This window comes from Flavobacterium nitrogenifigens (assembly GCF_003254565.1).
In the GTDB taxonomy this organism is placed as follows: Bacteria; Bacteroidota; Bacteroidia; order Flavobacteriales; family Flavobacteriaceae; genus Flavobacterium; species Flavobacterium nitrogenifigens.
The window spans coordinates 115343-173013 of record NZ_QJRI01000175.1 but is presented as its reverse complement, the minus strand read 5'-3'; the positions used below and the strand labels follow the sequence as shown (position 1 = coordinate 173013).

The window sequence follows — 57671 nt, the reverse complement described above, 5'->3', positions numbered from 1 at the left end:
TACGCCTTTTGTTTTTATATTAAAACTCACTCAATTATCTAGAATAATTTGGAGCTTCTTTTGTAATCGTTACGTTGTGGGGATGACTTTCAGTAATTCCGCTTGACGTGATTCTAACAAAACGTCCAGATTCTTGTAAAGTTGGAATATCTTTTGAACCGCAGTATCCCATACCTGCACGAAGTCCTCCAATAAACTGAAGCATACTTTCGTTTAATTCACCTTTGTAAGGAACACGACCAACGATTCCTTCTGGAACTAATTTTTTAACGTCGTCTTCAACATCTTGGAAATAACGATCTTTTGATCCTGTTTGCATTGCTTCAACAGATCCCATTCCGCGGTAAGATTTGAATTTTCTTCCTTCAAAAATGATAGTTTCTCCTGGAGATTCTTTTGTTCCTGCTAATAATGAACCTAACATTACACAGTCAGCACCTGCAGCGATTGCTTTAGGAATATCTCCTGTATAACGAATTCCACCATCTGCAATTACTGGAACTCCAGTTCCTTTGATTGCCGCAGCCACTTCTAAAACTGCTGAAAATTGTGGAAATCCAACACCGGCAACAATACGAGTAGTACAGATAGAACCAGGTCCGATTCCAACTTTTACTCCATCAGCTCCATTTTCTACCAAATATTTAGCAGCTTCTGGCGTTGCGATGTTTCCAACAATTACATCTATTTGAGGGAATTTTGCTTTTACTTCTTTTAATGTATTCACCACACCTTCTGTGTGTCCGTGAGCTGTATCGATAATAATCGCATCTACACCAGCAGCAACCAAAGCTTCTGCTCTTTGAACTGCGTCTCCAGTAACGCCAATTGCAGCAGCAACTCTTAAACGACCAAAAGAATCTTTGTTCGCGATTGGCTTCTGAGTAAGTTTTGTAATGTCTCTGAAAGTAATTAAACCAACTAATTCATTTTTATCGTTTACAACTGGTAATTTTTCGATTTTATGACCTTGTAAAACTACTTCTGCCTGCTCTAATGAAGTTCCTTCAGAAACCGTCACTAAGTTTTGGCTTGTCATAACCTCAGCGATTGGTCTTGCTCCGTTTTTTTCGAAACGTAAGTCACGGTTGGTAACGATACCTTTAAGGATTTTGTTTTCGTCTACGATTGGAATACCACCGATTCCGAATTCTTTCATGGCATTTTTAGCGTCAGCAATTGTAGAGTTCATTGGTAAAGTTACCGGATCGATAATCATACCTGCTTCAGCACGTTTTACTTTTCGAACTTTTCCTGCTTGCTGTTCGATGGTCATATTTTTATGTAAAACACCAATTCCGCCTTCTTGAGCCATAGCAATTGCCATTGCGCTTTCTGTAACTGTGTCCATAGCAGCAGATACAATTGGAACGTTTAATGTAATGTTTCTTGAGAATCTTGATTTAATGCTCACTTCGCGAGGAAGCACATTCGAGTAGTTAGGTACTAATAATACATCGTCGTAAGTTAAACCTTCGCCGATAATCTTGGAGTTGTGTGCTATCATGGTGCAATTTCTAGTTGAATTGCGTGCAAATATAGTGAATAAATTGGTAACTTGAATACTAACTTATTCATAAATTTATATTTACAGGAAAAGTCTTTCAAATTAAATTCCAATTTTTTAAATTCCAAATTCCAAGTTAGATTGAAAAAAAGCTTCACTTTTTTTTTGGGGGAGTTTTGAATTTGGAATTTGGAATTTATCTATTTTCATTCTTTATCTTGAAAAACAAAGTTGATTCCGAGCTGAAAGGCTGCACTACTGGCTTTGGAAATATCTTTATATTCTAAAACATTATTAACTAAAGCATAGATATTAACTGAACCAAGTGTTCCTGCAAGTCCTAAACCGATATTTTTATTTGAAAAAGTATCTAGAGTATAAGTTGCTTTAAGATCTAGTTTTTTAAAAATATTTCTTCTGTAAAAAGCTGTTATAGCAAATAAAGGCACTCGAGGAGCAGACATTGCAAAAACCTGTGCTCCTACCGCATTTTTATAATATTTATCGGTTTTTCCATGACAATTGCATTCGTCGTCAGGACGTGCTTCTCCAAACGAATATTGTATAGATGAATAAAATTTTGTGGGACGCCAGGTTGTATACTTATTGTATAATGTATCTCTTGGTATTGCTTTGTCAAATTCATCAAAGACATTTTCTGGATCATCTGAGCCTAAAAAATCTGGATTGGCACCATTGTAGCGATAAGTTCCTTTATACGTTAAGGTTTCAATGTCTTTTGATTGCCTTACAAAACCTAAATCTACAATACTTGCTGTAAACTGCAAATTCTCTTTTATATAATAAGTAATTCCTGCATCTACTCCTAAACCAAGACTTCCGTTAAAAAAGGTATTGTTCGCAAGATCACGAACTACATTTCCTTCATATTCATCTTTAGTAAAACGAGCTAATCCTGATGTTTTTAATTCTAAATTGGAAGAAATAACCTGATTATATAGGTTTGGAGTTCCCGACTCTTTTCCTGTATAAATGTAACCCGAATTTTTTGTTGAAGTAGCATTTGCACCACTTGAGTAAATTTTGGCACGTCCTCCGTAAACAAACTTATCATTTACTTTTTTATGAAAACCAACGTGAAAAACAGAAAGCACTTCGGCTTTCATACTCAAATCGGCTAGATCAAATGATTTACCAATATAATTTCGGTTTCCATCTAAGGCTAATAAGGCTAGATCTTTCGGGACAAACATAAAGAAATCAAATTCCTGATACAAACCAAACGTAATATAAGAACGGCTTTCTCTTCCTCCAATTCTAAAACCACCAGAAAATATTTCAAGCTGCTGATTGGTCACAACTTTATCATTGCGAGAAGATTTATTGACTACATCTCTCACTTTTTGATTGAAATCGACTCCATCTTTTGAAAATAAATCATAGGCCGAAAAACTGCTGGAACCCACATTTGCAGAAATTCCAGATAAAACCGGAAATCCAAAATAATATTTATAGGAGACATCGGCTCCCGGATTTACAAGTGAAGACTGCGGAATTGAAGTAAAATTATATAACAACTCCCTGTTTTGAGCAAAACAAGAAAGATGAAAAAACAAGCAAAGAATTAGCGTTTTTCTCATTCAATTTCTAAATAAGCAGTTGCACTTGATCTTAATTTTAAATTCCCTAGACTCTCACTATTCAATGGAGGTCCGGCAGCAATTATTATAACAAAGCCAATTTTTTGGGTTTGCTTTAAAAGATCTAATCGCGCGTTTTCAAAAACTTCTGTAGGGTATTTTATAACATTTGGCGTTCCATTATAAGATGGAACCGTAAAAGATATGGTCTGCAAAACCTGATTCTCTGCATTAAGCAAAAGCATGTTTATAACAAAAGAACGGTTTATATTATTCTCGATTTCAAAATCAAACTCAGCTTTTTTAAGACGTTCATTAAAAAACTTATCTTTAAAAATATCAAAGTCTCTTACGTCGGGATAAACATTTGTACTTCCATCGTCTTCGAGTTTATTTGCTGGAATATCAAAATAAGCAAGATTTGCTACAAATACAGGCTCTAGCTTAAAATCATTTACCTGATCAAAATCCAAATCGCTTGAACAAGACAGAAAAAAAACTGCAGCAAACAATAGCATTGAGATTCTTTGTATTAGATTTCGTTTCATTTTAGTTTTATTAGAATAAATAAAAACGCATTTAACTGTAAGATATTACTTATGTTTAAAAATATTTTTTAATGAAACTTTCCAAACAATTTTGAAGCTTCAATCAGTATTTTTAGAAATTACACTTGGATTTAAGACTTCTTCTAGATTTCCTATCTTTAATAGATCACTAATTGTTTTTTCAATACAATCTCTAGTTAATTCTTCAACAAATAAATCTGGCGGAATTAAATATAATCCATTAAGATTATTTCTAGCTTGTTTATTTGATTGAAGCGCAACAGTTAAAAAATTATAAGTCCAAACATTTATTCCGTAGTGTCTTCCATCCTCCATTGTTACGTGTATATTGCAAAAATCATTGTCTTTTTGCCATTTATCTGGATCAACTTCTTCAAATTCTAACCAAAGTTTAAATTTATCCATATAAAACAATATTTAATTTTAATGGAACTTTCCAAACAATTTTGAAGCTTCATTATAAGCACTTTCAAAACTAAGAGAATTAAGTCCTGTTATTTTTTTATTGGCTGTAAAATAAGAAACCAGTTTTTCTGTTGGCATATTTCCTGTGAGTTTATCGGTTGCCATTGGGCAGCCTCCAAAGCCTTGAATAGCACCATCAAAGCGAGTACAGCCAGCTTTTGCAGCCGCATCTATTTTTTCAAACCAGCTTTCTGGCGTTGTATGCAAATGAGCACCAAACTCAATTTCAGGATATTTCGGAATTAAATCTGAAAACAAATACGTGATTACTTCTGGTGTAGAAGTTCCAACAGTATCAGAAAGTGATAAGATTTTCACGCCCATTCCAGCCAATTTTTCGGTCCACTCCCCTACAATTTCAACATTCCACGGGTCTCCATACGGATTTCCGAAACCCATTGAAAGATATGTTACTACTTCTTTATTTTTCTTATCGGCCACTTCAAGAATTTCTTCAAGCGTAACTAGAGATTCTGCAATAGTTTTATGTGTATTACGCATCTGAAAGTTCTCAGAAATAGAAAATGGAAAACCTAGATACTGAATCGGTTCATAGTTTGCAGCAGTTATCGCGCCTTGCGTGTTGGCAATAATAGAAAGCAGTTTGCTTGTTGTTTGCGAAAGGTCTAATTGTGCCAAAACCTCAGCAGTATCCTGCATTTGCGGAATAGCTTTTGGAGAAACAAAACTTCCAAAATCAATTGTATCAAAGCCTACTCGCAGCAAAGCTTGTATGTAGGTAACTTTATTTTTGGTTGGAATAAAATCCTTAATGCCTTGCATGGCATCTCGAGGACATTCGATAATTTTGATTTCTTTACTCAAAGCTTATTCTTTTGTTAAGGCTAAGTTAGTTCCTTTTTTAATGAAATAAAAGATAATTTTAGCACAAACAAATTTATTAATGAATATTGTAATAATCACTTTTATTACCAAAAAACGTAATAACTTAAAATATTACAAAAAAACGTAATAATTATTTTCATTCCTTATATTTGTAATATAAAATTTATAATTTTTTAATTATATTTGAGTTATGACTAGTGTAATTACAGGTGACATAATTGGTTCAAGACAGCAATCTGAACATTGGGTTGAAGATTTAAAGAAAATCTTAGCTCCCTTCGGCCATACTCCAAGTCAATGGGAGGTGTATCGTGGAGACGAATTTCAAATTGAAATTAGCAATCCCGAAGATGCGCTATTAGCTGCTATTTTGGTAAAAGCACATTTAAGAGCCATAAAGTCTGATGCCCGAATGAGCATTGGTTTTGGAGATAAAACGCACAATGCTGAAAGAATATCTGAAAGCAATGGTTCTGCTTTTATACACTCGGGTGAACTTTTTGAAACTTTAAAAAAACAGAAAGTTACTCTGGCTATGCGAACAGGAGATACTGATTTGGATGAAAAACTGAATTTAATGCTCCAATTAGCATTGACCTTTATGGACAGCTGGCTGGTGCAATCGGCAGAATTTGTAGCTATTGCCATTGAAAATCCAACTTTGTCACAAGAAGAATTAGGAAAAAAATTAGGCATTAATCAAGCTGCCGTCAGCCGAAGACAAAAACGCGCTCAGTTTGATTTGATAATGAATTTAGATCGATATTTTAGAAAACAAATAAAACAACTTACAACCCCATGATTTTATTTACAAAACTGTTTCTCGCTCATTTATTTGGTGATTTTATCTGGCAGCCCAATTCTTGGGTCGCCAATAAAGAACTCAAAAAACACAAAAGTGTTTATTTGTATATTCATATTTTACTGCACGGAGTTTTAGCAGCAGTTTTAGTGGGTGAAATCAATTTTATCCCTTATGCCGCTTTAATCACTGTTACGCACGGCATTATCGATTTAATCAAACTGCATTTTCAGAAAGACAAAACCAAACGTACTTGGTTTGTTCTAGATCAGATTGCACATATTCTTGTTTTAATTGGCATAGTGTTGCTTTATGAAAACAAAACCATAATCAACTTTTGGCAAAACAATACCTTCTGGATTCTCATTACCGCAATTTTACTGCTAACTAAACCTACCTCAATTTTTATAAAAACCATAATTTCAATATGGGCTCCTGAAAGCAAAAACAGCCATCAGGATAATTCTCTGATAGCTGCTGGAAATTATATTGGTATTTTAGAACGCTTATTTGTTTTCGGTTTTATTTTAACCGGACATTTTGAGGCAATAGGTTTTTTGCTGGCCGCTAAATCTATTTTTAGATTCGGAGATTTAAAAGAAGCCAAAGACAGAAAATTGACCGAATATGTAATGATTGGAACCTTAATCAGTTTTGGAATTGCAATACTTGTCGGATTAACTGTTCAAGCATTGCTTTTATAATTGCTCTAAAACTTTCTTGTTGATTGCTTTTATCAAAGCTGGCCCTTCATAGATAAAACCGGTGTACAATTGCACTAAGCTTGCACCTGCATTTAGTTTTTCAATTGCATCATCGGCAGAATGAATTCCTCCTACTCCAATAATTGGGAATGCTTTATTGCTTTTTTCTGAAAGAAAACGAATTACTTCTGTAGAACGTTTCGTAAGCGGTTTTCCAGACAAACCTCCCATTTCTGTTTGGTTAGTAGATTGCAAACCTTCTCTAGAAATAGTGGTGTTTGTAGCGATTACACCTGCTATTTGAGTTGTTTTTACAATGTCAATAATATCCAACAATTGCTCATCTGTTAAATCTGGAGCAATTTTTAAAAGAATTGGTTTTACTTTCTGGGTGCTTGTTTTTTGCTTCTCAACATTTCTGTTTTGCAAAGTCTGTAATAAAGCTGTTAGAGGTTCTTTGTCTTGTAAAGCTCTTAAATTTGGTGTATTTGGCGAGCTCACATTCACTACAAAATAATCTACATGATTAAAAAGTGCATCAAAACAAATGATATAATCTTTTACGGCATCATCGTTATCGGTTACTTTATTCTTTCCGATATTTCCACCAATCAAAACTCCTGAGTTCTTTTTTAAACGTTCAACAGCTTCTAGTACACCGCCATTATTAAATCCCATTCGGTTAATAATCGCTTGATCTTCTTTTAAACGGAATAAACGTTTTTTTGGATTTCCTTCTTGTCCCACTGGCGTTACAGTTCCGATTTCGATAAAACCAAAACCAAAATCGCCTAGTTCTTTATACAGCTTAGCATCTTTATCAAAACCAGCCGCAAGTCCAACTGGATTTTTAAATTTAATTCCGAAAACTTCTCTTTCTAGTCGAGTGTCTTTTACTTCATAAATTGATCTTATAATTGCCGAAACTCCAGGGATTTTTGAAATGAATTTTACAAATGAGAAAGTAAAGTAATGTACTTTTTCAGGATCAAAACAAAAAAGTATCGGACGAATTATCAATTTATACATAAGAGTTGTGTTGTTGTTATTTTGGCTGCAAATTTAAATATTATAGTTTAAAAAGGTGTCTTTTTGCGAAAACAAATCATTTTCTTTTTGTTTGATTTTTCCGCTCATAAATAAAACTATTCTTAAAACATAGACCGTCCATTGTTCTAAAACTTGCTTTTTATGTTGCAAATTATAAAATGAAACCACTTAAATCTGTTGAAAATATCCTTCCAAGCTTATAATATTTAAATTTGAGTGATTACATTTCAAAATTTTAAAAACTATAAGCCAGTAAAAATATTTCAATTCAGAGAAGACTAAAAATTCCATTTTTTTCAGATTATTTTTTATACCCAAAAGTTCAACAAAGTGCCCCGCACAAGATCAATAATAATTAATAACTTAAATCATGAAAGTCAGCAAACAATTCATTCTGAAAAGTATTTTCACACTACTATTTTGCCTTTCATTAGGCTTAACCTCGAAATTAGCCGCTCAGGCAGACCCTCAGAAAGTAACTAAAGAAAATTTCCATGGTGTCATCGAACTTGATATTAGAAATTCAAAACCAGACTGGAAACCCTACACTAAAAAATCAGCTCCAGAAGGTGCGCCAAACGTATTGTTTATCTTATACGATGACACAGGACAGGCTGCCTGGTCTCCTTATGGAGGAGCCATAAACATGCCAACACTACAAAAATTAGCGGACAATGGTATTACCTACACCCAATGGCATACTACAGCATTATGTTCGCCAACTCGTTCTACTTTATTAACTGGTCGTAACCACCACTTAAACGGTATGGCATCCATCACCGAAACTACAGATGGTTATCCCGGAGCAAACGGACAAATCCCAGCTCAGTGTGCTACTATTGGTCAAGTATTACAACAAGCAGGATGGAGTACTTTCTGGATTGGAAAAAACCACAACGTACCGGAACAAGACGTTTCTTCTGGAGGTTCCAAAGCACAATGGCCAACCCAAATGGGCTTTGACCGCTATTACGGATTCATAGGAGGCGAAACCAACCAATGGTACCCTGATTTAATAGAAGACAACCACTTTATTGAGGCACCTTATACTCCTGAAGAGGGCTATCACTTATCTAAAGATTTAGCCGATAAAGCCATTGAATACATCAAAGACCAAAAAGCCACCAACCCTTCTAAACCATGGTATATGTGGTATTGCCCTGGAGCGAACCATGCACCACACCATGCACCAGAAGAGTACATTGCTAAATACAAAGGGAAATTTGATGCTGGTTACGATGCTTATCGCGAATGGGTATTACCTCGCATGATTGCTAAAGGAATTGTACCTAAAGGAACTAAAAACACCGATTTCAATTTCTTACCTCCTAACATTGCTAATCCTGGTGATTATGTAAAACCTTGGAATACACTAAGTGCTGATGAGAAAAAATTATTCTCAAAACTAGCCGAAGTATATGCCGGTTTCTCTGAATACACTGATGCTCAAGTAGGACGTGTTATTGAGTATTTAGAAAAAACAGGTCAGTTAGAAAATACTGTGGTTCTTTATGCTGCCGATAATGGTGCTTCGGGTGAAGGTTCTCCATCTGGATCTGTAAACGAAAACAAATTCTTTAACGGTTATCCTGATGAATTATCTGAAAATTTAAAATATTTAGATAAACTAGGAGGCCCAGATACTTACGAGCATTATCCTACTGGTTGGGCGGCGGCTTTCTCTGCTCCTTACAAAATGTTTAAACGCTACAGTAATTATGCAGGAGGAACTTGTGATGCATTAGTAATTTCATGGCCAAAAGGAATTAAAGCCAGAGGCGAAATCCGTAATCAATACCACCATTCTACTGACATCGTACCAACAATTTTAGACATCTGTGGTTTAGAAATGCCTACTAAATATAATGGCGTAGATCAATATCCATTATCTGGAGTTTCAATGAAATACTCGTTTGATGCTAAACCAGATGCTCCTACTCAAAAACACATACAGTACTATACAATGTTGGGGACTCGTGCCATTTGGAAAGACGGTTGGAAAGCAGTTGCTGTACACGTACCACTTACGGGTAAAAGTAACTTTGACAAAGACGAATGGGAATTGTACAATGTAGATGTGGACAGAGCTGAGTCAAACAATTTGGCTAAAAAGTACCCTGAAAAATTAAAAGAACTTAAAGATGCTTGGTTTGACGAAGCTGCTAAAAATTTAGTTTTACCTCTAGACGACCGTTCTCCTATGGAATTATTAAGCACGGAACGTCCTTCTCAAGAAAAACCAAAAACTCGTTACATTTACTACCCTGGAACTGCTGCTGTACCAGAAGGTGTAGCAGTAAACGTACGTGGTCGTTCATACAAAATTGTAGGTGATGTAGATATTAAATCGGGAGCTTCAGGAGTAGTTTTTGCTCACGGATCTCGCTTTGGAGGACACTCTTTATTCATCAAAGACAATAAATTATACTATGTTTATAATTTCTTAGGAATTCAGCCAGAACAAACTTTTGTTTCATCGGCTACCTTAACTCCTGGTAAACATGCCTTAGGATTTGAGTTTGTAAGAGAAAGTACTGGTAAAAACGGAGAACAAATTGGTACAGGTCATTTATACATTGACGGCAAAGAAGTAGCCAAAGGCCCTATGAAAACGCAACCAGGTAAATTCACACTTTCTGGTGATGGTCTTTGTGTAGGATTCGATAGTGGGGACGCCGTAAGTCATCAATACAAATCACCAGGTACTTTTAAAGGTGGAGAAATCTTAGGTGTTGGTGTTGATATTAGCGAACAAAGCTATGAAGATCTTAATAAAGAAGCTTTAAGAATTATGAAAAGCGAGTAGTCTTATAGAAAAATAAAATTAAAGAGGTATTTATATACTAAAAAAAGTAAATAAAATACCTCTTTTTTATTAAAGATTAAAAACTAAATCACAATGACTAGTACAAGCCATCTTAAAAAAACACTTTTTCTAACAGCTCTTTTGTACTTAATCATTCAAAACAAAATTTCAGCTCAGGAAAACGAAGAAAAAAAATTCAAACCGCACCATCAAATAGGCATTTCCATCAATCATGTTCATGTTTTTGAAGGCCGTGATGACGAAGGAAATCGTGAAACTTTAACTCTTCCTGCTTGGGGGATAGATTATACATTTCAGTTTCATGAAAAATGGGCTATTGGTCTTCATACTGATTTTATTATGGAAAAATATAAAGTCGAAAAAGTATACGCTAGTGAAGAAGATAAAGAAACCGTAGAAAGAAGTTATCCTATTGCTCCTGCCCTTATGGGAATTTACAAACCAAATGAGCATTGGAGTTTTCTTCTAGGTTTTGGAGGTGAATTTGCCAAAGAAGAAGATTTTTTCTTAACCCGAGCTGGTGTAGAATATGGCTACGAACTCCCTAAAGGATGGGAAGTTTTTGGCACTGTGAGTTACGACTTTAAATGGAATGCCTATGACAGCTGGGGAATCGGTTTAGGAATTGCAAAAAACTTTGGAGGAAAATAATTTATAAACCTATTGATCTTATGCGCAGCTCAAATAAATCAAATCGTATTTCTAGACACCTACTCTTTATTTTCCTTTTGTTGGTTGGTTTTAAAGGATTTTCGCAACAAGAAAAAGACACTACCAAACTAATGAATGTTCGTTATGGCAGTAAAGGAATTGAGCTCGAAACCCGAGACAAAAAATTTCTGTTTCAACTAGCAAGCCGTCTTCAGTTTCGCTTTTCAACACCAAATGATACAGATCCATTGACTTACGATGATTATAGCCAAGATGCCAAAACGACTTTCAAAATAAACCGTGCCAGATTAAAAATTGGCGGTCATGCTTTTGAACCTTGGCTTAAATATTATTGGGAATACGAATTAAGTCAGTCCAATTTACTTGACTTTAGATTAATGATCGAAAAATGGGACTTTCTAAGTTTTAAAGTGGGACAATGGAAAACAGAATTTACCCGCGAACGCTTTATTAGCAGCGGGGAACAGCAAATGGTAGATCGATCCTTAATCAACCGCCCTTTTACCGTTGACCGACAATTAGGAGCCGAAGTTTATGGTCATTTAAAAGGAGCCGGAATTGCCGATTTTAATTATTGGTTTGCAGCTCTTACTGGAACCGGAAGAGGAAGCACTTCAAACGATGATAATCACTTAATGTATTTTGGAAGAGCACAATGGAATTTCCTCGGCAGATCGCTTGAATTTGAAGGTTGCGATTTAGAATTTCATGAAAAACCAACTCCAATTATTGCCTTTTCTGCTGTGACAAACCGAAGCCCTTACACGCGATTTTCTCAAGCTGGAGGAGGTTCTTTAGATGGGTTTGAAGATGGATTACCGGGTCAATATAGAGTTAATCAATGGAACTTAGAGAGTGCTTTTATGTATCGAGGTTTTTCTTGGCAAAGTGAATGGCATACCAAAGAAATCATTGACAAATACAATAATAATGATATGACAGTAATGAAAGGCTATTATGTTCAAGCTGGATATTTCTTCCATAATATTTTTCATTGGTGGCCTAAACAATTAGAAATGGCGGGACGTCATGCAGGTTATAGACCCGACAATTCTATAAAAGAAAATAGACAAGAAGAATCTACACTGGCTTTTAACTGGTTTTTTAAAGGTCATAAAAACAAGCTAACTTCAGAGGTGACTTATTTCAGTTTTCAAGACAAAACGCTTCCATTAGAACAAGGGTGGCGATTTAGAATACAATGGGATATATCATTATAATTCAAACTTTTAAATCATTAACACAAATCGAACCTTTTTTTTCATAACTTTAAATCACATAAATTTCCGAATATGAAAAACATATCCAAAACAGTAAAAAAACTGGCACTTTTAATGTGTTTAACCGGAGCTTTTTTGTTTATTTCTGTTGACAGCTTAGCGCAGCGTCATCGAGGTGGCGGAGGTGGCGGTGGATTTAACAGAGGCGGTGGCGGAGCAGCTACACATACTCGTCAAGCTAGACCTGCTACACAATCTAGACCAAATGTGTCAAGACCAAGTACAGCTAGACCTGCTGCAGCGACTAGACCAGGAGCCAACAATTCTGGCACTCAAATAGCCAGACCTGCAAACAATTCTAACAGAAACAACACTGTAAATAGAAACAATACTGGCAATCGAAATAATACTGTCAATCGAAACAATGTAGGCAATAGAAACACCAACATAAGCGGCAATACCGTAAACAGAAATAGAAATAATGTCAATATTAATGTTAACAATAGTGTTCATGTTCGCAACAATCGAAATACAGTAGTTCGTCCAGGATATAGACCATATACACGTCCACCTTATGTGTATGGCGGTTACAGATATAATTGCTATCATCCCTATTATCCACGTCCTTATGTACCTTTTTACTGGGGACCAGTTTGGCATCCATGGGGATTTTTCGTAGCAACTCTAGCAACTACAGCAATTATTGTAAGCGTGCAGAACGAAAAGTATCACTACGATCAGGGAGTTTGGTATACCTCGACCAATGACGGTTATACAGCAGTTCCTGCACCAGTTGGAGGTACTGTAAATAATATTCCGAGTGGAGCAGAAACGGTAAATACCGGAACGGTAAACAATTACTATTATGGCGGAACCTATTATGAAAAAGATGGCGGGAAATACACTGTAGTTGCTCCTACAGCAGGAACAATAGTAGATAATTTACCTGAAGGCGGAGAAGAAGTGACGATTGGTGATGCTAAATATGTAAAATTTGGAGAAACCTATTATCAGCCCGTACAGATTGATGGAAAAAACAAGTACGAAGTAGTTTCGGTTGAGAAAGAATAATTTAATTTTATTAATTCTATAAAATTACTATAGTTATAAAAGTAATTTTGCTAATTTTATGCCCGCTATTGATAACCATTATAAGCTCAAATAAATAAACCATGAAAAACAAAACCTTTTGGATTTTTGCGTTACTCACATTATCCATTATTTCAATCGCTTACAGCTATACTAGATTTACAAATAAGGAAGAAAAAGCAGAAAAAACAGTTGCAGAATGTCATGAAATTCCAAGCAATGCAGAATCTGAATTCAAGCCAACTGTTGAAAATAAATTTAAACCAGCAGAAAAAGCCCCTAAAGGCATGGTTTGGATTCCTGGTGGCGAATTTTCTATGGGAACTAATGTTGAAGATGAAAGTCTATGCAGCATTAAAGGCGTGACAAAAGATGCAGCTCCAATTCATAGAGTTTATGTAGATGGATATTATATGGATGAAACTGAAGTAACTAATGAAGAATTTGAAAAATTTGTAAAAGCTACAGGTTATGTTACGGTTGCTGAACAAAAACCAACTAAAGAGGAATTTCCAACAGCAAACGAGGAAGATTTAGTAACAGGTTCTGTAGTCTTCACTCCTACACCATCAGCAGTTAATTTGAACAATTTCTTGCAATGGTGGCGTTACGAACCAGGTGCAGATTGGAGACATCCAGAAGGCCCACAAAGTACCATTATAGGAAAAGAAAAATATCCTGTTGTACATGTTGTTTACGAAGATGCTGCGGCTTATGCAAAATGGGCTGGAAAAAGACTTCCAACTGAAGCTGAATGGGAATTTGCTGCAAGAGGTGGAAAAACTGGAAATTTATACGCTTGGGGAAATGATTTAAAACCAAAAGGAAAATTTCAAGCTAACATCTACCAAGGCCATTTTCCAATTAAAGACGGTGATACTGGAGAAGACGGATTTAAAGGAATTGCCCCAACCAAACAATACGCTCCAAATGCATACGGATTATATGATATCGCTGGAAATGTATGGGAATGGGTAAACGATTGGTACAGCGTAGATTATTACAAATCATTAGCAGAAAGCGGTAAAGTGACAAAAAATCCGCAGGGACCGAGTGCTTATTATGATCCTAGCGATCCATCTGAAATAAAACGAGTTCACCGTGGCGGTTCGTTCTTATGCACCGATCAATACTGTACTCGTTATATGGTCGGAACAAGAGGAAAAGGCGAAATCAGATCTGCTGCAAACCATGTTGGTTTTAGATGCGTAAAAAGTAAATAACAAACTTAAAATACCAGAAAGGGATTCTACAACGAATCCCTTTTTTTATTAATTCACATATTGAAAGCTAAATTTCGCAGCAGATTTTTTTTTCTATATTTGCTAAAAATCTAAAAAAATGCAACATATCATAGATCGTTTTATCAGTTATGTAACAATTGATACTGAATCGGATCCAAATTCACAAACAACTCCAAGTACACAAAAACAATGGAATCTTGCCAATAAATTAGTTGACGAACTAAAAGCAATTGGCCTTGAAGATGTAACTATAGATGACAAAGCGTATATCATGGCAACGCTTCCGAGCAATGTTGATCACGAAGTGCCAACAATTGGTTTTGTATCTCACTTTGATACTTCTCCAGATTTTAGCGGAGCTAATGTTAAACCTCAAATCGTTGAAAATTACGACGGAAAAGATATCGTACTAAACGCTGAAAAAAACATTGTTTTATCTCCTGATTATTTTAAAGATTTACTGCAATATAAAGGACAAACCATCATTACAACTGACGGAACAACACTGCTAGGTGCTGATGATAAAGCTGGAATTACAGAAATTGTTTCGGCAATGGAATACCTAATCCAACATCCAGAAATTAAACACGGAAAAATCAGAATCGGTTTTACTCCAGATGAAGAAATTGGTCGTGGCGCACATCATTTTGATGTAGAAAAATTTGGAGCACAATGGGCTTATACCATGGATGGAAGTCAGATTGGAGAATTAGAATACGAAAATTTCAATGCTGCTGGAGCAAAAATCACTTTTAAAGGAAAAAGCGTGCACCCAGGTTATGCTAAAGGAAAAATGATCAATTCTATGCTTTTGGCAAATGATTTCATCAACGAACTTCCAAAAGGCGAAACTCCTCAAGAAACTAGAGGTTATGAGGGGTTCTTTCATGTACATCACATCAAAGGAAATATCGAAGAAACAGTTTTAGAACTAATTATTCGCGATCACAACAGAAAGAAATTCGAAAAACGTAAAGAATTGATTCATAAACTGACAAAACAATTCAACAAGAAATTCGCAAAGAAATTTGGCGAAGATATTGTAACTGCTCAAGTTAAAGATCAATATTACAATATGAAAGAAAAGGTGCTACCTGTAAAATATATTGTAGACATTGCCGAAAAAGCAATGAGAGAATTAAACATCAAACCAATCATAAAACCTATTCGCGGCGGAACTGACGGTTCTCAATTATCGTTTATGGGATTACCTTGTCCGAACATTTTTGCGGGCGGACATAATTTCCACGGAAAATATGAATATGTTCCAGCTGAAAGCATTCAAAAAGCAACTGATGTTATTGTAAAAATTGCTGAATTAACCGCAATTCCTGGAATTTTTGACGCACCAGAAAAATCTAAGAAAAGAAAATAATGGAATCAAAATCCGAAAATAAAGGCATTTGGAAATACGGTGATCAATGGGAAGAAGAATTGCTTTTCCTAAAATCGATCATTGATAAAACCGAATTGACGGAAACCACAAAATGGGGCGGTCCAGTTTATGTTTACGAGAAGAAAAACGTAATTGGCCTTGGCGGATTTAAAGATTATTTTGCAATATGGTTTTTTAATGGTGTTTTCTTAAAAGATGAGAAAAAGAAACTTATTAACGCTCAAGAAGAAGTCACAAAATCTTTGCGTCAATGGCGTTTTACTTCTAAAGATCAAGTAAACGAAAAAGAAGTTTTAGAATATATTTACGAAGCGATTGAAAACGAAAAACAAGGTAAAGTCATAAAACCTACAAAAAAAGAAGCGATAGTTTCAGAACTTCTAAATGCAGAAATGGCTAAAAACCCAGATTTGAAATCAGCGTTCGAAAAATTCTCACCATATAAACAATATGAGTTTTTAGAATATATAGAAACGGCTAAACAGGAAAAAACCAAACTTTCTAGAATCGAAAAAGTGATTCCGATGATTTTGGCTAATGTTGGGTTGAATGATAAATATAGGTAAATTAAATTCCAATATTTAAAATCCAAATTCCAAAACTATACGAAAACCTTTGTCAAAGTTTTAAACTTTGACAAAGGTTTTTCTTTTTTTTGTCATCCTGACGAAGGAAGGATCACACGCGGAAATCGACAAAGATTTTCTGCCATACTTTGCGGAGTTTCTAGTGTGATCCTTCCTTCGTCAGGATGACAAAACAAGGCATAAAAAAAATCCCAAACTCCATTTGGTTTGGGATTTTCAATATTGTAATTTAAAATTTATGCTTTCTTATTCAAAGCAGCGCTCAATTCTAAAGAGATAGCAGAACGCTCTAATTTTAATTTTCCAGACATCGTTTCGATTACAACAGTAGTTTCTGCTAATTCAGCGATTTTACCGTGGAAACCACTTTTTGTTACTATTTTGTCACCTACTTTTAGGCTGCTTTCAAATTCTTTTTCGTTTTTAGCTCTTTTTTGTTGTGGTCTAATCATGAAGAAATAGATTACCACAAACATTAAAAGAAATGGCGCAAATTGAGTTAATTGTCCCATAATTTAAATTTGTTTTTGATTTATATTTAATATTTTTTTAGCTCTTCGACTTCGCTCAGAGAGACAAAGCAGTTGGAATTTGTAATTTTAAAAATTGAAAATTCAAATTTTTACATTAACCCTCTTCCTACTTTTACCATCTTTTTATTGGCAGTCAGTTCCTTAACCAAATTATCTAAAATTCCGTTGATAAAAATACTACTTTTTGGTGTAGAATACTCTTTTGCAATTTCTAAATATTCGTTAAGAGTTACTTTTACTGGAATTGAAGGAAATTTAATAAACTCACAAATTGCCATTTTTAAGACAATGGTATCAATTTCAGCAATACGATCACTGTCCCAGTTTGGCGTTTTATCTTCGTATTCTTTTGCAAAAGCCGTTTCGTTTAGAATTGTTCTTCTAAACAAATCTTTAGCAAAATCTTTATCTTCAACATCTTTATACAATTTAGGCACTCTAAAATCGTCTGGATCTTCTGTTTTAATTGCTTTCAATTGTTTAACGATATGAGTATTTACAACCGGAATATCATCAACCCAAGTTAATTTATCATCCTCTAAATACTCGTATAATTTTTCATTTGGCACAATAACATTTTCAAACAAATCAATAATAAATTGTCTGTCTTCTTCAAACGTATTGACGTTATTGCTCATGTATTTTTTGTAGATATCGCTTGCTTTAACATCATTTAAAAGCAAAATAATATAATCATCGTTTAAAGACCAGTTATTGATCTTACGATTTTCTAAAGCAATGCTAAGAGAATTACTTTCCGCTAAAAGTTGGAAGATTTTGTTTTTGATGAACTTTTCGTTCGGATTACGTTCTGCTGCAGTAGCAAGGTGTTTTTTACTTGACAGATGCAAATAGACAGCTTCTTTTTTGCAAATTTCTATCAATGAAGAAAGCATTATAAGATATAAGTCCTGAATATTGTCAATGCTGTAGAAAAGAAATTTCTCTTCTTTTTCCATGTTATCAGAACCGCTTTGGTGCATTGCATAAATGGATTGCATTACTTTAACGCGTATGTGTCTTCTATTTACCACCTTGTAAGAACATTTAAAAATTAGTCTGCAAAAGTATAACTTTAAAGGCGTATTTTAAAATTAATTCGTAAAAAAGTCGTCATTTTAGTGGTCAGTTTTCAGAATTTAGTGGTCAGTCTCTATTTATAGTGGTTAATGATCAGTGTTTAGTGAGCAGTACCAAACATGCGCAAAAAAAAATCTCAGTTACAGAATAAACTGCAAACTGAGACTTTAAGACTGAACACTTAAGAAAGTGAACACTGAACACTTAATTACTTCTTAGCGTTCTCGATTCTTCTTTGATCGATACGGTTTTGAGCAATTGTAAGTGCCGCTTTATGAGTTGTAATATTATTTTTAGCAGCAAAATCTATAATTTCTAAAGTTGTGTTATAGATATTTTCAGTTTTGCTCATGATTTCAGCTTTACCGTAGTTAGCTAATTCAGCATAAACATTGATGATTCCACCAGCGTTGATCAAGAAATCTGGAGCATATAAAATACCTCTTTCTTGCAATCTTGCTCCGTGAACATTCTCATCTGCCAATTGATTGTTTGCTGCACCAGCAATAACTTTAGCTTTAATTTTATCTACTGTATTATCGTTGATTGTTGCTCCCATTGCACATGGTGCATAGATATCAACATCTGCAATATATAAATCTTCGCCAGTATAAATTGTTGCATTGTATTTTGAAGCAACTTGGAATAATTTTTCTTCGTTAATATCAGAAATAGTTACCTGAGCTCCTTCTTTAGTTAAATATTCAACCAAAGTTTCACCTACGTGCCCAATTCCTTGTACCAAAACTTTTTTACCGTCTAAAACATCAGTACCAAACTGACTTTTAGCAGCCGCTTTCATACCTAAATAAACTCCATAAGCAGTAATTGGAGAAGGGTTTCCAGAACCACCTCTTTCTTCAGAAATACCCGTAACATAAGGCGTTACGTCTCTTACTGTATCCATGTCTTTAGTTTCCATTCCGACATCTTCTGCAGTAATATATCTTCCGCTAAGTGAGTGAACAAATTCACCAAACTTACGCATTAATTCAGGTGTTTTTTGAGTTTTAGCATCACCGATAATTACAGCTTTACCTCCACCAATATTTAGTCCAGTAATAGCAGATTTAAACGTCATACCTCTAGAAAGGCGTAAAACATCGTTTAAAGCTTCCCATTCTGTGTTATAATTCCACATTCTGGTTCCTCCCAAAGCTGGCCCCATAACCGAATTATGAATACCAATAATTGCTTTTAAACCTGTATCTTTGTCATTGCAAAATACAATTTGTTCGTGATCGTCAAAAGATAATTGACCAAAAACAGGATCCATTTTTTGAAGTTCCTTTCCAGTTGCGAAAGTTGCATCCATAGCGCTAGTATTAATTAGGTTAAAATTATGAATTTGTCAAAAAGACATCTCAAACATAATTAAAAAATACACATGCGCTAATTTTTTGTCTTTAAAATAACAATTTTACAATATAATTGTTTTGATTAAATCGCAAATTATTATAATTTTATTTAATAATAATTCTTAAATTCAAATCAATTCAACATCATATTTCTTAAAAAAATGAAAGAATTAAGCTATTTAAACAAATATTTCATTAAATATAAATACAGTTTTTCACTCGGTATTTTAATCACCATAATCGCACAAATATTTTCTTTATTTACTCCAAAACTGATTAGCAAGTCGTTAAACGCTATTGAGAATTTTGATAAATTATCTGCTGCAGAACAAAAATCAGAAATAGTAATTGCAACTTTTCGTCAGGATCTCATTCATAACGTGCTACTTATCATCGGAACTACTATCGTTGCTGGTTTTTTAACATTTTTAATGCGCCAGACTTTAATTGTAATGTCACGCCATATTGAATTTGATTTAAAAAATGAAGTTTTCAGACAATATGAGAATCTTTCGCAGAATTTCTACAAACAAAACAGAACTGGAGATTTAATGAACCGTATTAGCGAAGATGTTTCAAAAGTACGCATGTATGTCGGGCCAGCAGTAATGTATACTATAAATACAGCTATCCGTTTTGCTATCGTTATATTATATATGTATAATGTATCGCCGTTGCTTACCTTATATACTATACTGCCTTTACCTATTCTTTCGTATTGTATTTTTAAATTAAGTTCAGAAATTAATAAACGAAGCACCACATTCCAGCAATACCTTTCTAAAGTGTCGAGTTTTACTCAGGAAATCTTTTCTGGAATTCGAGTAATAAAAGCGTATTCTTTAGAAAATCAGCATCAAAATAATATGGTTGATTTGGCAGAAGAGAGCAAACGCAAGAGTTTAAGTCTTGCTAGAGTACAATCTTTATTTGGACCTTTAATGATTGCTCTTATCGGAATCAGTAATTTAGTCGTAATATATTTTGGAGGTGTAATGTACATTAACGGAAGCATTCCTAATATCGGAACCATTGCTGAGTTTATATTATATGTAAACATGCTGACTTGGCCGGTTGCTTCTTTAGGATGGGTTTCTTCTATGGTTCAGGAAGCAGAAGCTTCTCAAAAACGTTTGAATGAATTCTTGAAAATCGAACCAGAAATTAAAAACAACAACGAAAACACTTCAGAAATTCAAGGAAATATCTCTTTCGAAAATGTTTCTTTCACTTATGATGATACTAATATAGAAGCGTTAAAAAATGTTTCTTTTACAGTAAAAAAAGGAGAAACATTGGCCATCCTCGGAAAAACTGGCTCAGGGAAATCGACTATTCTTTCTTTGATTTCAAGATTGTATGATGTTACAGAAGGTGAAGTTAAAATTGACGGAAACGAAATCAGCACTTTAAATTTAAATGATCTCCGTAATAATATCGGAATTGTGCCTCAGGATGCTTTCTTATTTTCTGATACCATTAAAAACAATATCAAATTCGGAAATCAGAATGCAACTGACGAAGAAGTAATCAAAGCTGCTAAAAACGCTGTGGTTCATGATAACATTATTGCATTTAACAAACAGTATGACACCGTTTTAGGAGAAAGAGGAATTACACTTTCAGGCGGACAAAAACAGCGTGTTTCTATTGCACGAGCAATTATTAAAAACCCTGCAATTTTACTTTTTGACGATTGTTTGTCTGCTGTTGATACCGAAACTGAAGAAATGATTTTGAATAATTTGTTCGAAATTTCTAAAGACAAAACAACTATAATTGTGAGCCATCGAGTATCATCTGCCAAGAATGCAGATAAAATTATTATACTCGAAGATGGTAAGATAATTCAACAAGGTTCTCATAATCAATTAATAAATCAAGAAGGTTATTATGCATCGTTATATTTAAAACAACTTTCGGAAAAAGAATTACTTTAATTGTTGCGTAATAGATAATTTTTTATGATTTTTGAGTACTATTAATTCCAAAAATGATAGAACGTATTATGAGAGAAAATGACATGTTAGAAAAAGAAGAGATTTTTTCTAAAGTATTACGCGCAGGAAGAAGAACTTATTTCTTTGATGTGAGAGCTACCAAAGCTGATGATTATTATATCACGATTACAGAAAGCAAAAAATTTACTGAAGAAGATGGTTCTTTTCACTTCAAAAAACACAAAATCTATTTATACAAAGAAGATTTTAGTGCTTTCTCCGAAATATTAGAAGAAATGACTTCTTATGTTTTAAACCACAAAGGCGAAGAAGTAATCTCTGAAAGACACCAAAAAGATTTTAAAAAAGAATACAGCTCTGAAAAGACTGAAAGCCAAAGATCTAGTTTTACAGATATTGATTTTGACGATATTTAATCTAAAATCATCTACATAAAGTAGAAGTCCAATTTGTTATGCATTTTGGACTTTTTTTATATATTTATGTTTCGAGATGTGAATTGTAAAATGTGAGACGTACGATTCATGCACTTTTTACTTCAAATAATTTTACAAATTACATTTTACTTCTAATGAAAAAATTAATTATTCTCCTTAGTTTCTTCTTCTTTGGAATTTCTCTTTCTGCACAGAATATAGAATATGAAACGAAAAACAATATCCAATATTATAGTGCGGCTGTAAATAAATCTGATAAATACATCAACGAAAGATGTGTTTTGGATATTTACTATCCGAAAAACAAAACCGGATTCGCAACAATCGTTTGGTTTCACGGTGGTGGATTAACCGGCGGAAACAAAGAAATTCCAGAAGCTTTAAAAAACAAGGGTTTTGCCATTATTGGAGTAAATTACAGATTGTCGCCAAAAGCAAAAGCTGAGAAAGCTATTGAAGACGCTGCAGTAGCTGTTGCTTGGACTTTCAACAACATTACAAATTACGGAGGTGATAAATCCCTAATCTTCGTTTCTGGACATTCTGCTGGAGGATATTTAGGAATGATGATTGGTTTGGATAAAAAATATCTTCAAAAAGAAAACATTGACTCAAATCAGATTGCTGGACTTATTCCGTTTAGCGGTCAATGCATTACGCATTTTGAAATTAGAAGAGAAAACGGAATTCCCGAAAAACAGCCAACAATTGACCAATTTGCTCCTTTATACCACGTTCGTGCTGATGCTCCGCCAATGCTACTAATTACTGGAGATCGTGAACTAGAAATGCTTGGGCGTTACGAAGAAAACGCGTACATGGCCAGAATGATGAAACTGGTTGGACATACACAGACTAAATTGTACGAATTAGACGGTTACGGTCACGGAATGACAGAACCTGGTTTTCCGCTCTTAGTTAATGAAGTAAACCGAATTTTAAAAGAACACAATAAAAAACTATAAGTTTAATATAAATTAAAAAATAAAACACATCGAAACATAGTTTTAAAAAATAAGCAAAGAACAAAAAGAGAAACACATTTCTCACGCATAGCTAATGTTTACTAAACAAAGCATAGCGCCTTTTTTAGTCTATAAAATCTATATTTCTATGTGTTAAATTAATTGCGCTGAGTAAATAAAATAAATCACTAAATAAAAATTCCACGGCAATGGAGACACAACTATTAATTATACCAGGACTTGGAGATTCTGGAGAGAAACACTGGCAAACCTTTTGGCATAAAAAATTCGAAAACTCAATTCGCGTTGTCCAAGACAATTGGGACGAACCAATTCGTGAAGAATGGCTTGAGAGATTAAATGAAAACATCTTAAAACTTGACAAACCCACTATTTTAGTGGCACACAGTTTGGCAGTTTCATTGGTTTTGCATTGGGCAGAAAAATACAATAATCCGAATATTATTGGGGCTTTTTTAGTCGCTCCTGCAGATGTTGATTCACCTCAGCATACACCTGAATGCATAAGAAATTTTTCTCCAATTCCGCTTTATAAATTACCTTTTCCTTCGGTAGTAGTAGCGAGCGAAAATGATCCTTATGCTTCTTTTGAAAGAAAAAAACTCTTCGCTGAAAAATGGGGAAGCGATTTTGTAAATATTGGTCAACAAGGACACATTAACTCTGATTCTGATTTAAAGTATTGGGAAGAGGGACAGGAGATATTACAGAAGTTAATTGAAAAGATAAACCTTTAATTTAACCGCAAAGACCACAAAGAGTTACGCAAAGAGCGCAAAGCTTTATGCGAAGTTTTTACCAGTTAAAGTTCGCAAAGCTTTGCGCTATTAATTTTGTGAACTTTGCGTAAACCTTTGCGTTCTTTGCGGTTAAAACTAAGAATAAAAACTATCCAATCCTCAGTCCATTAGGAATCTTAAAATCAGGAGCCAATAAAATTACGTCTCCCTCCTCTCCTACCGCTCCTAAAACAAGGCATTCACTCATAAATTTTCCGATTTGCTTTCTTGGGAAATTTACAACTGCCACAATCTGACGATTAACTAAATCTTCTTTCTGATATCTTTTAGTAATTTGTGCAGATGATTTTCTAATTCCGATTTCTGAACCAAAATCAATTGTTAGTTGATAAGCTGGTTTTCTTGCTTCAGGAAAATCATTCACTTCTATAATTGTTCCAACGCGCATATCAGTGCGTTCAAATTCGTTCCAGGTTAAATCCATTTTTAAATTGCATTATTTACAAACCTATAAATTTTGTAATTAATGCGCCTAATTCTATAACCTTTTTCTTTTTCTTAAATCTAATTTTACGAGAAGAAAACGAAAAACACTCACGAAAAAAGATATAACATGGAACATATTGAACCAAATGCATGCATGTCAATTAAAGATTTTGAATCTAATTTAAAACAGGTTCACACAGATAAATACATAGAAACTGCTCAAAATGTAAGGCTTTATGTGAAGGATTACGGTCAAGGAAAACCAGTAATTCTAATTCACGGCTGGCCACTTTCGAATGAAATGTGGGAATATCAGATTGATCATCTAGTGCAAAACAATTGTCGTGTAATTGCCTACGACCGACGAGGCTTCGGAAAATCTTCTCAGCCTTGGGATGGTTACGATTATGATACTTTGACAGATGACCTTAAAGAAATTATCGAACAATTAGAATTAGAAGACGTAACTCTTGTCGGTTTTTCAATGGGCGGTGGCGAAGTAGTTCGTTATTTCAGTCGTCATGGCGGAAAAAATGTTATTAAAGCAGCTTTGATTTCATCAATTATTCCGTTTCTTTTAAAGACTCACGACAATCCTGACGGGCATCCGAAAGAGAAAAGCGAAAATACAGCAACGGCAATCAAAGAAGACAGAATTGGGTTTGTAGATAATTTTGGAAAAACATTTTTTGGCATCAATATTATTAACAAACCAATCAGCACTCCATTATTAGAATATTACAGAAACTTATGTTCTGTGGCTTCTCCAAGAGCTACTTTAAAATGTGCAGAATCTTTTTCTTATACTGATTTCAGGGACGAATTGGATTTCATAAAAGTTCCAACCTTGATTATTCATGGCGACGACGACAAAATTGTACCTATTGATCTTACTTCTAGAAAAGCAGCAAAATCTATTGCAAACAATACTTATATCGAATATGAAGGAGCACCACATGGTTTATTTTATACCGATAGAGAAAAACTAAATGAAGACTTATTGGAGTTTTTGAATTCATAAAAATTTAAAAAAATATCCAAAGAAGCAAGCTGAATAGGCTAACTGCTTTCTTTGGGTATTTTTTATTCTTGTGCGCTTTTATTTACAGATTTTTAAAGCTATTTTTGAGAATCAAATTTCAGATAAAATGGCACGAACAGAATCAACAATGCTTCCTTTAGGAACAATTGCTCCTGATTTTTATTTAAAAGACACCAACTCGAACAATACTTTTTCTTTTGAAGATTTAAAAGGTTCGAAAGGCACTTTGGTTATGTTCATATGCAACCATTGTCCGTTTGTGCATCATGTTATTAAAGAAATTGTAATGATTGCAAATGATTATCGCGTTCAAGGATTAGGAGTAATCTCGATTTCCAGCAATGACGTTGTTAAATACCCTGAAGACAGTCCAGAATTAATGACTGACTTTGCAATGGAAAACAAAATTGATTTTCCTTATCTGTACGATGAAAGTCAGGAAACCGCAAAAGCTTATCAGGCAGCTTGCACTCCAGACTTTTATTTATTTGATAATCAAGACAAATTATTCTATCGTGGTCAGCTAGACGATTCTCGTCCTGGCAACGGAATTCCTCTTAGCGGAAGCGATCTTAGAGGCGCAATTGATGCCTTAATCTACAACAGAAGTTTAAAAGAACCACAGAAACCAAGTTTAGGCTGTGGCATTAAATGGAAGTAAAACCTCACTAAATTCAAAAAGATTACGTATCTTTGCAACTCAATTTAATCCTCCTTATGGGAAATAAAACACCATTTACAGCTTCTATAAAGTCGTTTTGCCTAGCAAAACCGCTACCTGCTGTAATTATTTCGCATAATAAGGCCTTTATTTTTTAGGCCTCCGTCTACTTCACTTTTCTTCTTTTTGACGGAGGATTTACATCAGCTTAAACATTTCTATTATTTGACAAAAATCAGTTTTTGATCAGATATTTTTTTGTTTTTCAGATTAAACATTTCGATTCTGCCGCTTTTGAGATTCTGAAATTTTTCGTTTGTAAATTATTCTAAGGAGAAAAAAAACATTTAAAATTTTATAACAATAAATTCAATATAGATATGAAACCAACACCCACTTTCTGTAAATCAGATTATCAATTTTTAAGAGAATTGATTTTAAAAAGTAAAAACTCAACAAATACTAAAGAAGCCAATCAGCTTTCGCAAGAATTAGATCGCGCTGTAATTAGTAAAGAAAGCGAATTGGACAGTTCGGTAATTCGAATCAATTCATTTGTAACGATAGAAGATGTAAAAGCTAAGAAACAAATGAAAATTCAAATCGTTTTACCTTCTGCAGCAGATGTAAAACAATCTAAAATTTCAATTTTAGCACCTTTAAGTGTTGCTATTATTGGTTTTAAAGAAAATGACGAAGTTGATTGGGAATTACCTGCTGGAATCAAAACTTTAAAAGTAATCGCTGTAGATAATTCGGCGGTACATCATTCTTAAATTTTAAAACACCTCATTCTGTGACGGTGTTTTTTTTATATCTATTTGAAAATAAAAAAACTGTTCGATTGAACAGTTTTTTTATGCTTTTTCTCAAACTCAAAATTACAATTGCGAATCAATATAGCTGGTAATTGAAGCCATTTGAGTTTCGTCTAATTTTGCTTTTTTACCCATTTTTACTAAAATCGGTGTCCATTCTGTTTTTGTATATGCTTTCGGTTCATAAAGCTTATGACATCTAGCACAGCTGTTCTCATAGAGGCTTTTACCTGCTGCCAATTCAGGTGTTAATTCTTTTGCTTTAATTTCCTTCTCAGCAGGAGCAGTTTCTGCAACAGCCGTTTTTTTTGTGCCACATGCCGCTGCAAACAACATGATAGCCATTAAACTTAAAATCGTTTTTTTCATTTCTTGGTTTTGTATTTTTTTAATTCAAGTAAATATAAAAAAATCCCATACGCCACGGCGCATGGGATTATTATTTAAAACAATACTAAATTGCTTTTAAACTCTTATTTTACGTCCATTAATTCAACGTCGAAAATTAAAACAGCGTTTGGTGGAATAACTCCTCCAGCACCAGACGGACCGTAAGCTAAATCAGATGGAATTACAAAACGAGCTTTGTCTCCAACTTGCAATAAAGCAATACCTTCGTCCCATCCTTCGATAACTTGTCCAATTCCTAATTTGAATTCGATTGGTTTTTTACGTGGGTAAGAAGAATCAAATACTTTTCCGTTTTCTAAAGATCCTTCGTAATGAACAGAAACTGTTTTTCCAGCTTCAGCTTTTTTACCTTCACCTTTTTGAATCATTTTATAACGTAAACCGCTTTCTGTTCTATCAAAACCAGCAGCTAATTGTTCCATTTTTGCTTCAGATTCCGCTTTTAAAGCTGCTTCTCTTTTAAGACGAGCACCTTTTAAACCAATGAACGCTTCAATTGCATTCCATTTTTGAGCTTCTTCTCCAACTCTGATAATTTCAACAGACTCTAAATTGTCACCTTGAGCAACAGCATCAACAACGTCTTGTCCTTCAACAACGTGTCCAAAAACACTGTGTTTGTTATCTAACCAAGGAGTTGGAACGTGAGTAATGAAAAATTGAGAACCATTACTTCCAGGACCAGAGTTTGCCATAGACAAAACTCCTGGACGATCGTGTTTTAAGCTTGGGTGAAATTCGTCATCAAATTTGTAACCTGGATCTCCAGTTCCAGTTCCTTTTGGACAACCACCTTGAATCATGAAATCTGCAATTACTCTATGGAAAGTTAATCCGTCATAGAATTTTTGTCCTTGAGGTTTCACTTTATTTTCCATATTTCCTTCTGCAAGAGCAACAAAGTTTCCTACAGTTCCCGGTGTTAAATCATGTGTCAATTTTACTAAAATTGAACCTTTGCTAGTATTGAATTTAGCGTATATTCCGTTTTCCATTGTTGTTATTTTTTTATTGAACGCAAATTTACAATTAATTTCTTAATCAATTTGTGCTTTCTGTCTTTTAGATTTTGATTTATAAGTAAGCCCATAAATGGTTAATGATAGCAACGATAAGACCATACAGCCAATTGTTACTGCCGGCCATCCGCCCATTTTCCATAATAACAAACCATATGCAGATCCCCCTGCTGTTCCTAAAAATGTCAGCGACATAAATACGGTATTCAATCTGTTTCTTGCTTCTGGCAATAACGAATAAACTCTAGTTTGATTAGAAATGTGAACCCCTTGAATTCCGATATCAATAAACACAATTCCGATTGCGATTCCGATTACACTTTCTATTGAAAAATAAAAAATCAAAAAGCTGATTAAAACCAATAAAATACCATAACCAACTGCAATTCTAGAGTTCCCTTTATCTCCCAATTTCCCTACTAAAGGTGCTGCTAAAGCTCCAGATGCACCAACAATTCCGAATAAACCAATTGTTGCACTATTAAAATCGAATGGCTTGCCAGAAAGCAAAAGCACCATTGTGGTCCAAAAAGCTCCAAACTGAGCAAAACTGAAAACATTGATTGCTGTTGCTTCGCGCAAAACGGGTTGTGTTTTTATAAGCGTAAACAGTGACTGGATCAGTTGTCCGTAAGTTCCTTGAAATTGTGGTTTGTTCTGTGGAAATTTGCTCTGAATTACAAAAAAGATCAAAAGACAGATTCCGGCAGCGATATAAAACATGGATCTCCAACCTAACACTTGACCAATAAAACCGCTTAAAGTTCGCGAAAGCAAAATTCCGACTAAAAGTCCGCTCATAATAGTTCCAACAACTTTCCCTCTTTGTTCGGGCGCGCTCAAAGAAGCGGCCAAAGGCAATATAAGCTGCGGTACTATTGAAGTGATTCCGATAAGTAGGGAAGCAATTTGTAAAACAAGAAAACTTTTGGCTGTTGCCGCAATTAATAAGGCAATTACAGTAGCAAAAGTAGTCATCAAAATTTGCCTTTTTCGTTCTATTTTATCGCCAAGCGGCACCATAAAAAACAATCCGATAGCGTAACCCGCCTGAGTAAGATAGGTTATCGTTCCGGCACTCTCTTCTGGAATTTTAAATTCGTTGGCAATTAAAACAATCAAAGGCTGGCAGTAATAAAGATTTGCGACTATAAGACCAGTGCAAACTGCCATAAACAGTACATTAGTTTTAGATAAATTCATGCTGCAAAAATACCACCTATATTTAAGCTAAACTATAATTTAAGTTTTTTTTAAAATTAAATCTACGTAGATCCGCGTTTTCGCGATAGCAAATCCGTCTAATCCGTGTCTGTTTTTAGAACGTGGATAATGCAGATTCGCTATCGCGAAAACGCAGATTTTTACTGATTTTTTATTTTTAATATTGTAAAAAATCTTCTCGTGCAGGACTGAAAACATCTGTCAACATACCTGTTTCCAAACATACAACTCCATGAACAGCGTGAGGCGGAATATAAAAACTATCGCCTTCTTTTAGAGTCTGGGTTACACCACTGATTGTGACATCAAATTTTCCGCTTGCAATGTATGTAACTTGAGAATGATAATGGTCGTGTAAAGTACCGATTCCACCTTTCTCAAAATGAACGTTTACCAACATTACTCTTTCGTCAAAAGCTAAAATTTTGCGTTTTATTCCTTCTCCTACCACTTCCCACTCGATTTCATCTCCTTTTATAAATTCTTTACTTGTTGCCATTTTCCACTTTATTCTTTAATTGATTTAAAATCTTTTTCCATTAGCATTAATCCTTCATCCAGATTATTTTCTTTAAAGTATTCTTTAAGTTCTTTCAATCGTTTTACGTTATCATAATTAAATCCCGAATTTAATTTTCTTTGACAGAGAGAACACAATCTAATAGAATGCGAATCTGTTTCTATCATACTATTGGTTCCATTCATAACGCAACTGGCTTCAATACAATGATACAAACCAAACATGTGACCTATTTCGTGAGAACAAATTTTCAGCAATCGTTCTAAACCTAAATTAAAATCGGCTTCTTTTTGCATTCTATACATCGAACTGACTGCAATTTTATCTCTATATGATGCCAATCCAAAAACATAATTCCATTCGGGTTTTGGATACAGATCTTTTTCAGTTATTGCCATTAAAGCAATTCTTTTACTAGGATTTTCTTCTTTTAAAACATCGGTTAAAATACATCCCGCTAAAAACTGTTCTTGCCCAACGTCTCCCATTCGTCTGGCATGATTCGGAATAATATCATTTGAAACACTCCCTAAAACCTTGGTTTCCAACTGGAAAAATATTTGCAGATACTGACGTACTAATTCAATTTGTTTTATTTGCATTAAATTAAATTTTCCAATAGGCTGCAAATAAATAATATTTTCTTCTTTGGTCGGAACAACATGTTTAGTTCTAACAAATTGTTCGAAACTTTGTCCTTTTTCTTTATGAGAGAACAACCAATCGCCATAGGCGGGTTTCCCAAGTTTAACATCATTAACTTTAATATCTACAAAATAAGGTTGAGGCGGTAAAATTTGCTGTGGAACCGACTGTATCTTTAAATTTGTCTTTTCTTTTTTATCAGATTGACAAGACAAAAGAATTATAAATACCAATAAAAGAAGTTTCTTCATAAACAGAAATTAGACTAAACTTTTCGAAATAAAATCATAGCTCATTTTTATCGATTCAAAAGAATTTGAAGCAAAATTATTTTCTTGTTCTACAAAAAAATGAACCATTCCTGATTGTTTTGCTGCCACGAAGAAAGGTTTAAAATCGATTATTCCAGAACCCACTTCAGTATTTAAATCATTATTTTTCTTGTCTTTATCTTTTACATGCCACATTTTGAAACGGCCTGGATTTTCTTTGAAAAGTTTTAATGGATCGTTTCCAGAATGAATTACCCAATACAAATCCAATTCAAAATAAACCAAATCTTTGTCGGTTTCCTTTAATAAAATTTCGTAGCCCGTAACGCCATCATGTTTTTTAAACTCAAAATCATGATTATGATAAGCCAATTTCAAACCTGCTTTTTTACACATTTTTGCAGCTTCGTTTACTCGGGAAGCAATCTTTTTATAATCTTCTATATTTCTTCTAAAAGGTTCATCGACCCACGGAATAGTCAAAAATTCACTTTTAAGAATCTTTGCGGCTTCAATAGAAGCGACTAATTCTGTAGTATTTCCGTCATATAAGAAACTTCCAAGATTGTAATGCCCGCTAACTGCTTTTAGTCCATTATCATCTAAAATCTTTTTTAATTCTTGAGGCGTTAATCCCCAAAACTGATCTTTGATTGAAAAACCGTATGTCTCGACAGTGGTATAACCTGCTTTTGCTACTTTTTCTAAAGTTCCTTTTACATCTTTAGGAAGTTCATCGCGAAGCGTATACAGCTGTAAACCTATTTCTTTTTTATTCATAGAAAGTGCAAATGATGGTGAAGCCAAAACTGCAGTTGCAGCAAGACCTGTGGTTACGATAAAGTTTCTTCTGCTAATCATTTTAATGATTTAAATTTCAGAAAGTAAATATATTATAAAAATTGATTCTTAAAGTTTTCTGCAAAATTTTGAAGTGCTTTTGTAGTTTCTTCCGAAACGATTTCTCCTTCAGCGTTAACTTTTCCGCGCACTCCTTGAATCAGAAGCTGCGTTGTGTCATCAAACTTAGCCTCGATTGTTTTCATTACCAATAAAAGTTGTTCGTGTCCCATTTCGCCAGACGCGGAAGCTGTAATAAGACCCGTTTTTTTGTTTGAAAAGATAGTTGTTGAAACGCACCACTCTAATGCATTTTTTAAACTTCCGGGAAGACTGAACACATATTCAGGTGTGCAGATGATAATGCCATCGGCATTTATAATTTTATTTCTAAATGAAGTGATTTCTTGCGGAGGATTATCTGTATCTAAATCTGGATTAAAATGCGGAAGACGCTCTAAATCTTCAAAAATTTCCACTTCAAAAGCGGGGTTCAAGTAATTTGAAATGTATTTTAGAATTTTGAAGTTACTGGAGTTATTTCTGGTGCTGCCAGATATAGCAAGGATTTTTATTTTAGATGAAGTCATTAAAATTTAGGATAAATAGTATTTTTAAATGGATACTTAAAAATACTATTTATTTTAGAGATAAAAATCTCACCTAAAAAAATAAAGTTAATTTATTTTACCCTCTGAGCATTCAAACCTACAACTTTTTCAAAATCAACTTCTTGAGGCGGAAACTTTTGATTTTCATTACGCCATGAAAAAATTTTCCCTTCTTTATTTACATACATATAACTGTATCTCCAGTAATATGGGCCTGCAATACCAGAATCATCTTTATCAGTAAAAATCTGATCTGCGTAAAGAAACACTTCGTTATCTTGATCATATTTGAATATTCTAACTGGAAATCCCCAGTCCTTCACAAGTTTTTGCTTAGATTCGCCTATCCATTTATCATGAGCTTTACTTGCATTTGAACAAGAGCTCATCAATGCAAAAAATGCCATTAAAAGCAAAGTTTTTTTCATAAGTTGATACTTTATATTTTTTTTGGGTTTAAGTCGCTGCAAACTTAATTGAATTTCAACAAAATGACCTTTCCGAAATCTTAACATTACATTAATTTTGATCAAATCATTATATTTAATTAGGATAAATCATACGTATTAAAATAGTACATAGACAAATCTTTAGAAATTGACAAGTTTTAACTTCGTATCTTTGTCAGCAAGAAAACTCATTGAATAGAAATGCGAATTGACATTATTACTCTTTTACCTGAATTATTAAAAAGTCCGTTTGAGGCTTCCATTATGAAACGCGCCATCGATAAAGGTTTGGTCGAAGTGCATTTTCACAACCTTCGCGATTATAGCACCAACAGACAGAAAAGTGTAGATGATTATCCTTTTGGCGGAGGTGCGGGAATGGTAATGACAATTCAGCCTATAGATGACTGCATTACACATTTGAAAAGCCAACGCGAATACGATGAAGTAATTTATATGTCGCCTGACGGTGAAACTTTAAACCAAAAAATGGCTAATAAAATGTCGATGTATGAAAACATTATCATTTTATGCGGACATTATAAAGGTGTTGATCAAAGAGTTAGAGATCATTTCATCACAAAAGAAATCTCAATTGGAGATTATGTTTTATCAGGAGGAGAATTGGGAGCCATAGTCTTATCTGATGCCTTAATCCGATTAATTCCAGGTGTTTTAAGTGACGAAACCTCAGCATTAACAGATAGTTTTCAGGACAATTTATTATCAGGTCCAATTTACACAAGGCCTGCAGACTATAAAGGATGGAAAGTTCCTGAAGTTCTAACAAGTGGACATGCGGCCAAAATAGACAAATGGCGTGAAGATAAAGCGTACGAACATACTAAAAATAGACGTCCAGATTTACTAGAAGGACACTAAAAAAGTGGTCAGTTTTCAGTCGCAGTATTCAGCCCGATAAAACTGAGACTGAAAACTAAAAAAAATGAATCTAAAACGAATTTATAATACTCGCAATTATATTGAGACAAATTACAATCAAATTATCTCAATAAATGCTCTTGAAGATATCTCTAGCTATTCTTATAGAAATTTACAACGTGTTTTTTATTCTTTGTTTCAAGAAACTATTGGCGCTTATCAGACTCGTCTGAAAGTCGAAAATGGACATAAAAAGCTTTTATATTCTAATAAACAAATTTCTGATATTGCACTTGAAGTGGGCTTTGCAGATGTACAATCTTTTTCTAAAGCTTTCAAAAAACACTTTAATTGTCCGCCTTCTGCGGCACGAAATCAAAAAGAATTTCTGTTAAATGATTTTCATCCAAAAGAATTTATTGCTTGCATTTCAGAACCAGAAATTGTTTTTGTTCCCGAAATAACGGCATATTATTCCAGTTGCAAAACCTCATACATTAATCCCGAAATAGAAACGCTTTGGGATTCTTTATTGGAAAATGAAATTACCGAACCCATTTCAGATTACTTTGGCATTATTACAGACGATATTATAATTACCGAAAAATCAAAATGCACGTATGAAGCCTGCATCGTTACCGAAGCTATTATCAAAAATCTTCCAATAAAAAAGCTTTTTGGAAGCAAATATGCCCGTTTTTTTCATCACGGAAGTTACGAAACGCTGGAAGACACTTATCAGCAAATTTTTGGCGGATGGTTTCTTCGTAATGATTTTGAAATATCTCATTTACCAGTTATTGAACAATACATAAAAAACGATTCAAATAGCAATACACCAGCAGATTATCTTACCGCTATTTATATTCCTCTTATTTAAATTGTCCATTTTGGACAACTTCTCAATTACTATTTAGAAATAAATTTGTCCCGTCAAGTTATCGGTACAAAAAGGCACTAAATATTTAAAAACAAATCAACTAAGATGAAAAAACTTTTTTTTACATTATTATTAATTCCTCTAATCTCTTCTTGTCAAGGGGATGAAATGAATACAATTATAGATAAAATAGAAAATACCGAAGTTATGTATACTATGCCAGAAGAATCGGCTCCACATGAAGGAACTTGGCTTCAATGGCCACATCAATATCAATATGGAACTGATTACAGAAACGATTTAGACGCAACTTGGATTGCCATGACTAAATCACTAATAACAAGTGAAAAAGTTTTTATTGTCGCTTATGACTCTACTGAAAAAAACAGAATTGAAGCTTTATTGCAAGAATCAGGAATTTCACTATCTTCTATTGAATTTAAAATTTATAAAACCGATGATGTTTGGGTAAGAGATAATGGGCCAATTTATGTAAAAGACAAAAACAATCAATTGGTTATTCAAGATTGGGGATTTAATGGTTGGGGCAAAAAAGCAGCTTTTCAAAATTGCGACATGATTCCTTCCCAAATCGCTTCAGATCAAAAAATTTCGATTGTAGATTTAAACAAAACAATGATTAATGAAGGAGGAGCTGTAGAAATAGACGGAAACGGTACTTTAATGGCTACCAAAAGTTCAATATTAAATTCCAATCGAAACCCTTCAATGACGCAAGAGCAAGCCGAAGCAAATTTTAAAAAATACCTTGGAACGACTCATTTTATTTGGCTAGACGGCAAAGCAGGAAGGGAAATTACCGATATGCATATTGATGGTTTTGCCCGTTTTGGCAATAAAAACACCATTGTAACCATGAATGAAAATGATTTATTGTATTGGGAAGTTCCTCAAAATGATATTAGTACTTTATACAATTCGAAAGATAAAAACGGCAAAAATTATACTTTCTTAAAATTGCCATTGTCTAAAAATAATGTTGTAACAACTTACGGTAAAAACTTAGGCTATAAAGGTCCTTATGTAAACTTTTATATTGGAAACACTGTTGTTCTGGTTCCAAATTATAATGATCCCAATGACGTTGTGGCCAATCAGCTGATTCAAAGTTTGTACCCTACCCGAAAAGTAATTGGCATTGATGTTCGTAATTTATATGCAAACGGAGGGATGATTCATTGCGTTACACAGCAACAGCCGAAGTAAGATTTTAGTTTTCAGTCTCAGTGTTCAGTAACTGAGACTGAGACTGAAAACTGAGACTATTACTTAACCTAAACCACAATATAAAAACCTTTTTATCAACAAGTTAAAATAATTTACAATTTATAATTCATAATTTATAATTATTTTTTACATTTGCACCCGAATTTGACCAACCTCTGGCGAGATCCGTGAATGTTGTTCTAATATAAAACCATAATTTAAATTATCATGGCAGATTTATTAAAATTCGTTCAAGACGAATTCGTTGCTAAAAAAGATTTCCCAGATTTCGGAGCTGGAGACACAATCACTGTTTTCTACGAAATTAAAGAGGGTGAAAAAACAAGAACTCAGTTCTTTAAAGGAGTTGTGATTCAAAGAAGAGGTTCTGGTGTTACAGAAACTTTTACTATCCGTAAAATGTCTGGATCTGTTGGTGTAGAGCGTATCTTCCCAGTAAACTTACCAGCTTTACAAAAAATCGAAGTTAACAAGAAAGGTGCTGTACGTAGAGCTAGAATTTTCTACTTCAGACAACTTACTGGTAAAAAAGCTAAGATTAAAGATAAAAGAAGATAATCATTTATCAAAATGTTATAAAAAACTCGTTTCATACTGCTTGAAACGAGTTTTTTTTATGTTCTATTTTCATCACTATCAAAACTGTAATTTTTTAATACCAAAATCATCGATTTAGCAATTTAAAGAGCTCGAAATAACAATCTGTTAATTTCATCATTTCTCTTCAAAACTCAACCGATTTCGTTGTGATTTTATTATATTTGCTCCGCTCATTTTGAGCCGAATATATCTTTTACATCGTTAACTCCTGACGATACGATTATAAAAAAAAAAGAAAATGAATAAATCAAAAATTTTTTACACCTTAACTGATGAGGCGCCTCTATTGGCAACGTACTCTTTGTTACCAATTGTTCAAGCTTTTACAGCAACAGCTGGAATTGAAATCGAAACCAGAGATATTTCGCTGGCAGGAAGAATTTTATCAAACTTCCCAGATTCTTTGACAGATGCTCAAAAAACTGGAGATGCATTGGCAGAATTAGGCCAATTAGCAACTCAGCCAGAAGCAAACATTATCAAATTACCAAACATTTCAGCATCTGTACCGCAATTAAAAGCGGCTATTGCTGAATTACAATCGCACGGATACAACGTACCAAATTTCCCAGAAGATCCACAAAACGATGCTGAAAAGGAAATTAAAGCAAAATATGCAAAAGTTTTAGGTTCTGCTGTAAACCCAGTTTTACGTGAAGGAAACTCTGACCGTAGAGCTCCAAGAGCAGTTAAAAACTTTGCAAAAGCAAATCCGCACTCAATGGGTGCTTGGTCTGCTGACTCAAAAACTAAAGTGGCTTCTATGTCAAGCGGTGATTTTTACGGAAGTGAAAAATCATTAACTGTAAACGAAGCAAACGATGTAAAAATCGAATTTGTTGCTAAAGACGGAACTACAACTGTTCTTAAAGCAAGCACTCCTTTAAAAGCTGGTGAAATTATTGATAGCTCTGTTTTAAGCGTAAGCAAATTGAAAGCTTTTGCTGCTGATGTTATCGCTGAAGCTAAAGCTGCAGGAGTTTTACTTTCTGTGCACTTAAAAGCTACAATGATGAAAGTTTCTGACCCAATTATCTTTGGTGCTATCGTTGAAGTATATTTTGCAGATGTTTTCAAAAAATACGCTTCTTTATTTGCTGAATTAAACGTTGACACAAGAAACGGTTTAGGTGATATCTACGCTAAAATTGCTGGAAGACCTGAGCAGGCAGAAGTTGAAGCTGCTATCGATCAGGCAATCGCAAACGGACCAGCTCTTGCAATGGTTAATTCTGATAAAGGAATTACAAACTTACATGTTCCATCTGACGTAATTGTTGATGCTTCTATGCCAGCAATGATCCGTACTTCTGGACAAATGTGGAACAAAAAAGGAAAAGCACAAGATACATTTGCTGTTATTCCAGACCGTTCTTACGCTGGAGTTTATACTGCAACTATCGATTTCTGTAAAAAACACGGTGCTTTTGATCCAAAAACAATGGGAAGTGTTCCTAACGTTGGATTAATGGCTCAAAAAGCTGAAGAATACGGATCTCACGACAAAACTTTCCAAATTAAAGGTGATGGTGTTGTTCGTGTTGTTGATGCAAACGGAAATGTTTTAATGGAGCAAAACGTTGAAGCTAATGACATTTTCAGAATGTGTCAGGCAAAAGACGCTCCTATTCAGGACTGGGTTAAATTGGCTGTAAACAGAGCTCGTTTATCTAGTACTCCTGCTGTTTTCTGGTTAGACGAAAATAGAGCACACGATAGAGAATTGATCGTAAAAGTTCAAAAATACCTTAAAGACTACGATACTACAAACTTAGATATCCGTATTTTAAACCCAGTTGCTGCAACTGAATTTACTCTAGACAGAATCATCAAAGGTTTAGATACTATTTCTGTAACTGGAAACGTTTTACGTGACTACTTAACAGATTTATTCCCAATCTTAGAATTAGGAACTTCTGCAAAAATGCTTTCTATCGTTCCTTTAATGAATGGTGGTGGATTGTTCGAAACTGGTGCTGGAGGTTCTGCGCCTAAACATGTTGAGCAATTTACAGAAGAAGGATACTTACGTTGGGATTCATTAGGAGAGTTTTTAGCTCTTGGCGCTTCTTTAGAGCATTTAGGACAAACTTTAGACAATTCTAAAGCAATTGTTTTATCTGAAACTTTAGACCAAGCAAACGATAAATTCTTAGCAAATGATAAATCTCCAGCTCGTAAAGTTGGTCAGATTGACAACAGAGGTTCTCACTTCTATTTAGCATTCTATTGGGCTCAAGCTTTGGCTGCTCAAACTAAAGATGCTGAATTAAAAGCTATCTTTACTCCAATTGCTGCTGAATTTGAAGCTAACGAAGCTAAAATTGATGCAGAATTAATTGGTGCTCAAGGTAAACCTCAGAACATTGGAGGCTACTACCAGCCAACACCAGAATTGGTAAGCAAAGCAATGCGTCCAAGTGAAACATTCAACGCTATTGTTGCTAAAATCAAATAATTCAAAATACATCTGTATTTTTAGATAATCAAAAAGGACAACTCGCAAGGTTGTCCTTTTTTTATCTTAACTTATGTTTAACAAAAATTCCGTAAGAATATGTAGTAAGAATTTGTTAACTATGTAAATCAAAATCAATATAATGATTACAAAAAATACCTGCACATTTTTTCTTTTTATTCTTACGATTTTAACCTCATTTGCGCAGGAAAAATTCACTCTAAGCGGAACTATTACTGACAGCCGAAATAACGAAACTCTAATTGGAGTTGCTATTTATATTCCATCACTAAAAATTGGAACCACAACAAACGAATACGGATTTTACTCGCTTTCTGTTCCTAAAGGAGAATATGAAATTGAAATCAGTTATACCGGTTATCAAACCATTCAAAAAACCATTATTTTAAATCAGAATTCAAAAAGCAATTTCTCGATTAAAGAAGGTGGCGAAGAGCTTCAAGAAGTCATTATTACAGAAAACAAAGGTAAGACAAACATCAAATCGCCAGAAATGAGCGTAAATAAACTCTCTATTTCAACCATAAAAAAAATGCCTGTGGTTCTAGGAGAAGTCGATGTTATAAAATCGATTTTATTGCTCCCGGGCGTAACCAATGCAGGCGAAGGTGCTTCAGGATTTAATGTCCGAGGAGGCGGTGCCGATCAGAATTTGATTCTTTTGGACGAAGCCACAATTTTTAATTCTTCTCACGTCTTCGGATTCTTTTCTGTTTTTAATCCCGATGCCATTAAAGATCTTAAATTGTATAAAGGTGGAATTCCTGCACGCTACGGTGGCAGAGCGTCTTCGGTTTTAGAAATCTATCAAAAAGACGGAAGCAGTAAAGGTTTTCATATGAATGGCGGAATTGGCTTAATATCAAGCCGTCTGCTTGCTGAAGGTCCGATTGCAAAAGACAAAGGTTCTTTTTTAATTGGAGGAAGAGCTTCTTACGCACACCTTTTTTTAAAACTCTCAGAAGATAATAAAAATAATTCAGCCTATTTTTACGACTTAAACACCAAATTAAGCTATAAACTCAACGATAATAACAGTCTTTATTTATCAGGTTATTTTGGGCGCGATGTTTTCAGATTAAATAAAAGCTTCACTAACACTTACGGAAATTCTACTTTAAATTTCAGATGGAACCATTTGTATTCTGATAAATTATTCTCCAATCTTTCTTTAATTTACAGCGATTATTATTATGGTTTAGACCTTGATTTTGTTGGATTCAACTGGGATTCTGGCATTAAAAACTATAATATCAAATATGATTTCAAACATTATCTTTCAGATAAATTAAAACTGAATTATGGCGTAAACGGAATCTATTATCAATTTAACCCTGGAACAATTAAACCAACTGGCGAAGATTCAGGAATCAATCCGGATCAATTGGATAAAAAGTATGCTTTTGAACCTTCGGTTTATTTGGATGCAGAAAGTCGGCTTTCTAAAAAAATTACTGTCGCATACGGATTACGATACAGCTTATTTTATAGATTAGGCGCTTCTACTATTAATTATTATGATAATAATCAAGCAGTTGTTTTCAATAGTAATATGCAGATTTACGAAAAAGGAACACCAACTTCAACGCAGTATTTTGGTAAAAATAAAGTCATTCAAAGTTATGGTAATCTTGAGCCTCGTTTTTCTATTTCTTATCAATTAAATGATGATCAATCTATAAAAGCGAGTTATAATAGAATGGCTCAATATCTTCAGTTAATTTCAAACACTTCCTCTCCTACCCCTTTAGATGTTTGGATGCCGAGTGACAATTATATAAAACCTCAGCTTGCAGATCAGGTGGCTTTGGGTTATTTTAGAAATATGTATAATAATGCCTATTCCGTAGAAGTAGAAACGTACTATAAGAAAATACAAAATAGGTTAGATTATATAGATGGAGCCGATTTAATAGCTAACAACGCAATCGAACAAGTCATTCTAAATGGCCATATGCGTTCGTATGGTTTAGAGCTAATGATTAAGAAAAACAAGGGCAAATTCAACGGATGGATTTCGTACACGATTTCCAAATCAGAACAACAGACACCCGGAAGAACTCCCGAAGAAACAGGAATTAATAATGGTCAGTGGTATGCTTCTGCTTATGATAAGACACATAATCTTGCCATTACATCTGCTTACAACTTAAACGAGAAATGGTCTTTTGGTGCTAACTTTACTTTACAATCAGGACAGCCAGTTAGTTATCCTAATGGCCAATATGAATATTTAGGAATTACGGTGCCAAGTTATGGTTTAAGAAATGAAAATAGACTTCCTGCCTATCATCATTTAGATATTTCTGCAACCTTAACTCCGAGCAAAAACAAAGATCGAAATTGGAAAGGCGAATGGGTTTTCAGCATTTACAATTTGTACAATCGTATGAATGCTGCCTCAATTAATTTTCGCCAAAATACAGATACAGGTATGAATGAAGCCATTAAAACTTCTATCTTCGGGATTGTCCCTGCAGTGAGTTATAATTTCAAATTCTAAAAAATCAGTTTAAAAACTAGAAATATAGCTATGAAAAAATTAGTTTTTGCAATCATGTTTTTCACACCTCTAATCTTTGCAAGCTGTGAAGAGGTCGTTGATGTTGATTTGGATACAGCGCCTCCAAAATTAGTAATTGAGGCTGCTATTAATTGGGAAAAGGGAACAGCAGGAAATGAACAGACAATTAAGCTAACCACAACTACTGGTTATTTTGAAAACGTAATCCCAACTGTATCTAATGCAATTATTTATATAGAAAATAGTCAAAAAGAGAAATTTAATTTTATCGAAATTAAAAAGACAGGACAATACGAATGCACTAATTTTAAGCCAGTCATTGATGAACAATATACGCTAACCGTAATTAGCAGAGGAAATAGATATATCGGAACCGAAACTTTAAAATCAATAGCACCCATTACCCGAATAGATCAAAATAACGAAGGTGGTTTTACAGGGAAAGATATCGAAATTAAAGCCTTTTATAATGATCCTGCTGATGCAAATAATTTTTATTTATACAAATATTTATACCCTAATAAAGTCAAATCAATCTATTATGTAGATGAGGATAAATTTTTTAATGGCAACGAATTTTTCAGCCTTTCTGATGATGAAGATTTACAAATTGGAAATGAAATCGAGATAACACATTATGGCATCTCAAAACAATACTACAATTATATGAATATTCTGGTCAGTATTGCCGGAAGCAATATTGGAGGACCATTTCAGTCCCCTCCTGCAACTGTAAAAGGAAACATGATCAATGTAACTAATAAAGACAATTATCCACTAGGTTATTTCTCATTAAGTGAAACCAGTACAAAAAAGTACAAAATCGAATAATTATGAAACCCATAATCAGAACCTTAAACGAAAAAAAACTCGTTGGCCATTTTTTAGAAATGTCTTTTATCGAGAATAAAACTTTTCAATTATGGAATGGTTTTATGCCAAATCGAAAAGAAATTAAAAATACCATTAATGCCAATTTATATTCTTTAGAAGTTTATGGAGAAAACCATTTTGATGATTTTGATCCTAATGACAGTTTTCAAAAATGGGCTGCTGTAGAAGTCACAGATCATTCAACTATTCCTGAAGGAATGCAAACCCTAATTGTTCCTGAAGGCCTTTATGCCGTTTTCCTTCACTTGGGACCTGCTTCAGAAGGACATAAAACCTACCATTATATTTTTGCAGACTGGCTTCCAAATTCCGACTATACGGTAGACAACAGACCCCATTTTGCTGTAATGAATGAAAAATATAAAAAAGAGGATCCAACTTCTGAAGAAGAAATTTGGATTCCGATAAAAAACAGACATTAATTATGATACTAGAAACGCTAAAAACACTTTTTAATCGAGATTTAAACAAACTAAAAAGCGAAATTGAATCTTATCAAAATGAAAATTCAATTTGGACAATCGATAAAAATATTTCTAATTCTGCTGGAAATCTCTGTCTTCATTTAATTGGAAATCTAAACACTTATATTGGAGCAGAAATTGGCAAAACTGGATATATTAGAAATCGTCCTTTAGAATTTTCTTTAAAAGACATTCCGAAATCAGAATTAATTCAGAAAATCGAAGCTACAATTTCAGTTGTAAACAATACTCTTGATAATTTGACAGAAACTGATTTAGAAGCTATTTATCCACAGATCGTTTTCGAAAAAGAAATGACAACTGGATTTTTCTTAATTCATCTTTCAACACATTTAGCATATCATCTAGGACAAATCATTTACCACAGAAGACTGCTAGATTTCTGATTCTAGATTGTAAACATTACCTTTGCAACACATTCAAAAAAACATACATGTCATCACATCATATAGTTCGCGACGATCAAGAACCTGCTTTAATAATTGCAAATGGCGCAGCCTGCGATCCAGAATTATTAGGACAATTGTTAGAATGGTCTCCGTTGGTTGTCGTTTTAGATTCGGCTATTGAAAGAGTGATTGAACTAGGCATAAAAGTTGACGTTTTATTAGGTGATTTTGACCGTGGGTTCGATCCTGAAATTTACAAATCACAATTCCCGATAGAAATTGTTCATACTCCTGATCAAGACAAAACCGATTTGGAGAAAGCTTTTGATTATCTTATCGAAAGAAAAATTCCCGCCGTAAATGTCGTTTGGGCAACTGGAAGACGTGCCGATCATACCATTACGAATTTAACACAAATTGTTCGTTACCGAGATTTGCTCAAAATTGTAATTCTCGACGATCATTCCAAAATATTCCTGCTGCCGACAAAATTTGAAAAATGGTATACCGCAAAAACACCTATTTCGTTAATTCCGATTGGTGCTGTAAACGGAATTTCTTCAACAAATTTAAAATACGAATTAAACAACGATACGCTCACAATGGGCTACAGAACCGGAAGTAGTAATTCGGTCGAAAAAGATGGAATCGTAACCATTACACATCGTGAAGGCGATTTGCTTTTAATGGAATGTTTTGACTAATTTGTCTTCTTAAATTTCTTAATGTCGAAGCCTCGTAAATAGTTTTTTTGTCATAAATCAATATTAATTTACTCCAAACAAGATCAAAAAAATTAAAACAAGCAAAAGATTTCTTTTAAAAATTTGTAATAAAAAGATTGTTTATATATTTGATTTAATTAAAACATTACCAATAATCATACATATATGCGTGACGTTGGGTGGCTTTGTATGTTTTTGTCATATATATACTAGTTATGCGATATTTTTGACTGACCGAACACAAAACTCACGTTAGGCGACATTTTAACACACCATTGTAAATGGCAAGTATCGACAGAATAGATTGGCATCAAACAGAAGATTTCCCTGAAAATGTTCCTCTTGAAAATGGAGGAACTCATATTGGAATGTATTTAAATTGGATAATTGAGAACAATTTAATTGGCGATATCCACATGACGGAATCAGCTATCTTATTAGAAAATGTAAAAGCCAAAAAAATTACTGGTCGTGATTTCCTGATTAAATGTTGTGATGGAAAGTTTTGGGCAGAAGATTTGAATGAAATAGGACTAAAATTCACCGAGGATTATTATTCATCAGACAAATATTTTGAAGATTACGTAAACACATTAGATTCAAATCATGATAGCATTTATGAATATAAAAACAGTTGGGAAAACTACGAAAAAGTGAGGCTTGTAATAGATAAACGCTTTAAAGATTGGCAGAAAAAGAATAACAAAAAACCTTGGCAATTCTGGAAATAAAAGCGTCTCCTAACAGCTATACTACAACGCATTGCGCAATAGACTTAATTTTAGTCTCAAACCCGCTGTATTAACGGGATGTTTAGCAACTATTACAATTAAACAAACGATTCATTATAAAAGCAAAAAAAAAAACACTAACTAACCAAAAAAATATCAAAAAAAATGACCTTAATTAAAATGACCTTTTCAGCCATTATAATACTTTTTACATTGCAAAGTTCTGCACAGAGCGAATATTTAAAAGATGTCGAAAATGCAAAATTAATTTCGAAAGAAGTTGCTCAACTTTTCAAAGAAAATAAAATCAATGAAGCTTTTATAAAAATTAAGACTTATTGGCCTTTACCAGAGAATGAAATTGATAATTTAGAATCCAAAACAATTCAATCGCTGAATTTAGTTGCAGAACGATTTGGTAAATCTGAACAAATAGTTAAGGTTTCAGAACAAAATATTAAAGAAACTGCATTCAGAGAAACTTATCTGGTTAAGTATGAGACTACAGCATTAAGATTAATTTTCACATATTATAAAAATAATAATGGCTGGGTAATAAATGGTTTTAAATGGGATGATAGTTTTACAGAGGAATTTAAGTAACTGTTACTAACAGCTACTACAACGGATTTGGGCAATCGGATTAATGGGAATTTCCTAAAATCATTTCCAAAAAAGGAATACCTATCTTTGCACACGAAATCAATGAAAATGAAAACAAACGACAATTCCGAAAAAAGCAATTTACACCCAAGAAATCTTCATCGAGACCGATATGATTTCGAAAAACTGATTTCAAATTGTCCAGAATTAAAAGCTTTTGTTTCCATCAATAAACACGGAATCGAAACCATTGATTTCAGTAATCCGCTTGCTGTAAAAACTTTAAACAAAGCTTTATTACAAACCTATTACAATATTCAAAACTGGGATATTCCTAAAAACTATCTTTGCCCGCCAATTCCAGGACGTGCCGATTATATTCATTACATAGCCGATTTATTGGCTGAAAGCAATAACAATCAAATTCCAGAAACCAGCACTGTTTTAGGATTAGATATCGGAACAGGTTCAAATTTAATCTATCCGATATTAGGGAATTCTATCTATAATTGGAGTTTTGTTGGAACAGATATTGAACAAAAATCTATTGAAAATTGTGCGAAAATTATTGAAGCCAATCCAGAATTAATCGATTCAATAAGTTTACAACAGCAAACCGAACCTCGATTTATCTTTAAAAACATTATCACGCCCGAAGATCGTTTTACATTCACGATGTGTAATCCGCCTTTTCATGCATCTGCCGAAGAAGCGAATAAAAGCACTTCTAGAAAAGTTTCGAATTTAAATCCCAAAGAAAAAAGAAATACAAATCCAGTTTTAAACTTTGGCGGACAAAATGCAGAATTATGGTGTAACGGCGGCGAAATCGGATTCATCACACAAATGATTTACGAAAGTGCCAAATATCCTTCTCAGGTTTTATGGTTTACAACTTTAGTTTCTAAAAAAGAAAATCTTCCATCAATTTATAAAACTTTGAAAAAAGTAAATGCCCTTTCGGTTAAAACAATTGAAATGTCTCAAGGACAAAAAACGAGTCGTATTGTGGCTTGGAGCTTTTTAGAAAATCCGCAATCTCAAAAACAATTCTTTTAAAACACTGATTTCCAATGCTAAAACCTTGATTTTATAATTTACTTTAAGTACATTTATTGTAAACTATTTAAAATCAACATCATGGCAGAATATATTGGTTATCTCGCATCTGTATTTATTGTTGGAGGATTTTTGCTGAAAAACCTCAGAGCAATCCGATTTATTAATATGTTTGGCTGCATCTGTTTTGTTATTTACGGTATCTTTTTAAACGATTACCGAGATTTCAATCAATGGCTTTGGCCGGTAATAATTCCGAATGCTATTTTAGCGTTTGTTCAGATTTATTATCTGACTTCCAAAAACGACAAATCTTAAAATTATGATAGTTTAAAATAAAATTCTGATACACTTTTCGCCCACTCTACTCGTAACTTTAAGCTGAAAATTGAATTTTATTGCCATGTTAAAACTATATTCCCGATTAGTCGTTATACTTTTTTTAGTGACAAGTTGTGCTTCAAAAAAAGTAAAATTTGAAGACTACGTTTTTAAAACCAAAAGTGAAGAAGTAAATTATCAAACTGCTTATGATAAAGCGTTGAAACTTTGGAACATACCTTACACCGAAGAAGATGTAAAAACAAGTTTCGGAACAGCACATGTAATAATGACTGGGCCAAAAAACGGAAAAGATCTGGTTTTACTTCACGGAATGGATGCCAGCTCGACTATGTGGTATCCCAACATTCAAGCTTTTGCTAAAAATCATCGTATTTACGCTATCGATTTTATAATGGAACCCAATAAATCCAACTTAACTGCAAAACCGCTTTCATCAGATGATATTGTTGCTTTTTACAACGAAGTTTTTGCGTACTATAAATTAAAGAAATTTGATATTATTGGCGCTTCACGAGGCGGTTGGATAGCGACATTATTAGCTGTTCAAAAACCAAATTCAATTGATAAAATTGTTTTATTAAGTCCTGCGCAGACTTTCAAATTTCTTGATAAACCCAGAAAAACAACTTCGGCATTAATGCTGAAACTTTTTCCAAGTGAAAAGAAATTCAGCAAAACATTAAATACTTTTTCAACTCATCCAGAAAATATAAGCCGTATTTACAAAAGACAATTTTATTTGGCCAATAAATATGCAAAATCAAATTCCAGCATGCTCAAAATGATACCTTTTTCAGATAAAGAATTAGAATCTATTCAAAATCCTGTTTTGGTTTTAATTGGCGATAAAGACGTTATTAATTCCGAAGAAAGTTTAGAAAGAGCACAGAAACTTTTATCAAAAAGCGAAACTAAAATCATCAAAGATGCAGGTCATTTTCTAACTATCGATCAGCCAAAGATTGTAAACGATGCGGTAACTAATTTTTTAGAATAAGATTTTTTACGCCACGAATTACACGAATTTCCACGAATTTGTATTTGACTAGGAAACTAAAAATTAGTGCAAATTAGTACAATTCGGAACAGACTTTAAACTACTTACTTACACAAACTTCGTATCTTTACAAAACCAAATTTTCAGTATACGCAAATGAAATTTCAAGTTTCCTCAGAATATAGTCCAAAAGGAGATCAGCCTCAAGCCATACAAAAATTGGCACAAGGCGTGGTTGACGGAGATAAATATCAAACTTTATTGGGAGTTACGGGTTCGGGAAAAACTTTTACCGTGGCCAATGTAATTCAGGAAGTGCAAAGACCGACTTTAGTTCTGGCGCACAATAAAACTTTGGCAGCGCAATTGTATTCAGAATTCAAGCAGTTTTTTCCAAACAATGCTGTTGAATATTTCGTTTCATACTACGACTATTATCAGCCAGAAGCTTTTATGCCTGTAACGGGAGTTTTCATTGAGAAAGATTTATCTATCAATGAAGAACTGGAAAAAATGCGTTTGAGCACTACTTCTTCTCTACTTTCTGGTCGTCGCGACGTTTTGGTTGTTGCTTCTGTTTCTTGCCTTTATGGTATTGGAAATCCTGTCGAATTTCAGAAAAACGTAATTGAAATTAAAAGAGACCAAGTTATTTCACGAACTAAATTATTGCATAGTTTAGTTCAGAGTTTATATGCCAGAACAGAAGCCGATTTTAACCCAGGAACTTTTAGAATTAAAGGAGACACGGTTGAAGTTTATCCAAGTTATGCCGATGATGCGTATCGCATTCATTTCTTTGGAGATGAAATCGAAGAAATCGAATCATTTGATGCTAAAACTTCTCATGTAATTGAGAAATTCCAAAGACTAACCATTTACCCAGCCAACATGTTTGTGACTTCTCCAGAAGTTTTACAAGGCGCCATTTGGCAGATTCAGCAGGATTTGGTGAAACAGGTTGATTATTTTAAAGAAATAGGAAAACATCTCGAAGCCAAACGTCTGGAAGAAAGAACCAATTTTGATTTAGAAATGATACGCGAATTGGGATATTGTTCTGGAATTGAAAATTACTCAAGATATCTTGACGGACGTGAAGCTGGAACAAGGCCTTTCTGCCTTTTAGATTATTTTCCAAGCGATTATTTAATGGTTGTAGACGAAAGTCACGTAACCGTTTCCCAAGTTCATGCTATGTATGGAGGTGACCGAAGCCGTAAAGAAAACTTGGTTGAATATGGTTTCCGTTTGCCAGCCGCAATGGACAACCGTCCGTTGAAATTTGAAGAATTTGAAGCGTTGCAAAATCAGGTGATTTATGTTTCAGCAACTCCTGCCGATTACGAATTGCAAAAATCAGATGGTATTTATGTTGAGCAAATCATTCGTCCAACCGGATTATTAGATCCAGAAATTGAAGTTCGCCCAAGTTTAAATCAGATTGATGATTTGATCGAGGAAATTCAGATTCGATGTGAATTGGATGAAAGAGTTTTGGTTACTACTTTAACTAAAAGAATGGCTGAAGAATTGGCCAAATATTTGACCAAAGTTAGCATCAGATGCCGTTATATTCATTCTGAAGTAGACACTTTAGAGCGTATCGAAATCATGCAAGATTTACGAAAAGGTATTTTTGATGTTCTTATTGGTGTAAACTTACTTCGTGAAGGTTTGGATTTACCAGAAGTTTCGCTTGTTGCCATTTTAGATGCCGACAAAGAAGGTTTCTTGAGAAATCACAGATCTTTGACACAAACTATTGGTCGTGCGGCCCGAAACTTAAATGGTAAAGCCATTATGTATGCTGATAAAATCACGGCGAGCATGCAAAGAACAATTGACGAAACCAATTACAGAAGAACAAAACAGATTAATTTCAACGTAGAAAACAATATTGTTCCGCAGGCACTAAACAAAAAAATCGAAAGCGCGTTTACTAAAAATCCGTTGGTTGAATACGAATTAGGACATCAGATTCCTGTTGCGGCTGAGCCTGAAACGGCTTATTTGTCTAAAACAGAATTAGAGAAAATGATTCGCGAAAAGCGCAAAACAATGGAAAAAGCGGCTAAAGAGTTAGACTTTTTGCAAGCTGCCAAACTTCGTGACGAAATTAAAAAACTACAGGAACAGCTGGCTTAGTTATGCTGTTCCTTAAAAATTTCCAACAATACTATTGGATTAATTACTGTATTGGGAGATTTTTTCATCATTTCTAAAACACGTTTTACCGCAGAAAGATTTAATCCCATTTGTAAAGCAATTTGCTGAATGGCTTGAAATTCTCTTTCGTGCAAAACACCATCACAATGCATTAATAAAGCCAATCTGTAAAACTGATTGATACGCTGAATTTCAGATGGTATTGGCAGTGATTTTGTTTCCTGATGAAATAAATCTTGAAATTCTTCTTCGCTAATACTCAATTCCAAAGCTACAAGCCTTAAAAATTCAAGCTCACGTTTGTGCAAATGTCCGTCTACAGTGGCGAGGGTAATCATTTCTAAAAGTAAACTTCTTTTTTCTGCTTCTGTATTCATCAATTTATTATTTTTAGCTAAATTATTGCTTTTAAATAAAAATACAAAACACGGATAATGAAGAGGATTTTCTTGGCAATTTTACTTCTGTTTACTCTTATCGGAAAAGCACAAAGCACTGCTTCAAAAAATGTATCCACTTTTACGATTGAGGCACCTCAACTGAATACTTCAAAAAAAATCTGGATTTATCTTCCAGAAAATTATTCTAAAGACATTAAAAAGAAATACAGCGTTATTTATATGCACGATGCTCAAAATCTGTTTGATTCTAAAACTTCATATTCTGGAGAATGGAATGTTGACGAAAAACTGGACAGTTTAAGGGCTCAAGTAATTGTTGTGGGAATCGAACACGGAAATGAAAAGCGCATCGATGAATTGACTCCTTTTAAAAATGAAAAATACGGCGGTGGAAATGCTGATAATTACTTAGAATTTATTGTAAAAACATTAAAACCGTATATTGATACAAATTACAGAACCAAGACAAAAGCCAAAAACACTATTCTTTTCGGAAGCTCTCTTGGCGGTTTGGTTTCTTACTACGGAGCACTAAAATATCCTGATATTTTTGGGAAAGCAGGCGTTTTTTCGCCTTCATTCTGGTTTTCTCCCGAGATTTATACTTTTACAGAAAAACAATCTAAAATCAAGACGAAAATTTACTTTCTGTGCGGAGATAAAGAAAGTGATGACATGGTAAACGATTTAACTAAGATGAAACGTTTATTAGATACTAAACGCTGTTATTGCCTTCACCTTGATAAAACCAAAATTGTAAAAGGCGGAGAACACAATGAAAAACTTTGGCGTGATCATTTTGCAGAAGCATTACTTTGGCTAGGCTATTAATTTAGAAATAAAAAAACACCCCAATAAATGAAACTAATTTTAAGAGAATATAATCTCAAACTAAAACACACTTTTACCATTTCGAGAGAGTCTATCGATTTTCAACCTTCATTAATTGTCGAGTTGCAAAGCGAAGGTTTTTCAGGTTTTGGAGAAGCCACTTCAAATCCGTATTACAACACAACTGTGCCGATGATGATGCAGGATTTGGAAAAAATAAGAAGCATTATTGAGAATACTGAAAATGAAACTCCAGAAGTGTTTTGGGCAAAAATTCATCCCTATTTAAAAGATGATATGTTTGCTTTGTGCGCTTTAGATTTGGCTTATAATGATTTGTATGCTCGTAAAAAAGGCAAAAAGCTTTACGAATTATGGAATTACACGACAGAAAGAAATCCAATGACGGATTATACAATCGGAATTGCTTCTATTGACAAAATGGTTTCTAAAATGCAGGAACTTCCGTGGCCTATTTATAAAATTAAATTGGGAACCAAAGAAGATATCGAAATTGTAAAAGAACTTCGTAAACACACCAATGCTGTTTTTAGAATAGATGCCAATTGCGGCTGGGGAGTTGAAGAAACCATCAACAATGCTGTTGAATTAAAAAAACTTGGAGTTGAATTTCTGGAACAACCCATGAAAGCTGATAATTGGGAAGGCCATAAAGAAGTTTTTAAACATTCTGTTCTTCCTGTAATTGCCGACGAAAGCTGTATTATTGAAGAAGATGTAGCAAAATGCCACAATCATTTTCATGGTGTTAATGTAAAACTGGTAAAATGCGGTGGTTTAACTCCTGGAAAACGCATGATCGAAGAAGCTAAAAAACTAGGATTAAGAACAATGGTGGGCTGTATGACTGAATCTACTGTTGGAATTTCTGCAATTGCCCATTTATTGCCTCAACTAGATTATGTAGATATGGACGGCGCACTTCTTTTGGCAGAAGATATTGCAACTGGAGTAACCATAAAAGATGGTGTTGTAAGTTATCCTAATTTGAACGGAACTGGAGTTACATTGCTATAAAATGAAAGTCGAAAAATTTCCAGACAGAGTTATCGAAATTGACCAAGAACAATATTTGTATTTTGGTGGAACTGCGTATTTGGGACTTCCAACAAATGTAGCATTTCAGGAATTAGTGGTTCAGAATATTTTAAAATGGGGAACGACTTACGGAAGCTCAAGAACTGCGAATATTCAACTAACGGCTTATGATACAGGTGAAAGCTTTTTAGCGTCTCATATTGGTTCCGAAAAAGCCGTAACTGTTTCTTCTGGAATGCTGGCAGGAAAATTAGTTATCGATTTAATGAAAAAACAAACCGATTGTTTTTCCATTTGAATGATACACACAACGCAATCCAAACCGAAAACAGTTTTCCTATATTCTTAAACGGGGAATTAAATAATCGCTTATTAGATTCAAAACCTGAAAAAATAACGATTTTAACTGATGGTGTCCCTTCATTTGAAACAAAACCTGCCGATTTATCCTTTTTAGAAAAAATTTCAAAAACCAAAGAAATCACACTAATTATCGATGAATCTCATTCTTTAGGAATTACGGGTAAAAATGGCTGTGGAATTTATTCTTCAATCTCTTTTCCGCTTAAAAGAAAAATCATGGTTTCTTCATTAGGAAAAGCTTTCGGATTAACAGGCGGAGTGATTGCATCTGATTCTGAATTTATAAATCAAATCAAAGAATTGGAAACTTTTACTAGCGCGGCAGGAATGAATCCTTCTTTTGTACAAACGCTTTATGATGCTAAAGAAATTTATAAAAAGCAACATCAAAAACTGCTAGATAATTTAAATTATATTGATTCGATTTTAATTAAAAATGGTAATGTCAAATTTGACAAAAACTACCCTTTGATTTATTTATTATCAAACGAATTAGTAGAGAAACTAAAACAAGAAAAAATCATCATTGCCAGTTTCAGATATACTAAAGAAGCAGAACCATTAAATCGAATTGTAGTTACAGCAAATCATTTAAAAGAAGATTTGGATAAATTAGTTAGCGTTTTAAATAAGAAATAGCCACGACCCAAGCAATAGCGAACAGGCGAAGCAATTCCACAAATTTACACTAATTCATTCTAAAATTTTAATTCGTGAAAATTCGTGGAATTCGTGGCAAAAAAAATACTCCAAATCTTTTGCTTTTAAACCGTACCTTTGTAAAAAATAAACGATGACAAATAACGATATACTTAAAAAACTTCGCGTGGCTTTAATGCTCCGTGATGACCAAATAGTTGAAATTTTAGAATTGGTAGATTTTAGAATTTCAAAATCAGAATTGGGTGCTTTTTTCAGAGCAGAAGATCATCCAAATTATATGGAATGTGGCGATCAGGTTTTACGTAATTTCTTAAACGGATTGGTTATTCATTTAAGAGGAACTAAAGAAAATCCTAAAAACCCAAATGAGGTTTTAGCAAAACATAAAGCTGAAATTCCAAAAAGAGAAACTTCTAAGGAAAGACCTGAATTTAAAGCTGCTCCAAAAGATTCAGAAAAATACAGAGGTGATAAAAAACCATCTGGCTCAGGATCATCAGCTGGAAAACCTAAAAAGAAATCATTCCCAAAAGGAAATGGAAAACCTGTTGTTGTAGAAAAAGTGGTTTTTAAAAACGGGAAAAATAAGAAATAATTTAACCGCAAAGCACACAAAGAATTACGCAAAGTTCGCAAAGTTTTTTTAGCCACGAATTCACGAATTATTTTCAAAGATTGTAAAAAATAAAATTCGTGAATTCGTGGCTGTTTTCAACATAAAGCATTGCGAACTTTGCGTTTGTATTCATAATCCTTGACAAAAAACCTTCCGTGCTTTGCGGTTAAATTAACTCCAAAAAAAATCCACTCCTTTCGGAATGGATTTTTTATATAAATTGATTTCTTATTTAATTAAGAAAGAGCAGCTTTTACTTGGTCAGCAGCTTCTTGGAATTGAACTGCAGATAAGATTGGCATACCAGAGTTGTCAATTAATTCTTTTGCAATTTCAGCATTTGTTCCTTGCAAACGAACGATAATTGGCACATTGATAGCATCACCCATGTTTTTGTAAGCGTCAACAACACCTTGAGCAACACGGTCACAACGAACGATACCTCCAAAGATGTTAATCAAAATAGCTTTTACGTTTGGATCTTTCAAGATAATTCTGAAAGCAGTTTCAACACGTTTAGCATCAGCAGTTCCACCAACGTCAAGGAAGTTAGCAGGCTCAAAACCAGCATATTTAATTAAATCCATAGTTGCCATTGCAAGACCAGCTCCGTTTACCATACATCCTACAGTACCGTCAAGGTCAACATAGTTAAGACCAACTTCTTTAGCTTCAACTTCGATTGGATTCTCCTCACGGATATCTCTCATTTCAGCATATTTAGCTTGTCTGTATAAAGCGTTATCGTCGATGTTAACTTTAGCGTCAACAGCTAAGATTTTGTTATCAGAAGTTTTAAGAACTGGGTTGATTTCAAACATAGAAGCATCAGAACCAATGTAAGCATTGTAAAGTGCGTCGATGAATTTCACCATTTCTTTGAAAGCGTTTCCAGAAAGTCCTAAGTTAAAAGCAATTCTTCTAGCTTGGAAACCTTGTAATCCTACAGAAGGATCAATTTCTTCAGTAAAGATTAAGTGTGGAGTGTGCTCAGCAACTTCTTCGATATCCATTCCACCTTCAGTAGAATACATGATCATGTTGCGTCCTGTACCTCTATTCAATAAAACAGAAACATAAAATTCAGAAGTTTCGCTTTCACCTGGATAGTAAACATCTTCTGCAACTAATACCTTATTTACTTTTTTACCTTCAGGCGGAGTCTGAGGTGTAATCAACTGCATTCCGATGATTTGTTCTGCTAACTCTTCAACTTGTTGTAAGTTTTTAGCCAGCTTAACTCCACCACCTTTTCCACGACCACCTGCGTGAATTTGTGCTTTTATTACATGCCATCCTGTACCAGTTTCGGCAGTTAATTGTTTTGCAGCAGCTACAGCTTCAACCGCATTGTTAGCCACAATTCCGCGTTGTACGCGTACTCCGTAACTCGCTAAAATTTCTTTTCCTTGATATTCGTGTATGTTCATAATATAGAATTTGTCTGGTTCTGAATTTATTTCAGAATAAAAGTGCGACAAAAGTAACAAAATACAACTTAATAGTAAAATCTTTTTCAATTAAATAAATGTTATATATAGGTAGTAGGCGTTGATAATTTTTCAAAGCAAACAAATCGTTAACGGAACAATTTGTTAATGTTAACACAATTCACATAAAAAGTTTGATATTTAACAAAAAATTCATTGGATTTATTGGCCTGCCGACGATTTTTCCTAATATATTTTAAGAGTAATTATATTTTTAGCAATTCGAGATACCTAATATAACAATATTAATAATTAAGAACCCTTTTTCTAATATTACAGCAAAAATGTAAGCAAAAGCACTATTTCAATACATTATGTTTAACGAAATCTTTATTTTTGTAAAAAAAATATCAAGAATGAGAGTTAAAGAACAAGGGCTTTATCTGCCTGAATTTGAACACGACAATTGTGGTGCAGGATTTATTTGTAATTTGAATGGTATTAAGTCAAATGATATTATTCACAAAGCATTAGACATCTTAATTAAATTGGAACATCGTGGTGCCGTAAGTTCTGATGGAAGAACTGGTGACGGAGCCGGAATTTTATTCGACATTCCTCATGATTTTTTTAAGAAAGTTTGTGACTTTGAAATCCCAGAAGCGCGTGAGTATGCAGTAGGAATGGTTTTTTTACCAAAAAGCAAAAACCAGGTTTCTTTTTGTATTAATGCATTTGAAGCTACTATCAAAGATCAAAACTTAAAAGTTTTAGGTTGGAGAGATGTGCCAGTTGACGTTGAAAATTTAGGTGAAATCGCCGCAGAAAAAGAACCAACAATTAAACAAGTTTTCGTTTCTAAAAACGGACAAGATTTAACTGAACAAGAATTTAATGCAAAACTTTTTGCAGCTAGAAAAATTGCTGAACATGCCGTAAGAGGATCTAAAACCTCAGAAAGCCACATGTTTTATTTTACTAGCCTATCGACAACTACTATAATATATAAAGGTCTATTGATGCCAGAAGACATCAGCCGTTATTATATAGATTTGAAAGATCCAGACTTGGTGACTCGTTTAGCGCTTGTACACCAACGTTTCTCTACAAATACATTCCCATCTTGGGACTTAGCTCAACCATTTAGATACATGTGTCACAATGGTGAGATCAATACACTTCGTGGAAACGTAAGCCGTATGCGTGCTCGTGAGGAGCTTATGCAGAGCAAAGTTTTTGGCGAAGACATTAAAAAATTATTCCCAATTATCTTAGAAGGAAAATCAGATTCTGCTTCTATGGATATGGTGATTGAACTTTTATTAATGACAGGTCGTTCATTGCCTGAAGCGATGATGATGGTAGTTCCTGAAGCTTGGGAAAAACACCAGACAATGACTCCAGAGAAAAGAGCTTTCTATGAGTACAATGCTTGTATCATGGAGCCTTGGGATGGTCCAGCTTCTATTCCGTTTACAGATGGTAACGTAATTGGAGCTTTACTAGACAGAAATGGTTTACGTCCATCTCGTTATACATTAACGAAAAGCGGATTCGTAATTATGTCATCTGAAATTGGTGTCTTAGACATCGACCCAGAAGATGTAATTCAGCACGGTCGTTTAGAGCCAGGAAAAATGTTCTTGGTTGATATGAATGAAGGTCGTATCATCGAAGACGAAGAAGTTAAAAAAGCGATCGTTACAAAACGTCCATACAAACAATGGGTTGACGAAAACTTATTGCCATTGGCAAGCGTTCCTTACACAAACAACCCTACCCCTGTTGAAAAATTAGATTTCTTAACAAGACAGCGTTTGTTTGGTTATACTATTGAAGATTTAAAAACAATCATCAACCCAATGGGAAGCGACGGAGCTGAAGCAATCAGTTCTATGGGTAACGATACACCTTTGGCAGTTCTTTCAGATCAGCCTCAGTTGTTGTACAATTACTTCAAACAATTGTTTGCTCAGGTTACAAACCCGCCGTTGGATGGTATTCGTGAAGAAATCATTACTGATATCAGTTTAGCGATTGGTGGAGATTTCAATATTTTCGAAATTGAATCGAAACAATGTAAAAAACTGAAAATCCAAAATCCGGTTATTTCTAATGAGGATTTGGATAAAATCAGAAATATCGATCACGCAGATTTCAAATCGGCTACTATTTCTACTTTATATAAAATAGAAAAAGGAGTTAACGGTTTAGAGCGTGCGCTTGAAAAATGTGTTCAAGCAACTTTTAAAGCGGTTAATGAAGGATGCAACATCATTATCTTATCAGATAGAGGTGTAAGCGAAGAATTGGCTCCAATCCCAATGTTATTGGCTTGTTCTTATATTCACCACTCTTTGAACATTTTACAAGTTCGTTCTAAATTCGGAATCATCATCGAATCTGCTGAACCACGCGAACCTCATCATTTTGCTTTATTGTTCGGATACGGTGCAAGCGCCATCAACCCTTACATGGTAAACGAAATCATTCACGATCAAGTTGAAAAAGGTTTCATTACAAAAGTAAAAGCAGATTATGCTGTAGTTAACTACAACAAAGCGATTGCAAAAGGAATCGTAAAAATCATGAACAAAATTGGTATCTCTACTTTACATTCGTATAG

General features: G+C 34.0%; 58 protein-coding genes (1 of these 58 cut by a window edge). 38 read left to right on the top strand and 20 right to left on the bottom strand.

The genetic code is table 11. From position 1 onward, the window contains the following. Nucleotides 1-34: 34 nt before the first annotated feature. The 5 genes from guaB to DM397_RS12815 all read right to left on the bottom strand — a co-directional run bounded on the left by guaB (nucleotide 35) and on the right by DM397_RS12815 (nucleotide 4967). Nucleotides 35-1507 (bottom strand): IMP dehydrogenase, encoded by a 1473-nt coding sequence (gene guaB / locus DM397_RS12835; protein ID WP_111377914.1) that lies wholly within the window; start codon nucleotides 1505-1507, stop codon nucleotides 35-37. Nucleotides 1508-1713: 206 nt separating this feature from the next. Further along, on the bottom strand, nucleotides 1714-3108 hold the full coding sequence (locus DM397_RS12830) for a DUF5723 family protein (protein WP_111377913.1): 1395 nt from the start codon (nucleotides 3106-3108) through the stop codon (nucleotides 1714-1716). Further along, nucleotides 3105-3656 (bottom strand): hypothetical protein, encoded by a 552-nt coding sequence (locus DM397_RS12825; protein ID WP_111377912.1) that lies wholly within the window; start codon nucleotides 3654-3656, stop codon nucleotides 3105-3107. The genes DM397_RS12830 and DM397_RS12825 overlap by 4 nt, the downstream gene beginning before the upstream one ends. Nucleotides 3657-3755: 99 nt before the next feature. Then, nucleotides 3756-4082, bottom strand: coding sequence for a hypothetical protein (locus tag DM397_RS12820; protein ID WP_111377911.1), 327 nt, complete (start codon nucleotides 4080-4082; stop codon nucleotides 3756-3758). 18 nt (nucleotides 4083-4100) lie between these two features. Beyond that, nucleotides 4101-4967 (bottom strand): hydroxymethylglutaryl-CoA lyase, encoded by an 867-nt coding sequence (locus DM397_RS12815; protein ID WP_111377910.1) that lies wholly within the window; start codon nucleotides 4965-4967, stop codon nucleotides 4101-4103. 211 nt (nucleotides 4968-5178) lie between these two features. Between DM397_RS12815 and DM397_RS12810 the strand changes: the two genes are divergently transcribed. Both DM397_RS12810 and DM397_RS12805 read left to right on the top strand, forming a co-directional pair. After that, entirely contained in the window at nucleotides 5179-5790 is a 612-nt protein-coding gene (locus tag DM397_RS12810) for a hypothetical protein (RefSeq protein WP_111377909.1), read from the top strand. Then, complete coding sequence (locus DM397_RS12805; protein WP_111377908.1) at nucleotides 5787-6494, top strand: DUF3307 domain-containing protein; 708 nt, start codon at nucleotides 5787-5789, stop codon at nucleotides 6492-6494. Before DM397_RS12810 ends, DM397_RS12805 begins: the two co-directional genes overlap by 4 nt. Here DM397_RS12805 and DM397_RS12800 read toward each other — a convergent pair. Next, complete coding sequence (locus DM397_RS12800; RefSeq protein ID WP_111377907.1) at nucleotides 6489-7523, bottom strand: quinone-dependent dihydroorotate dehydrogenase; 1035 nt, start codon at nucleotides 7521-7523, stop codon at nucleotides 6489-6491. The two genes, DM397_RS12805 and DM397_RS12800, sit on opposite strands and share 6 nt — an antisense overlap. 391 nt (nucleotides 7524-7914) lie before the next feature. On the opposite strand from DM397_RS12800, the gene DM397_RS12795 reads away from it, so the two are divergent. From DM397_RS12795 to DM397_RS12765, 7 genes are all read left to right on the top strand, one after another. Next, a complete protein-coding gene (locus DM397_RS12795; protein WP_111377906.1) occupies nucleotides 7915-10350 on the top strand; it encodes an arylsulfatase in 2436 nt (811 codons plus the stop codon). A gap of 93 nt (nucleotides 10351-10443) precedes the next feature. Further along, on the top strand, nucleotides 10444-11022 hold the full coding sequence (locus DM397_RS12790) for a hypothetical protein (RefSeq protein ID WP_111377905.1): 579 nt from the start codon (nucleotides 10444-10446) through the stop codon (nucleotides 11020-11022). Between the two features lie 20 nt (nucleotides 11023-11042). Beyond that, complete coding sequence (locus tag DM397_RS12785; protein ID WP_111377904.1) at nucleotides 11043-12263, top strand: OprO/OprP family phosphate-selective porin; 1221 nt, start codon at nucleotides 11043-11045, stop codon at nucleotides 12261-12263. Between the two features lie 72 nt (nucleotides 12264-12335). Further along, nucleotides 12336-13334, top strand: coding sequence for a DUF6515 family protein (locus DM397_RS12780; RefSeq protein WP_111377903.1), 999 nt, complete (start codon nucleotides 12336-12338; stop codon nucleotides 13332-13334). A 101-nt stretch (nucleotides 13335-13435) separates the two neighbouring features. Then, a complete protein-coding gene (locus DM397_RS12775; RefSeq protein ID WP_111377902.1) occupies nucleotides 13436-14575 on the top strand; it encodes a formylglycine-generating enzyme family protein in 1140 nt (379 codons plus the stop codon). A 118-nt stretch (nucleotides 14576-14693) separates the two neighbouring features. Further along, a complete protein-coding gene (gene pepT, locus DM397_RS12770) occupies nucleotides 14694-15971 on the top strand; it encodes a peptidase T (protein ID WP_111377901.1) in 1278 nt (425 codons plus the stop codon). Further along, on the top strand, nucleotides 15971-16558 hold the full coding sequence (locus tag DM397_RS12765; RefSeq protein WP_111377900.1) for a YdeI/OmpD-associated family protein: 588 nt from the start codon (nucleotides 15971-15973) through the stop codon (nucleotides 16556-16558). The genes pepT and DM397_RS12765 overlap by 1 nt, the downstream gene beginning before the upstream one ends. Nucleotides 16559-16815: 257 nt before the next feature. Here DM397_RS12765 and yajC read toward each other — a convergent pair whose 3' ends face one another. The 3 genes from yajC to DM397_RS12750 all read right to left on the bottom strand — a co-directional run bounded on the left by yajC (nucleotide 16816) and on the right by DM397_RS12750 (nucleotide 19507). After that, entirely contained in the window at nucleotides 16816-17091 is a 276-nt protein-coding gene (yajC, locus tag DM397_RS12760) for a preprotein translocase subunit YajC (protein ID WP_053471036.1), read from the bottom strand. A gap of 110 nt (nucleotides 17092-17201) precedes the next feature. Continuing rightward, entirely contained in the window at nucleotides 17202-18113 is a 912-nt protein-coding gene (gene nusB, locus DM397_RS12755) for a transcription antitermination factor NusB (protein ID WP_111377993.1), read from the bottom strand. 287 nt (nucleotides 18114-18400) lie between these two features. Further along, nucleotides 18401-19507, bottom strand: coding sequence for a Glu/Leu/Phe/Val family dehydrogenase (locus tag DM397_RS12750; protein WP_111377899.1), 1107 nt, complete (start codon nucleotides 19505-19507; stop codon nucleotides 18401-18403). A gap of 204 nt (nucleotides 19508-19711) precedes the next feature. Between DM397_RS12750 and DM397_RS12745 the strand changes: the two genes are divergently transcribed. The 4 genes from DM397_RS12745 (at nucleotide 19712) to DM397_RS12730 (ending at nucleotide 23671) form a co-directional block, all read left to right on the top strand. After that, nucleotides 19712-21490 carry an ABC transporter ATP-binding protein gene (locus DM397_RS12745; RefSeq protein ID WP_111377898.1) on the top strand — a complete coding sequence of 593 codons (1779 nt, stop codon included), beginning with the start codon at nucleotides 19712-19714 and terminating at the stop codon, nucleotides 21488-21490. Between the two features lie 68 nt (nucleotides 21491-21558). Beyond that, complete coding sequence (locus DM397_RS12740; RefSeq protein ID WP_008462177.1) at nucleotides 21559-21927, top strand: PUR family DNA/RNA-binding protein; 369 nt, start codon at nucleotides 21559-21561, stop codon at nucleotides 21925-21927. 155 nt (nucleotides 21928-22082) lie between these two features. After that, the gene (locus tag DM397_RS12735) at nucleotides 22083-22913 is read left to right on the top strand and encodes an alpha/beta hydrolase (protein WP_111377897.1); all 831 of its coding nucleotides are present in this window, start codon (nucleotides 22083-22085) and stop codon (nucleotides 22911-22913) included. Nucleotides 22914-23122: 209 nt separating this feature from the next. Then, entirely contained in the window at nucleotides 23123-23671 is a 549-nt protein-coding gene (locus DM397_RS12730) for an RBBP9/YdeN family alpha/beta hydrolase (protein ID WP_111377896.1), read from the top strand. Nucleotides 23672-23822: 151 nt separating this feature from the next. Here DM397_RS12730 and DM397_RS12725 read toward each other — a convergent pair whose 3' ends face one another. Next, nucleotides 23823-24158: a tRNA-binding protein gene (locus DM397_RS12725; protein WP_095931381.1), complete on the bottom strand. Its 336-nt coding sequence runs from the start codon at nucleotides 24156-24158 to the stop codon at nucleotides 23823-23825. 129 nt (nucleotides 24159-24287) lie between these two features. Between DM397_RS12725 and DM397_RS12720 the strand changes: the two genes are divergently transcribed. From DM397_RS12720 to DM397_RS12710, 3 genes are all read left to right on the top strand, one after another. After that, the gene (locus tag DM397_RS12720; protein ID WP_111377895.1) at nucleotides 24288-25181 is read left to right on the top strand and encodes an alpha/beta fold hydrolase; all 894 of its coding nucleotides are present in this window, start codon (nucleotides 24288-24290) and stop codon (nucleotides 25179-25181) included. A gap of 127 nt (nucleotides 25182-25308) precedes the next feature. Beyond that, the gene (locus DM397_RS12715) at nucleotides 25309-25863 is read left to right on the top strand and encodes a thioredoxin family protein (RefSeq protein WP_111377992.1); all 555 of its coding nucleotides are present in this window, start codon (nucleotides 25309-25311) and stop codon (nucleotides 25861-25863) included. Nucleotides 25864-26243: 380 nt separating this feature from the next. Continuing rightward, nucleotides 26244-26639, top strand: a complete 396-nt coding sequence (locus DM397_RS12710) for a GreA/GreB family elongation factor (RefSeq protein WP_095931379.1) — start codon at nucleotides 26244-26246, stop codon at nucleotides 26637-26639. Between the two features lie 105 nt (nucleotides 26640-26744). On the opposite strand, the gene DM397_RS12705 is transcribed toward DM397_RS12710, so the two are convergent. The 8 genes from DM397_RS12705 to DM397_RS12670 form a co-directional block, all read right to left on the bottom strand. Further along, a complete protein-coding gene (locus DM397_RS12705; RefSeq protein ID WP_111377894.1) occupies nucleotides 26745-27050 on the bottom strand; it encodes a cytochrome c in 306 nt (101 codons plus the stop codon). 104 nt (nucleotides 27051-27154) lie between these two features. Beyond that, nucleotides 27155-28087, bottom strand: a complete 933-nt coding sequence (locus tag DM397_RS12700) for a peptidylprolyl isomerase (protein ID WP_111377893.1) — start codon at nucleotides 28085-28087, stop codon at nucleotides 27155-27157. A 42-nt stretch (nucleotides 28088-28129) separates the two neighbouring features. Continuing rightward, on the bottom strand, nucleotides 28130-29284 hold the full coding sequence (locus DM397_RS12695; RefSeq protein ID WP_239457848.1) for an MFS transporter: 1155 nt from the start codon (nucleotides 29282-29284) through the stop codon (nucleotides 28130-28132). Nucleotides 29285-29492: 208 nt separating this feature from the next. Then, nucleotides 29493-29834: a cupin domain-containing protein gene (locus tag DM397_RS12690; RefSeq protein WP_111377891.1), complete on the bottom strand. Its 342-nt coding sequence runs from the start codon at nucleotides 29832-29834 to the stop codon at nucleotides 29493-29495. An 8-nt stretch (nucleotides 29835-29842) separates the two neighbouring features. Further along, on the bottom strand, nucleotides 29843-30751 hold the full coding sequence (locus DM397_RS12685) for a Zn-dependent protease (protein ID WP_111377890.1): 909 nt from the start codon (nucleotides 30749-30751) through the stop codon (nucleotides 29843-29845). A gap of 9 nt (nucleotides 30752-30760) precedes the next feature. Further along, nucleotides 30761-31633, bottom strand: a complete 873-nt coding sequence (locus DM397_RS12680; RefSeq protein WP_111377889.1) for a sugar phosphate isomerase/epimerase family protein — start codon at nucleotides 31631-31633, stop codon at nucleotides 30761-30763. 32 nt (nucleotides 31634-31665) lie between these two features. Further along, on the bottom strand, nucleotides 31666-32202 hold the full coding sequence (locus DM397_RS12675) for an NADPH-dependent FMN reductase (protein WP_111377888.1): 537 nt from the start codon (nucleotides 32200-32202) through the stop codon (nucleotides 31666-31668). Nucleotides 32203-32294: 92 nt separating this feature from the next. Continuing rightward, entirely contained in the window at nucleotides 32295-32651 is a 357-nt protein-coding gene (locus tag DM397_RS12670) for a hypothetical protein (protein ID WP_142479047.1), read from the bottom strand. A gap of 222 nt (nucleotides 32652-32873) precedes the next feature. Between DM397_RS12670 and trmD the strand changes: the two genes are divergently transcribed. From trmD to uvrB, 16 genes are all read left to right on the top strand, one after another. Continuing rightward, nucleotides 32874-33554 (top strand): tRNA (guanosine(37)-N1)-methyltransferase TrmD, encoded by a 681-nt coding sequence (gene trmD, locus DM397_RS12665; protein WP_111377886.1) that lies wholly within the window; start codon nucleotides 32874-32876, stop codon nucleotides 33552-33554. Nucleotides 33555-33618: 64 nt separating this feature from the next. Continuing rightward, nucleotides 33619-34434 carry an AraC family transcriptional regulator gene (locus tag DM397_RS12660; protein ID WP_111377885.1) on the top strand — a complete coding sequence of 272 codons (816 nt, stop codon included), beginning with the start codon at nucleotides 33619-33621 and terminating at the stop codon, nucleotides 34432-34434. A 105-nt stretch (nucleotides 34435-34539) separates the two neighbouring features. Further along, nucleotides 34540-35661 carry an agmatine deiminase family protein gene (locus DM397_RS12655; protein ID WP_111377884.1) on the top strand — a complete coding sequence of 374 codons (1122 nt, stop codon included), beginning with the start codon at nucleotides 34540-34542 and terminating at the stop codon, nucleotides 35659-35661. A gap of 228 nt (nucleotides 35662-35889) precedes the next feature. Then, nucleotides 35890-36240, top strand: coding sequence for a 50S ribosomal protein L19 (rplS, locus tag DM397_RS12650; RefSeq protein WP_008462155.1), 351 nt, complete (start codon nucleotides 35890-35892; stop codon nucleotides 36238-36240). A gap of 280 nt (nucleotides 36241-36520) precedes the next feature. Continuing rightward, complete coding sequence (locus DM397_RS12645; protein WP_111377883.1) at nucleotides 36521-38740, top strand: NADP-dependent isocitrate dehydrogenase; 2220 nt, start codon at nucleotides 36521-36523, stop codon at nucleotides 38738-38740. 142 nt (nucleotides 38741-38882) lie between these two features. Next, entirely contained in the window at nucleotides 38883-41264 is a 2382-nt protein-coding gene (locus tag DM397_RS12640; protein ID WP_111377882.1) for a TonB-dependent receptor, read from the top strand. A gap of 30 nt (nucleotides 41265-41294) precedes the next feature. Then, nucleotides 41295-42116, top strand: a complete 822-nt coding sequence (locus DM397_RS12635; RefSeq protein ID WP_111377881.1) for a DUF4249 domain-containing protein — start codon at nucleotides 41295-41297, stop codon at nucleotides 42114-42116. Between the two features lie 2 nt (nucleotides 42117-42118). Continuing rightward, nucleotides 42119-42601 carry a GyrI-like domain-containing protein gene (locus DM397_RS12630; RefSeq protein WP_111377880.1) on the top strand — a complete coding sequence of 161 codons (483 nt, stop codon included), beginning with the start codon at nucleotides 42119-42121 and terminating at the stop codon, nucleotides 42599-42601. Nucleotides 42602-42603: 2 nt separating this feature from the next. Further along, the gene (locus DM397_RS12625; protein ID WP_111377879.1) at nucleotides 42604-43050 is read left to right on the top strand and encodes a DinB family protein; all 447 of its coding nucleotides are present in this window, start codon (nucleotides 42604-42606) and stop codon (nucleotides 43048-43050) included. Nucleotides 43051-43097: 47 nt separating this feature from the next. Then, a complete protein-coding gene (locus DM397_RS12620) occupies nucleotides 43098-43757 on the top strand; it encodes a thiamine diphosphokinase (RefSeq protein WP_111377878.1) in 660 nt (219 codons plus the stop codon). A gap of 302 nt (nucleotides 43758-44059) precedes the next feature. After that, nucleotides 44060-44509, top strand: a complete 450-nt coding sequence (locus DM397_RS12615; protein WP_111377877.1) for a DUF7832 domain-containing protein — start codon at nucleotides 44060-44062, stop codon at nucleotides 44507-44509. A 165-nt stretch (nucleotides 44510-44674) separates the two neighbouring features. Next, nucleotides 44675-45112 carry a hypothetical protein gene (locus tag DM397_RS12610; RefSeq protein ID WP_142479046.1) on the top strand — a complete coding sequence of 146 codons (438 nt, stop codon included), beginning with the start codon at nucleotides 44675-44677 and terminating at the stop codon, nucleotides 45110-45112. A gap of 108 nt (nucleotides 45113-45220) precedes the next feature. Continuing rightward, on the top strand, nucleotides 45221-46171 hold the full coding sequence (gene rlmF / locus DM397_RS12605) for a 23S rRNA (adenine(1618)-N(6))-methyltransferase RlmF (protein WP_111377991.1): 951 nt from the start codon (nucleotides 45221-45223) through the stop codon (nucleotides 46169-46171). Between the two features lie 81 nt (nucleotides 46172-46252). After that, complete coding sequence (locus DM397_RS12600) at nucleotides 46253-46489, top strand: uroporphyrinogen decarboxylase (protein WP_111365373.1); 237 nt, start codon at nucleotides 46253-46255, stop codon at nucleotides 46487-46489. An 85-nt stretch (nucleotides 46490-46574) separates the two neighbouring features. Further along, a complete protein-coding gene (locus tag DM397_RS12595; RefSeq protein WP_111377875.1) occupies nucleotides 46575-47513 on the top strand; it encodes an alpha/beta fold hydrolase in 939 nt (312 codons plus the stop codon). Nucleotides 47514-47669: 156 nt separating this feature from the next. Beyond that, nucleotides 47670-49661 carry an excinuclease ABC subunit UvrB gene (gene uvrB / locus DM397_RS12590; RefSeq protein WP_111377874.1) on the top strand — a complete coding sequence of 664 codons (1992 nt, stop codon included), beginning with the start codon at nucleotides 47670-47672 and terminating at the stop codon, nucleotides 49659-49661. Here uvrB and DM397_RS12585 read toward each other — a convergent pair. Further along, a complete protein-coding gene (locus DM397_RS12585; protein ID WP_111377873.1) occupies nucleotides 49658-50059 on the bottom strand; it encodes a TerB family tellurite resistance protein in 402 nt (133 codons plus the stop codon). The two genes, uvrB and DM397_RS12585, sit on opposite strands and share 4 nt — an antisense overlap. A gap of 57 nt (nucleotides 50060-50116) precedes the next feature. Between DM397_RS12585 and DM397_RS12580 the strand changes: the two genes are divergently transcribed. The 5 genes from DM397_RS12580 (at nucleotide 50117) to DM397_RS12565 (ending at nucleotide 53594) form a co-directional block, all read left to right on the top strand. After that, nucleotides 50117-50914, top strand: coding sequence for an alpha/beta hydrolase (locus DM397_RS12580; protein ID WP_111377872.1), 798 nt, complete (start codon nucleotides 50117-50119; stop codon nucleotides 50912-50914). A 27-nt stretch (nucleotides 50915-50941) separates the two neighbouring features. After that, nucleotides 50942-51952: a dipeptide epimerase gene (locus DM397_RS12575; RefSeq protein WP_111377871.1), complete on the top strand. Its 1011-nt coding sequence runs from the start codon at nucleotides 50942-50944 to the stop codon at nucleotides 51950-51952. A 1-nt stretch (nucleotide 51953) separates the two neighbouring features. Next, a complete protein-coding gene (locus tag DM397_RS24030) occupies nucleotides 51954-52271 on the top strand; it encodes a PLP-dependent aminotransferase family protein (protein WP_239457847.1) in 318 nt (105 codons plus the stop codon). Next, nucleotides 52268-52975, top strand: a complete 708-nt coding sequence (locus DM397_RS12570; RefSeq protein ID WP_239457846.1) for an aminotransferase class I/II-fold pyridoxal phosphate-dependent enzyme — start codon at nucleotides 52268-52270, stop codon at nucleotides 52973-52975. The genes DM397_RS24030 and DM397_RS12570 overlap by 4 nt, the downstream gene beginning before the upstream one ends. 154 nt (nucleotides 52976-53129) lie before the next feature. After that, the gene (locus DM397_RS12565) at nucleotides 53130-53594 is read left to right on the top strand and encodes a DUF1456 family protein (protein ID WP_111377870.1); all 465 of its coding nucleotides are present in this window, start codon (nucleotides 53130-53132) and stop codon (nucleotides 53592-53594) included. Between the two features lie 257 nt (nucleotides 53595-53851). Here DM397_RS12565 and sucC read toward each other — a convergent pair whose 3' ends face one another. Continuing rightward, nucleotides 53852-55045, bottom strand: coding sequence for an ADP-forming succinate--CoA ligase subunit beta (sucC, locus tag DM397_RS12560; RefSeq protein ID WP_111377869.1), 1194 nt, complete (start codon nucleotides 55043-55045; stop codon nucleotides 53852-53854). 416 nt (nucleotides 55046-55461) lie between these two features. On the opposite strand from sucC, the gene gltB reads away from it, so the two are divergent. Further along, nucleotides 55462-57671, top strand: partial view of a glutamate synthase large subunit gene (gene gltB / locus DM397_RS12555; protein ID WP_111377868.1) — the 5' portion only. It continues 2308 nt past the right edge of the window; 2210 of the gene's 4518 nt are visible here — the first part of the coding sequence; the start codon lies at nucleotides 55462-55464; its stop codon lies off the right edge, out of view.

Bases quoted from the DNA above. Each gene is read 5' to 3' on its own strand.
- DM397_RS12750 (WP_111377899.1), bottom strand. From the start codon at position 19,507: ATGGATGCAACTTTCGCAACTGGAAAGGAACTTCAAAAAATGGATCCT.
- DM397_RS12620 (WP_111377878.1), top strand. From the start codon at position 43,098: ATGTCATCACATCATATAGTTCGCGACGATCAAGAACCTGCTTTAATA.
- DM397_RS12805 (WP_111377908.1), top strand. From the start codon at position 5,787: ATGATTTTATTTACAAAACTGTTTCTCGCTCATTTATTTGGTGATTTT.
- DM397_RS12725 (WP_095931381.1), bottom strand. From the start codon at position 24,158: ATGGATTTAACCTGGAACGAATTTGAACGCACTGATATGCGCGTTGGA.
- DM397_RS12735 (WP_111377897.1), top strand. From the start codon at position 22,083: ATGAAAAAATTAATTATTCTCCTTAGTTTCTTCTTCTTTGGAATTTCT.
- DM397_RS12785 (WP_111377904.1), top strand. From the start codon at position 11,043: ATGCGCAGCTCAAATAAATCAAATCGTATTTCTAGACACCTACTCTTT.
- DM397_RS12630 (WP_111377880.1), top strand. From the start codon at position 42,119: ATGAAACCCATAATCAGAACCTTAAACGAAAAAAAACTCGTTGGCCAT.
- DM397_RS12600 (WP_111365373.1), top strand. From the start codon at position 46,253: ATGGCAGAATATATTGGTTATCTCGCATCTGTATTTATTGTTGGAGGA.
- DM397_RS12680 (WP_111377889.1), bottom strand. From the start codon at position 31,633: ATGATTAGCAGAAGAAACTTTATCGTAACCACAGGTCTTGCTGCAACT.
- DM397_RS12765 (WP_111377900.1), top strand. From the start codon at position 15,971: ATGGAATCAAAATCCGAAAATAAAGGCATTTGGAAATACGGTGATCAA.
- DM397_RS12705 (WP_111377894.1), bottom strand. From the start codon at position 27,050: ATGAAAAAAACGATTTTAAGTTTAATGGCTATCATGTTGTTTGCAGCG.
- DM397_RS12820 (WP_111377911.1), bottom strand. From the start codon at position 4,082: ATGGATAAATTTAAACTTTGGTTAGAATTTGAAGAAGTTGATCCAGAT.
- uvrB (WP_111377874.1), top strand. From the start codon at position 47,670: ATGAAATTTCAAGTTTCCTCAGAATATAGTCCAAAAGGAGATCAGCCT.
- DM397_RS12710 (WP_095931379.1), top strand. From the start codon at position 26,244: ATGAAACCAACACCCACTTTCTGTAAATCAGATTATCAATTTTTAAGA.
- DM397_RS12575 (WP_111377871.1), top strand. From the start codon at position 50,942: ATGAAACTAATTTTAAGAGAATATAATCTCAAACTAAAACACACTTTT.
- DM397_RS12615 (WP_111377877.1), top strand. From the start codon at position 44,060: ATGGCAAGTATCGACAGAATAGATTGGCATCAAACAGAAGATTTCCCT.
- DM397_RS12645 (WP_111377883.1), top strand. From the start codon at position 36,521: ATGAATAAATCAAAAATTTTTTACACCTTAACTGATGAGGCGCCTCTA.
- rlmF (WP_111377991.1), top strand. From the start codon at position 45,221: ATGAAAACAAACGACAATTCCGAAAAAAGCAATTTACACCCAAGAAAT.
- DM397_RS12625 (WP_111377879.1), top strand. From the start codon at position 42,604: ATGATACTAGAAACGCTAAAAACACTTTTTAATCGAGATTTAAACAAA.
- DM397_RS12640 (WP_111377882.1), top strand. From the start codon at position 38,883: ATGATTACAAAAAATACCTGCACATTTTTTCTTTTTATTCTTACGATT.
- DM397_RS12585 (WP_111377873.1), bottom strand. From the start codon at position 50,059: ATGAATACAGAAGCAGAAAAAAGAAGTTTACTTTTAGAAATGATTACC.
- yajC (WP_053471036.1), bottom strand. From the start codon at position 17,091: ATGGGACAATTAACTCAATTTGCGCCATTTCTTTTAATGTTTGTGGTA.
- DM397_RS12610 (WP_142479046.1), top strand. From the start codon at position 44,675: ATGACCTTAATTAAAATGACCTTTTCAGCCATTATAATACTTTTTACA.
- DM397_RS12655 (WP_111377884.1), top strand. From the start codon at position 34,540: ATGAAAAAACTTTTTTTTACATTATTATTAATTCCTCTAATCTCTTCT.
- guaB (WP_111377914.1), bottom strand. From the start codon at position 1,507: ATGATAGCACACAACTCCAAGATTATCGGCGAAGGTTTAACTTACGAC.
- trmD (WP_111377886.1), top strand. From the start codon at position 32,874: ATGCGAATTGACATTATTACTCTTTTACCTGAATTATTAAAAAGTCCG.
- DM397_RS12825 (WP_111377912.1), bottom strand. From the start codon at position 3,656: ATGAAACGAAATCTAATACAAAGAATCTCAATGCTATTGTTTGCTGCA.
- DM397_RS12690 (WP_111377891.1), bottom strand. From the start codon at position 29,834: ATGGCAACAAGTAAAGAATTTATAAAAGGAGATGAAATCGAGTGGGAA.
- DM397_RS12790 (WP_111377905.1), top strand. From the start codon at position 10,444: ATGACTAGTACAAGCCATCTTAAAAAAACACTTTTTCTAACAGCTCTT.
- DM397_RS12730 (WP_111377896.1), top strand. From the start codon at position 23,123: ATGGAGACACAACTATTAATTATACCAGGACTTGGAGATTCTGGAGAG.
- DM397_RS12810 (WP_111377909.1), top strand. From the start codon at position 5,179: ATGACTAGTGTAATTACAGGTGACATAATTGGTTCAAGACAGCAATCT.
- DM397_RS12800 (WP_111377907.1), bottom strand. From the start codon at position 7,523: ATGTATAAATTGATAATTCGTCCGATACTTTTTTGTTTTGATCCTGAA.
- DM397_RS12670 (WP_142479047.1), bottom strand. From the start codon at position 32,651: ATGAAAAAAACTTTGCTTTTAATGGCATTTTTTGCATTGATGAGCTCT.
- DM397_RS12830 (WP_111377913.1), bottom strand. From the start codon at position 3,108: ATGAGAAAAACGCTAATTCTTTGCTTGTTTTTTCATCTTTCTTGTTTT.
- DM397_RS12580 (WP_111377872.1), top strand. From the start codon at position 50,117: ATGAAGAGGATTTTCTTGGCAATTTTACTTCTGTTTACTCTTATCGGA.
- DM397_RS12775 (WP_111377902.1), top strand. From the start codon at position 13,436: ATGAAAAACAAAACCTTTTGGATTTTTGCGTTACTCACATTATCCATT.
- sucC (WP_111377869.1), bottom strand. From the start codon at position 55,045: ATGAACATACACGAATATCAAGGAAAAGAAATTTTAGCGAGTTACGGA.
- DM397_RS12695 (WP_239457848.1), bottom strand. From the start codon at position 29,284: ATGGCAGTTTGCACTGGTCTTATAGTCGCAAATCTTTATTACTGCCAG.
- DM397_RS12675 (WP_111377888.1), bottom strand. From the start codon at position 32,202: ATGACTTCATCTAAAATAAAAATCCTTGCTATATCTGGCAGCACCAGA.
- nusB (WP_111377993.1), bottom strand. From the start codon at position 18,113: ATGCAATCCATTTATGCAATGCACCAAAGCGGTTCTGATAACATGGAA.
- rplS (WP_008462155.1), top strand. From the start codon at position 35,890: ATGGCAGATTTATTAAAATTCGTTCAAGACGAATTCGTTGCTAAAAAA.
- DM397_RS12715 (WP_111377992.1), top strand. From the start codon at position 25,309: ATGGCACGAACAGAATCAACAATGCTTCCTTTAGGAACAATTGCTCCT.
- DM397_RS12740 (WP_008462177.1), top strand. From the start codon at position 21,559: ATGAGAGAAAATGACATGTTAGAAAAAGAAGAGATTTTTTCTAAAGTA.
- DM397_RS12780 (WP_111377903.1), top strand. From the start codon at position 12,336: ATGAAAAACATATCCAAAACAGTAAAAAAACTGGCACTTTTAATGTGT.
- DM397_RS12685 (WP_111377890.1), bottom strand. From the start codon at position 30,751: ATGAAGAAACTTCTTTTATTGGTATTTATAATTCTTTTGTCTTGTCAA.
- pepT (WP_111377901.1), top strand. From the start codon at position 14,694: ATGCAACATATCATAGATCGTTTTATCAGTTATGTAACAATTGATACT.
- DM397_RS24030 (WP_239457847.1), top strand. From the start codon at position 51,954: ATGAAAGTCGAAAAATTTCCAGACAGAGTTATCGAAATTGACCAAGAA.
- DM397_RS12795 (WP_111377906.1), top strand. From the start codon at position 7,915: ATGAAAGTCAGCAAACAATTCATTCTGAAAAGTATTTTCACACTACTA.
- DM397_RS12720 (WP_111377895.1), top strand. From the start codon at position 24,288: ATGGAACATATTGAACCAAATGCATGCATGTCAATTAAAGATTTTGAA.
- DM397_RS12745 (WP_111377898.1), top strand. From the start codon at position 19,712: ATGAAAGAATTAAGCTATTTAAACAAATATTTCATTAAATATAAATAC.
- DM397_RS12565 (WP_111377870.1), top strand. From the start codon at position 53,130: ATGACAAATAACGATATACTTAAAAAACTTCGCGTGGCTTTAATGCTC.
- DM397_RS12635 (WP_111377881.1), top strand. From the start codon at position 41,295: ATGAAAAAATTAGTTTTTGCAATCATGTTTTTCACACCTCTAATCTTT.
- DM397_RS12700 (WP_111377893.1), bottom strand. From the start codon at position 28,087: ATGGAAAACGGAATATACGCTAAATTCAATACTAGCAAAGGTTCAATT.
- DM397_RS12660 (WP_111377885.1), top strand. From the start codon at position 33,619: ATGAATCTAAAACGAATTTATAATACTCGCAATTATATTGAGACAAAT.
- DM397_RS12595 (WP_111377875.1), top strand. From the start codon at position 46,575: ATGTTAAAACTATATTCCCGATTAGTCGTTATACTTTTTTTAGTGACA.